Origin of the sequence: Acidovorax sp. K2F (genome assembly GCF_025246485.1) — a bacterium.
Classification (GTDB): domain Bacteria; phylum Pseudomonadota; class Gammaproteobacteria; order Burkholderiales; family Burkholderiaceae_C; genus Acidovorax; species Acidovorax delafieldii.
On the sequence record NZ_JAOBSQ010000032.1, the window covers coordinates 57,672 to 112,383 of the forward strand.

The 54,712-nt window shown below is 65.3% G+C and carries 58 protein-coding genes and 2 tRNA genes (2 of these 60 only partly in view); 36 read left to right on the plus strand and 24 right to left on the minus strand.

Features of this window, described 5'->3' with window-relative positions:
* The 3 genes in view from N4G42_RS10900 to N4G42_RS10910 are tightly spaced (at most 59 nt apart) and all read left to right on the plus strand, a layout consistent with a single transcriptional unit that may run on beyond the window.
* Positions 1-115 carry the end of a flavodoxin family protein gene (locus N4G42_RS10900; RefSeq protein WP_099730381.1) on the plus strand. 440 nt of this gene lie to the left of the window's left edge, so only the last 115 of its 555 coding nucleotides appear in the window; the start codon falls outside the window, past its left edge; the stop codon is at positions 113-115.
* Positions 116-174: 59 nt separating this feature from the next.
* The gene (locus tag N4G42_RS10905; protein WP_260667153.1) at positions 175-582 is read left to right on the plus strand and encodes an OsmC family protein; all 408 of its coding nucleotides are present in this window, start codon (positions 175-177) and stop codon (positions 580-582) included.
* Positions 579-1,472 carry a pirin family protein gene (locus N4G42_RS10910; RefSeq protein ID WP_260667154.1) on the plus strand — a complete coding sequence of 298 codons (894 nt, stop codon included), beginning with the start codon at positions 579-581 and terminating at the stop codon, positions 1,470-1,472. Before N4G42_RS10905 ends, N4G42_RS10910 begins: the two co-directional genes overlap by 4 nt.
* A gap of 63 nt (positions 1,473-1,535) precedes the next feature.
* Here the strand turns inward: N4G42_RS10910 and N4G42_RS10915 are convergent, their stop codons facing one another.
* From N4G42_RS10915 to N4G42_RS10930, 4 genes are all read right to left on the minus strand, one after another.
* Positions 1,536-2,318 carry a sulfurtransferase gene (locus N4G42_RS10915; protein WP_260667155.1) on the minus strand — a complete coding sequence of 261 codons (783 nt, stop codon included), beginning with the start codon at positions 2,316-2,318 and terminating at the stop codon, positions 1,536-1,538.
* An 87-nt stretch (positions 2,319-2,405) separates the two neighbouring features.
* Entirely contained in the window at positions 2,406-3,260 is an 855-nt protein-coding gene (locus tag N4G42_RS10920) for a MinD/ParA family protein (RefSeq protein WP_146870794.1), read from the minus strand.
* A gap of 10 nt (positions 3,261-3,270) precedes the next feature.
* Positions 3,271-4,044, minus strand: coding sequence for a GGDEF domain-containing protein (locus N4G42_RS10925; protein WP_056065041.1), 774 nt, complete (start codon positions 4,042-4,044; stop codon positions 3,271-3,273).
* A gap of 91 nt (positions 4,045-4,135) precedes the next feature.
* On the minus strand, positions 4,136-5,827 hold the full coding sequence (locus N4G42_RS10930; RefSeq protein WP_260667156.1) for a SulP family inorganic anion transporter: 1,692 nt from the start codon (positions 5,825-5,827) through the stop codon (positions 4,136-4,138).
* Between the two features lie 145 nt (positions 5,828-5,972).
* On the opposite strand from N4G42_RS10930, the gene N4G42_RS10935 reads away from it, so the two are divergent.
* The 4 genes from N4G42_RS10935 to N4G42_RS10950 all read left to right on the plus strand — a co-directional run bounded on the left by N4G42_RS10935 (position 5,973) and on the right by N4G42_RS10950 (position 9,004).
* On the plus strand, positions 5,973-6,464 hold the full coding sequence (locus N4G42_RS10935; RefSeq protein WP_056063145.1) for a BON domain-containing protein: 492 nt from the start codon (positions 5,973-5,975) through the stop codon (positions 6,462-6,464).
* A gap of 100 nt (positions 6,465-6,564) precedes the next feature.
* Positions 6,565-7,803 (plus strand): PLP-dependent transferase, encoded by a 1,239-nt coding sequence (locus N4G42_RS10940; protein ID WP_260667157.1) that lies wholly within the window; start codon positions 6,565-6,567, stop codon positions 7,801-7,803.
* 104 nt (positions 7,804-7,907) lie between these two features.
* On the plus strand, positions 7,908-8,777 hold the full coding sequence (locus tag N4G42_RS10945; protein WP_260667158.1) for a DUF2189 domain-containing protein: 870 nt from the start codon (positions 7,908-7,910) through the stop codon (positions 8,775-8,777).
* Positions 8,778-8,824: 47 nt separating this feature from the next.
* The gene (locus N4G42_RS10950; protein ID WP_082564946.1) at positions 8,825-9,004 is read left to right on the plus strand and encodes a hypothetical protein; all 180 of its coding nucleotides are present in this window, start codon (positions 8,825-8,827) and stop codon (positions 9,002-9,004) included.
* A 181-nt stretch (positions 9,005-9,185) separates the two neighbouring features.
* Here N4G42_RS10950 and N4G42_RS10955 read toward each other — a convergent pair whose 3' ends face one another.
* Positions 9,186-9,866 (minus strand): arylesterase, encoded by a 681-nt coding sequence (locus tag N4G42_RS10955; protein WP_260667159.1) that lies wholly within the window; start codon positions 9,864-9,866, stop codon positions 9,186-9,188.
* A gap of 15 nt (positions 9,867-9,881) precedes the next feature.
* Between N4G42_RS10955 and N4G42_RS10960 the strand changes: the two genes are divergently transcribed.
* The 4 genes from N4G42_RS10960 to N4G42_RS10975 all read left to right on the plus strand — a co-directional run bounded on the left by N4G42_RS10960 (position 9,882) and on the right by N4G42_RS10975 (position 13,560).
* Positions 9,882-10,583 carry an ABC transporter ATP-binding protein gene (locus N4G42_RS10960; RefSeq protein ID WP_056063137.1) on the plus strand — a complete coding sequence of 234 codons (702 nt, stop codon included), beginning with the start codon at positions 9,882-9,884 and terminating at the stop codon, positions 10,581-10,583.
* Positions 10,584-10,699: 116 nt separating this feature from the next.
* On the plus strand, positions 10,700-11,446 hold the full coding sequence (gene rlmB, locus N4G42_RS10965) for a 23S rRNA (guanosine(2251)-2'-O)-methyltransferase RlmB (RefSeq protein WP_056063133.1): 747 nt from the start codon (positions 10,700-10,702) through the stop codon (positions 11,444-11,446).
* Between the two features lie 34 nt (positions 11,447-11,480).
* Positions 11,481-12,206, plus strand: a complete 726-nt coding sequence (locus tag N4G42_RS10970; RefSeq protein WP_260667161.1) for an SIR2 family NAD-dependent protein deacylase — start codon at positions 11,481-11,483, stop codon at positions 12,204-12,206.
* A gap of 187 nt (positions 12,207-12,393) precedes the next feature.
* Positions 12,394-13,560, plus strand: a complete 1,167-nt coding sequence (locus N4G42_RS10975) for an ABC transporter substrate-binding protein (RefSeq protein WP_260667162.1) — start codon at positions 12,394-12,396, stop codon at positions 13,558-13,560.
* 89 nt (positions 13,561-13,649) lie between these two features.
* On the opposite strand, the gene N4G42_RS10980 is transcribed toward N4G42_RS10975, so the two are convergent.
* The 3 genes from N4G42_RS10980 to N4G42_RS10990 form a co-directional block, all read right to left on the minus strand.
* Complete coding sequence (locus tag N4G42_RS10980) at positions 13,650-14,606, minus strand: aldo/keto reductase (protein WP_260667164.1); 957 nt, start codon at positions 14,604-14,606, stop codon at positions 13,650-13,652.
* 79 nt (positions 14,607-14,685) lie between these two features.
* On the minus strand, positions 14,686-15,300 hold the full coding sequence (locus N4G42_RS10985) for a chromate transporter (protein ID WP_260667165.1): 615 nt from the start codon (positions 15,298-15,300) through the stop codon (positions 14,686-14,688).
* Positions 15,297-15,893, minus strand: coding sequence for a chromate transporter (locus tag N4G42_RS10990; RefSeq protein ID WP_260667166.1), 597 nt, complete (start codon positions 15,891-15,893; stop codon positions 15,297-15,299). Before N4G42_RS10990 ends, N4G42_RS10985 begins: the two co-directional genes overlap by 4 nt.
* Positions 15,894-16,150: 257 nt before the next feature.
* On the opposite strand from N4G42_RS10990, the gene N4G42_RS10995 reads away from it, so the two are divergent.
* Positions 16,151-16,996 (plus strand): fumarylacetoacetate hydrolase family protein, encoded by an 846-nt coding sequence (locus tag N4G42_RS10995; protein ID WP_260667167.1) that lies wholly within the window; start codon positions 16,151-16,153, stop codon positions 16,994-16,996.
* 75 nt (positions 16,997-17,071) lie between these two features.
* On the opposite strand, the gene N4G42_RS11000 is transcribed toward N4G42_RS10995, so the two are convergent.
* Positions 17,072-17,356: a DUF6150 family protein gene (locus tag N4G42_RS11000; protein WP_260667169.1), complete on the minus strand. Its 285-nt coding sequence runs from the start codon at positions 17,354-17,356 to the stop codon at positions 17,072-17,074.
* A gap of 237 nt (positions 17,357-17,593) precedes the next feature.
* Here N4G42_RS11000 and N4G42_RS11005 point away from each other — a divergent pair, with 237 nt between their 5' ends.
* The gene (locus tag N4G42_RS11005) at positions 17,594-18,301 is read left to right on the plus strand and encodes a VIT family protein (protein WP_260667171.1); all 708 of its coding nucleotides are present in this window, start codon (positions 17,594-17,596) and stop codon (positions 18,299-18,301) included.
* Between the two features lie 137 nt (positions 18,302-18,438).
* Here the strand turns inward: N4G42_RS11005 and N4G42_RS11010 are convergent, their stop codons facing one another.
* From N4G42_RS11010 to N4G42_RS11020, 3 genes are all read right to left on the minus strand, one after another.
* Positions 18,439-19,815 (minus strand): type II toxin-antitoxin system HipA family toxin, encoded by a 1,377-nt coding sequence (locus tag N4G42_RS11010; RefSeq protein WP_260667172.1) that lies wholly within the window; start codon positions 19,813-19,815, stop codon positions 18,439-18,441.
* Positions 19,816-19,859: 44 nt separating this feature from the next.
* Positions 19,860-20,162, minus strand: coding sequence for a helix-turn-helix transcriptional regulator (locus tag N4G42_RS11015; RefSeq protein WP_260667173.1), 303 nt, complete (start codon positions 20,160-20,162; stop codon positions 19,860-19,862).
* 70 nt (positions 20,163-20,232) lie between these two features.
* Positions 20,233-21,192 carry a LysR substrate-binding domain-containing protein gene (locus N4G42_RS11020; protein WP_260667174.1) on the minus strand — a complete coding sequence of 320 codons (960 nt, stop codon included), beginning with the start codon at positions 21,190-21,192 and terminating at the stop codon, positions 20,233-20,235.
* 93 nt (positions 21,193-21,285) lie between these two features.
* On the opposite strand from N4G42_RS11020, the gene N4G42_RS11025 reads away from it, so the two are divergent.
* Genes N4G42_RS11025 through N4G42_RS11040 form a run of 4 tightly spaced genes read left to right on the plus strand, consistent with a single transcriptional unit; the run spans position 21,286 to position 26,451 of the window.
* Positions 21,286-22,650, plus strand: coding sequence for a D-serine ammonia-lyase (locus N4G42_RS11025; protein WP_260667175.1), 1,365 nt, complete (start codon positions 21,286-21,288; stop codon positions 22,648-22,650).
* Between the two features lie 58 nt (positions 22,651-22,708).
* Positions 22,709-23,695 (plus strand): Bug family tripartite tricarboxylate transporter substrate binding protein, encoded by a 987-nt coding sequence (locus tag N4G42_RS11030; RefSeq protein ID WP_056744633.1) that lies wholly within the window; start codon positions 22,709-22,711, stop codon positions 23,693-23,695.
* A 34-nt stretch (positions 23,696-23,729) separates the two neighbouring features.
* Positions 23,730-25,292: an amidase gene (locus N4G42_RS11035; protein ID WP_260667176.1), complete on the plus strand. Its 1,563-nt coding sequence runs from the start codon at positions 23,730-23,732 to the stop codon at positions 25,290-25,292.
* A gap of 13 nt (positions 25,293-25,305) precedes the next feature.
* Positions 25,306-26,451, plus strand: a complete 1,146-nt coding sequence (locus tag N4G42_RS11040; protein ID WP_260667177.1) for an NAD(P)/FAD-dependent oxidoreductase — start codon at positions 25,306-25,308, stop codon at positions 26,449-26,451.
* Between the two features lie 28 nt (positions 26,452-26,479).
* Here the strand turns inward: N4G42_RS11040 and N4G42_RS11045 are convergent, their stop codons facing one another.
* The 3 genes from N4G42_RS11045 to N4G42_RS11055 form a co-directional block, all read right to left on the minus strand.
* On the minus strand, positions 26,480-26,695 hold the full coding sequence (locus tag N4G42_RS11045; protein WP_108497152.1) for a putative motility protein: 216 nt from the start codon (positions 26,693-26,695) through the stop codon (positions 26,480-26,482).
* 100 nt (positions 26,696-26,795) lie between these two features.
* On the minus strand, positions 26,796-28,211 hold the full coding sequence (locus tag N4G42_RS11050) for a dihydrolipoyl dehydrogenase (RefSeq protein WP_260667178.1): 1,416 nt from the start codon (positions 28,209-28,211) through the stop codon (positions 26,796-26,798).
* Positions 28,212-28,365: 154 nt separating this feature from the next.
* Positions 28,366-28,959 carry an IMPACT family protein gene (locus N4G42_RS11055; protein WP_260667179.1) on the minus strand — a complete coding sequence of 198 codons (594 nt, stop codon included), beginning with the start codon at positions 28,957-28,959 and terminating at the stop codon, positions 28,366-28,368.
* Positions 28,960-29,185: 226 nt separating this feature from the next.
* On the opposite strand from N4G42_RS11055, the gene N4G42_RS11060 reads away from it, so the two are divergent.
* The gene (locus N4G42_RS11060; protein WP_260667181.1) at positions 29,186-29,386 is read left to right on the plus strand and encodes a hypothetical protein; all 201 of its coding nucleotides are present in this window, start codon (positions 29,186-29,188) and stop codon (positions 29,384-29,386) included.
* A 41-nt stretch (positions 29,387-29,427) separates the two neighbouring features.
* Here the strand turns inward: N4G42_RS11060 and N4G42_RS11065 are convergent, their stop codons facing one another.
* Together N4G42_RS11065 and N4G42_RS11070 are read right to left on the minus strand one after the other, a co-directional pair.
* On the minus strand, positions 29,428-29,973 hold the full coding sequence (locus tag N4G42_RS11065) for a GNAT family N-acetyltransferase (protein WP_260667182.1): 546 nt from the start codon (positions 29,971-29,973) through the stop codon (positions 29,428-29,430).
* Positions 29,974-30,036: 63 nt separating this feature from the next.
* Positions 30,037-30,999: a bifunctional helix-turn-helix transcriptional regulator/GNAT family N-acetyltransferase gene (locus N4G42_RS11070; protein WP_260667183.1), complete on the minus strand. Its 963-nt coding sequence runs from the start codon at positions 30,997-30,999 to the stop codon at positions 30,037-30,039.
* Positions 31,000-31,190: 191 nt separating this feature from the next.
* On the opposite strand from N4G42_RS11070, the gene N4G42_RS11075 reads away from it, so the two are divergent.
* Positions 31,191-33,605, plus strand: coding sequence for a YgiQ family radical SAM protein (locus N4G42_RS11075; protein WP_260667184.1), 2,415 nt, complete (start codon positions 31,191-31,193; stop codon positions 33,603-33,605).
* Positions 33,606-33,806: 201 nt separating this feature from the next.
* Here the strand turns inward: N4G42_RS11075 and N4G42_RS11080 are convergent, their stop codons facing one another.
* From N4G42_RS11080 to N4G42_RS11095, 4 genes are all read right to left on the minus strand, one after another.
* The gene (locus tag N4G42_RS11080) at positions 33,807-36,239 is read right to left on the minus strand and encodes an EAL domain-containing protein (protein ID WP_260667185.1); all 2,433 of its coding nucleotides are present in this window, start codon (positions 36,237-36,239) and stop codon (positions 33,807-33,809) included.
* A 319-nt stretch (positions 36,240-36,558) separates the two neighbouring features.
* Entirely contained in the window at positions 36,559-37,020 is a 462-nt protein-coding gene (locus N4G42_RS11085) for a hypothetical protein (RefSeq protein WP_056065035.1), read from the minus strand.
* A gap of 200 nt (positions 37,021-37,220) precedes the next feature.
* A complete protein-coding gene (locus N4G42_RS11090) occupies positions 37,221-37,925 on the minus strand; it encodes a DUF1294 domain-containing protein (RefSeq protein ID WP_099730356.1) in 705 nt (234 codons plus the stop codon).
* Between the two features lie 16 nt (positions 37,926-37,941).
* Entirely contained in the window at positions 37,942-38,832 is an 891-nt protein-coding gene (locus N4G42_RS11095; protein ID WP_260667186.1) for a CoA transferase, read from the minus strand.
* Positions 38,833-38,966: 134 nt separating this feature from the next.
* On the opposite strand from N4G42_RS11095, the gene ygiD reads away from it, so the two are divergent.
* The gene (ygiD, locus tag N4G42_RS11100; protein WP_116749946.1) at positions 38,967-39,872 is read left to right on the plus strand and encodes a 4,5-DOPA dioxygenase extradiol; all 906 of its coding nucleotides are present in this window, start codon (positions 38,967-38,969) and stop codon (positions 39,870-39,872) included.
* Positions 39,873-39,988: 116 nt separating this feature from the next.
* Here the strand turns inward: ygiD and N4G42_RS11105 are convergent, their stop codons facing one another.
* Together N4G42_RS11105 and N4G42_RS11110 are read right to left on the minus strand one after the other, a co-directional pair.
* Positions 39,989-40,612 (minus strand): nucleotidyltransferase family protein, encoded by a 624-nt coding sequence (locus tag N4G42_RS11105; RefSeq protein ID WP_260667187.1) that lies wholly within the window; start codon positions 40,610-40,612, stop codon positions 39,989-39,991.
* Positions 40,596-41,792, minus strand: a complete 1,197-nt coding sequence (locus N4G42_RS11110) for an amino acid aminotransferase (protein ID WP_116749944.1) — start codon at positions 41,790-41,792, stop codon at positions 40,596-40,598. The genes N4G42_RS11105 and N4G42_RS11110 overlap by 17 nt, the downstream gene beginning before the upstream one ends.
* A gap of 105 nt (positions 41,793-41,897) precedes the next feature.
* On the opposite strand from N4G42_RS11110, the gene uvrB reads away from it, so the two are divergent.
* The 16 genes from uvrB to N4G42_RS11190 all read left to right on the plus strand — a co-directional run bounded on the left by uvrB (position 41,898) and on the right by N4G42_RS11190 (position 54,342).
* Positions 41,898-43,988, plus strand: coding sequence for an excinuclease ABC subunit UvrB (gene uvrB, locus N4G42_RS11115; protein ID WP_099730352.1), 2,091 nt, complete (start codon positions 41,898-41,900; stop codon positions 43,986-43,988).
* Positions 43,989-44,239: 251 nt separating this feature from the next.
* A complete protein-coding gene (gene iscR, locus N4G42_RS11120; RefSeq protein WP_015013980.1) occupies positions 44,240-44,776 on the plus strand; it encodes a Fe-S cluster assembly transcriptional regulator IscR in 537 nt (178 codons plus the stop codon).
* 115 nt (positions 44,777-44,891) lie between these two features.
* On the plus strand, positions 44,892-46,112 hold the full coding sequence (locus N4G42_RS11125) for an IscS subfamily cysteine desulfurase (protein WP_260667188.1): 1,221 nt from the start codon (positions 44,892-44,894) through the stop codon (positions 46,110-46,112).
* Between the two features lie 39 nt (positions 46,113-46,151).
* Positions 46,152-46,553 carry a Fe-S cluster assembly scaffold IscU gene (gene iscU, locus N4G42_RS11130; protein ID WP_121942835.1) on the plus strand — a complete coding sequence of 134 codons (402 nt, stop codon included), beginning with the start codon at positions 46,152-46,154 and terminating at the stop codon, positions 46,551-46,553.
* A gap of 25 nt (positions 46,554-46,578) precedes the next feature.
* A complete protein-coding gene (iscA, locus tag N4G42_RS11135; RefSeq protein ID WP_056063043.1) occupies positions 46,579-46,902 on the plus strand; it encodes an iron-sulfur cluster assembly protein IscA in 324 nt (107 codons plus the stop codon).
* Between the two features lie 85 nt (positions 46,903-46,987).
* Complete coding sequence (gene hscB, locus N4G42_RS11140; RefSeq protein ID WP_099730351.1) at positions 46,988-47,506, plus strand: Fe-S protein assembly co-chaperone HscB; 519 nt, start codon at positions 46,988-46,990, stop codon at positions 47,504-47,506.
* Positions 47,507-47,586: 80 nt separating this feature from the next.
* Positions 47,587-49,458, plus strand: coding sequence for a Fe-S protein assembly chaperone HscA (hscA, locus tag N4G42_RS11145; RefSeq protein WP_260667192.1), 1,872 nt, complete (start codon positions 47,587-47,589; stop codon positions 49,456-49,458).
* A 42-nt stretch (positions 49,459-49,500) separates the two neighbouring features.
* Complete coding sequence (gene fdx / locus N4G42_RS11150) at positions 49,501-49,839, plus strand: ISC system 2Fe-2S type ferredoxin (protein ID WP_056744679.1); 339 nt, start codon at positions 49,501-49,503, stop codon at positions 49,837-49,839.
* Complete coding sequence (gene dnaQ, locus N4G42_RS11155; RefSeq protein WP_260667194.1) at positions 49,839-50,552, plus strand: DNA polymerase III subunit epsilon; 714 nt, start codon at positions 49,839-49,841, stop codon at positions 50,550-50,552. The genes fdx and dnaQ overlap by 1 nt, the downstream gene beginning before the upstream one ends.
* A 37-nt stretch (positions 50,553-50,589) precedes the next feature.
* A tRNA-Val gene (locus N4G42_RS11160) sits at positions 50,590-50,664 on the plus strand.
* A gap of 51 nt (positions 50,665-50,715) precedes the next feature.
* A tRNA-Val gene (locus tag N4G42_RS11165) sits at positions 50,716-50,790 on the plus strand.
* A 155-nt stretch (positions 50,791-50,945) separates the two neighbouring features.
* A complete protein-coding gene (locus tag N4G42_RS11170) occupies positions 50,946-51,983 on the plus strand; it encodes a histone deacetylase family protein (RefSeq protein ID WP_260667196.1) in 1,038 nt (345 codons plus the stop codon).
* Between the two features lie 35 nt (positions 51,984-52,018).
* The gene (locus N4G42_RS11175; protein WP_260667197.1) at positions 52,019-53,116 is read left to right on the plus strand and encodes an NAD(P)/FAD-dependent oxidoreductase; all 1,098 of its coding nucleotides are present in this window, start codon (positions 52,019-52,021) and stop codon (positions 53,114-53,116) included.
* A gap of 144 nt (positions 53,117-53,260) precedes the next feature.
* Complete coding sequence (locus N4G42_RS11180; protein ID WP_008904788.1) at positions 53,261-53,563, plus strand: DUF883 family protein; 303 nt, start codon at positions 53,261-53,263, stop codon at positions 53,561-53,563.
* A 45-nt stretch (positions 53,564-53,608) separates the two neighbouring features.
* The gene (locus tag N4G42_RS11185) at positions 53,609-54,004 is read left to right on the plus strand and encodes a phage holin family protein (protein ID WP_099730347.1); all 396 of its coding nucleotides are present in this window, start codon (positions 53,609-53,611) and stop codon (positions 54,002-54,004) included.
* 53 nt (positions 54,005-54,057) lie between these two features.
* The gene (locus tag N4G42_RS11190; protein WP_260667199.1) at positions 54,058-54,342 is read left to right on the plus strand and encodes a hypothetical protein; all 285 of its coding nucleotides are present in this window, start codon (positions 54,058-54,060) and stop codon (positions 54,340-54,342) included.
* Between the two features lie 129 nt (positions 54,343-54,471).
* Here the strand turns inward: N4G42_RS11190 and N4G42_RS11195 are convergent, their stop codons facing one another.
* Positions 54,472-54,712 carry the end of a quinone-dependent dihydroorotate dehydrogenase gene (locus N4G42_RS11195; protein ID WP_108499209.1) on the minus strand. It continues 812 nt past the right edge of the window, so only the last 241 of its 1,053 coding nucleotides appear in the window; its start codon lies beyond the right edge, outside the window; it ends in the stop codon at positions 54,472-54,474.

A 54,712-nucleotide genomic window follows, 5' to 3' on the forward strand; every position in this document is an offset into this window, starting at 1 on the left:
CATGTCCCAGTCGCCGTCCGACGCCTCGGCCGCCGAGATGTTCCCTGGCGACCTGGAAACGGGCAAGCAGTTCGGCCAGCGCGTGGCTGACGTGGCCCGTCGGCTCGCCCGTTAAGGCGAAGCCCCCGTTTGGCGCTACAGTGGCGCGCCCCAATACAACCAGGAGAACACCCCATGGCAGTTGAATTGCGGCGCGTCCCCGGCGCGCCCATGGCCCAGACCGTGCATATCCGCGCGCACGACCTCGTGGCCGATGGCAGTGTGGAGGAGGGCGGCGCTGACAGCGGCCCCAGCCCGCACGACCTGTATGACGCTGCCTTGGGGGCCTGCAAGGCGCTCACGGTGTTGTGGTACGCACGCCGCAAGGGCCTGCCGGTGGAAGATGTGCAGACGGTGGTCGAGCGCGACGCATCGGCCGAACGCTCGGGGGTCTACCGCCTCGCGACCCGGCTGCAGGTCAGCGGTGACCTCACCGATGCCCAGATCGCCGAGCTGGAAACCGTGGCGCAGAAATGCCCTGTGCACAAGCTGATGACCACGGTGACGACCGAGATCAGCACTTCGTTGGAGCGTGCATCATGAGCGATACCCCCAGCTTTCTGCCCCTTACGGGCCATGCCAAGGATCTGGGCGGCGGTTTCACCGTGCGCCGCCTGCTGCCTGCTGTGCAGCGCAAGGCCGTGGGGCCCTTCCTGTTTTTCGACCACTTCGGTCCGGTGACGGTGGCGCCAGGTGACAGCCACGATGTGCGGCCCCATCCGCACATTGGCCTGGCGACGGTGACCTATTTGTTCTCTGGCGCCATCATGCACCGCGACAGCCTGGGCTACGTGCAGCAGATCGAGCCCGGCGCCATCAACTGGATGACGGCGGGGCGCGGCATCGTGCACTCCGAGCGCCGCCCGGAGAGCCTGGCGAACCAGGCTTATGTGAACCATGGCATCCAGCTTTGGGCTGCGTTGCCGGCCGCCCATGAGGAAGCCGACCCCTCGTTTGTGCACACGCCTGCGGCTGCCATTCCGGAGTTGCTGGTGGATGGCGTCACCGTGCGGGTGTTGATTGGCGAGGCCTTTGGTCAGACCTCGCCGGTGGCCACGTATTCGCGCACCTTGTACCTGGACATTCAGTTGCCTGTCGGCGCCACGATAGAGATTCCGGCGCTGGTGCCCGAGCTGGCGGTGTATACCGTGGATGCGCCCGTGTCGCTGAACGGCGATGAGGTGCCTGCGCACATTCTGGCCGTGGCGGAACCCGGCCAGCCCCTGCGCCTGACGGCGGGCGAGAGCGCCGTGCGCCTGATGGTGATTGGCGGCGAGCCGCTGGATGCGCCACGCCACATGTGGTGGAACTTTGTCTCCAGCCGCAAGGACCGCATCGTGCAGGCCGCCAGCGACTGGGAGGCCCAGGCCATGGGCCAGGTGCCGGGCGAGGTGGAGTGGATACCCCTGCCGGAACACCGCTTCAAGGCGTGATCAAAGCGTGATATGTGGATAAAAATGGGCTGTAGCGCTAGTACATAAAGCGCTGGCAGCTCATTATTTGATAGCGCCTTCTGTAGCGGCTGCAGCCGCTGTATGCGTGTCGATGGCGAGCCCGGTGTCCAGTACGCGGCGCTCGTCAAACACGAAGCACCCGCCGTGGTAGTGCGCGCCGTCTGTCAGCTCAAAGTATTTCAGGATGCCGCCCTCCAGCTGGTAGACATGGGGCAGGCCTTCCTCGCGCATGAGGATGGCGGCTTTTTCGCAGCGGATGCCGCCGGTGCAGAAGCTCACCACCGTCTTGTCCTGCAGTTCGCTTTTGTGCGCGCGCAGTGCAGGGGGAAACTCGGTGAACTTGTCGATGCGCCAGTCGATGGCGTTGTCGAACGTGCCTGCGTCCACCTCGAAGGCGTTGCGGGTGTCGAGCGTGACCACTTCGCGGCCGTCGTCGTCATGGCCCTGGTCCAGCCAGCGGCGCAGCGTGGCCGGGTCTACCGAAGGCGCACGGCCTGCGGCGGGGCGGATGGTGGGGTGGTCCATGCGGATGATCTCGCGCTTGACCTTGACCAGCATCTTGCGAAACGGCACCGTGGCCGACCAGCTCTCCTTGGGCTCCAGGTCGGCAAAGCGTTCGTCGGTACGCAGCTGAGCCACAAAACCCCGCACCGCGTCGACCGGGCCCGCCAGAAAGAAGTTGATGCCCTCTTCGGCCAGCAGGATGGTGCCCTTGAGATGGGCGGCCACTGCACGCTCATGCAGCACATCGCGCAGCGCGGCGGCATCGGGCAGCGGCACGAACTTGTAGCAGGAGATGTTGAGGACGGTGTCGGTGGTGTTCACGGCAGTAAAAATGCACAAAGGCCCGCTGGCGGGCCTGTGGGTCACAGTGGCCGGGCTGCGCCTCATGCGCCGCTCGGCGTATCCGGGTCAGGCCGCAGGCGACAGCAGTGTGGACTCGATCTTGTTGGCCAGCTGGGCAATGGCCAGTGCCGCCGGGCAGCCGGGGGTCTGCAACAGCAGCAGCTGGCGGCGCATCACGGCGTCGCGCACCGAGGGGTCGGCCGGGATGTCGCCCATGTGGATCAGCCGCATGGGGCGACCGGATTCGGTGCTCACAAAGCGGTCGAGCACCTGCTGCAGCTGGCTGGTGATGGCCCGGCCGTCGCCCGGACGCGCCGCCTGGTTGATGACCATGCGCACATGCTGGCGTTTTTGCTGCATGGCCAGCACCTTGATGGCAGCGTAGGCGTCGGTGAGCGAAGTGGGCTCGGGCGTGGCCACGATCAGCACCTCGGAGGCCAGGGACACCGAGAACAGCACCACGTCGGAGATACCGGCGCCGGTATCGAGCAGCACCACGTCGTAGCGCGGCGTGAGCGCCTGGATCACGTTCAGGAACTGGTTGCGCACTTCGGGCGTGAGGCGCGAATACTCCACCATGCCAGAACCGGCCAGCAGCACGTCAAAGCCACCGGGCGCGGCGATCACGGCGTCGTCCAGTGCGGCCTTGCCGGTGAACACGTCGTGCAGGGTGATCTTGGGGTGCAGGTTCAGCACCACGTCCAGGTTGGCCAGGCCCAGGTCGGCGTCGAGCACCAGCACGCGCTGGCCTCGGCGGGTGAGGGCGGCGGCCAGGTTGGCTGATACGAAAGTCTTGCCCACACCGCCTTTGCCGCTGGTCACCGCAATGATGCGGGCGCCAGGAGCGGCAGAGGCCAGGGGGGTGGCAGGGCCTGCAGGGGCTGCAGGCGTTGTGGGTTGGGGGGACAGCGCGTCGCTCATCATCTAACTTTCAGTAGGCGCTGCCTGTTGGGTTGGGGTCCAGTGGAGGCAGGTCGCCCCAACCCGAAGGGGTGTAGAGCGGGCCAAACAACAGGCTTTTCTCTTCGGCACTGACGGTGCTGTCGGGTTGTTCCTCGATGCTGACGCGGTTGCGGCCCGACGCCTTGGCCTGGTAGAGCTGGTGGTCGGCCCGGTCGGTCCACAGCAGGGTGGTGGAGCGGATCCACTGCATGGCAAACGCGCCGCCGATGCTCACGGTGACGTTCAGCTCCACCGTGGGGGAAATGCGGATGGGCGTGTTGGCCACTGCGCGCCGGATGCGTTCTGCCACCACGCGGCCAAAGGCAGCCTGGCAGGCCGGCAGCACCACGGCAAATTCTTCACCGCCGTAGCGGGCCAAGGTGTCCATGGGGCGCACGCAAGCACTGAGCGTGCGGGCCACCGACTGCAACACCACGTCACCAGCCAGGTGGCCGTGGGTGTCGTTCACCTTCTTGAAATGGTCGATGTCCAGCATCAGCAGCAGGGCCGCCTCGCCTGAGCGTGTGACACGGTCGATCTCGCGCTCGAGCACCGCGCGGAAATGTCTACGGTTCGCCAGTCCCGTGAGCGGGTCTTTGAGCGACAGCTCGCACAGGCCATCGATGAGACCCTGCAGGTACAGGGAAGGCACCTCGCGGTGCAGTGCTGCCTCGCTGCCGCCGGCCTGAGCCACCAGAGCGTGAGCAGTATCCAGGCGAAGGTCGCGCAGATCTACCAGATGAGAGGCCGCAGAGTCAGACACAAATTGGAACAAAGAGAGTTAGGCAAGTGTACCAGTGCGCCAGCAAGAACAGGGCCAACGCAAGGCCGGCGCGGCGTAGGTGAAACCCGGTCTACGCACGTGCCACGACGGACTCGGGAAGCTGTTGCAACGCCACCAGCGCCTCGGCATCGGTGCGGTACATGGCCAGCCCTGGGCCCAGCTTCAGCAACCCCGCCTGCCGCAGCACCTGCTCTGCTGGCAGCTTCAGTCCGCTCAGATGCAATGTCCCACCCCGCAGTTCCATTTGCGCCAGCAACTGGGCGAAGGTCTCCACGCCGGTCACATCGATGCGGTTGATGGGCTGCGCCAGCAGACACAGGTGCAGCACCTCGGGGTGGGCGGCCAGGTGTTCGGTCACGCGCCGCTCCAGAGCGCTGGCAGAGGCAAAGTCCAGCTCTGCGTCCATGCGCAACGCCAGCAGCCGGGGTGCCAGTGGCGGCAAGTGCCACAGGTGCCGGTCGCGCAGGCTCCCATCAGGGTGCAGGCCCACTTCAATGATGCGCGGGTGCAGTCGCTGGTAGAGAAAGTGGCTCAGATTCATCAGCAAGCCCACCAGCACGCCCCAGTACATGCGCGGCGCTGTGGCCAGGGTCAGGGCAAAGGTGACGCCGCCGATCACTGCCTCTACCCGCGACACTCGCCACAGCCTCATCAGGGTGCCTGGTTTGATGAGGCTGGTGACGGCCGTGACCACGACCGCCGCCAGCACCGACTGCGGCACGTGGTACAGCGCGGGCGTCAACCACAACAGCACGACCAGCACCAGGCTGATCGCAAACAGTGTGGCCCAGCCCGTCTTGGCGCCGGCGTAGAGGTTGATGGCCGAGCGTGAAAACGACGCACTCGTGGCAAAACTGCCGCACAGGCCACTGCTGATCTTGGCCAGGCCCTGGCCAATCAGGTCCTGGTTTTCGTTCCACTGCTCCTTGGAGCGCTGGCTTTCCACCTTGGCGCTCGATGCCGTCTCCAGAAAGCTCACCAGCGTCACCACCAGCACGGGCATGACCAATGCACTGAAGCTGGACCAGGGCAGGGCGCCGGGCCAATAGGGCGCTGGCAAGCCAGATGGCAAGGCGCCCACCACTGCGCCACCTGCATCGGCATAACCCAGGGCCCAGCTCAGAGCACCCGCAGCACCCACCACCACGATGGCCGCCGGGAACTGGGGCAACACGCGGCGCGCCAGCATCAGCAAAGCGAGGCTCCCCAGGCCGAAGCCCGCTGCAGTCAGGTCGAACAGCCCCAGCGATGGCGTGGACAGCAGGGCGCCCCAGTCGGCAGCCCGCAACCCGGTCAGTGCCCCCAACTGCGACCCCAGGATCAGCAGGGCCGCCGCCTGCGTAAAACCATTGAGTACGGGTGAGGTCACGAGGTTGAGCAACCAGCCAAAGCGCGCCATGCCCATCACCATCTGCAGCAGACCCGACAGCAGGGCCATCCATGCCGCCAGGGCCACCCACTGCGCACTGCCTGGCTCGGCCAGGCCGGTGAGCGAGGCGCCGATCAGCAAACTGGTGAGCGCTGTGGGCCCCACCCCCAGCCGCGTGGATGAACTGAACAGCACGGCGACCAATGCCGGAATCAGCGATGCGTAGATGCCCGTGACCAGCGGCATGCCCGCCAGCGCCGCATAGGCTACACCCTGCGGCACCAGCATCAGCCCCACCGTCATGCCCGCCCAGAACTCCCCTTTGAGCAGTTGTCGGTCAGGGCGGGGCCATTTCAAAAAAGGAAGCCAACGGGCGAGCGAAGACACGGTCATGCCCCGATTGTCACCCGCTCAGCAGGGAGTGCGGCCGATGCGCGTCTGGCGTTGCCGTCCTACAAGCACTTCGGCGATGTCCGACCCGCAAGCCGCGGCCCGCTGCCTACAGTGAGGCCATGTTTCAACCGCAAGGAGTCATTGCATGAACCCCAAGAATCTGATCGACCGTCCCGCCCATCGCGTTGCGAGCATTCTGGCCGTGAGTGCCCTGGCCTTGGGCCTGGCCGCCTGCAACAAGACCGAAGAGCCCACCGTGGGCCAGCGCCTGGACTCTGCCGTCGAAAAGACCGAACAAGCCGCAGCTGACGCACGTGTGAAGGCCGAGGGCGCGATGCAGAACGCAGAGACCAAGATGGAGCAGGGCGCCGCCAATGCGGAAGCCACGGCCAAGCAGGCAGCGAACTCCGCCAAGGGCGTCATCGACGATGCCACCATCACCGCCCAGGTGAGCGCGGGCTTGGCCAAGGACCCCGACCTGAGCGCCGTCAAGATCAATGTAGACACTGTCAACGGCAAGGTCACGCTGAACGGGCCCGCACCCTCTACGGTGGCCCGTGACCGCGCTGAGACCATCGCCAAGGGCGTGAGTGGCGTGACCTCGGTGAACAACCAGCTGGTCGTGACGGCTGGTTAATGCCAACCTGCAGGGCTTGCGGTGCATGCATCCCAAGCCCTGCGGTGTGATCGCCAAGCGATCTGAGCGCCGCCCGGGTCACTCCGGGCGGCGCGCTACCATGGCTGGCATGAAAGACCACGACATTGATCTTGCCACCCATATCGTCCACCACGACTACCAGCCTCCGGCCGGGTTTGTAGCTCCCCAACCGGGGGTTTTCAAGGCCTCCACCGTCATCTTTCCCAGCGTTGCGGCCATGCGCTCGCGCGAGTGGAAAGACAAAAGCGGCTACACCTACGGGCTGCACGGCACGCCCACGACCTTCATCCTCGAAGAGCGCCTGTGTGCGCTGGAGGGCGGTCTGCAGTGTGTGCTGGTGCCCAGTGGCTTGGCGGCCATTGCCAACGTGGGGTTGGCGCTCCTCAAGCCCGGCGATGAGGTGCTGATCCCCGACAACGCCTACGGACCTGGCAAGGATCTGGCCAATGGCGAACTCGCCCGGTTCGGGATCACCCATGTGTTTTACGACCCGTTGGATCCGGCCGACCTGGCTGCCCGCATCACGCCGGCCACCCGTCTGGTCTGGCTGGAGGCGCCGGGCTCTGTCAGCATGGAGTTTCCGGACCTGTGCGAGCAGGTGCGCATTTGCCGCGATAGGGGCGTGACAACCGCGCTGGACAACACCTGGGGCGCGGGCCTGGCGTTTGCGCCCTTTGACCTGACGGGCGACGGCAGCCTGGGGGTGGACATCTCGGCCCATGCGCTCACCAAGTATCCGAGCGGTGGAGGTGATGTGCTCATGGGCAGCGTGATCACGCGCGACCCGGGCCTGCACATGAAGATCAAGCTGACGCACATGCGGCTGGGACTGGGCGTGGGGGCCAACGACGCCGAGGCCGTGCTGCGTGCGCTGCCCAGCATCGGACTGCGCTATCGCGCCCACGATGACGCTGCCCGCCAGCTGGCGCGGTGGTTTCAGCAGCAACCCGCCATTGCGCAAGTGCTGCACCCCGCGCTGGAAGGCGCGCCCGGCCATGCGCACTGGAAGGCCCTGTGTGGTGCCGCTTACGGCGGGCAGGGGCTGGCAGCTGGCCTGTTCAGCGTGATGATCGACGCCCGGTACACGCAACAGCAGGTGGATGCCTTCTGCGACGGCTTGCGCTTGTTCAAGCTGGGCTACAGCTGGGGCGGCCCCATGAGCCTGGTCGTCCCTTACAACATTGCCAGTATGCGCAGTCGGCCGCCCGCCCATTTGAAGCCTGGCACGCTGGTGCGGTTTTCGATCGGCCTGGAGGCTGTGGAGGACCTGCGGCGCGACCTGCAACAGGCGATGGAACGCGCCTTCACCCAGGGCTGAGCGGCCTCGGCAAGGGTCCGGCGCGGCCCACTGCCGCTGGATTTCGTGTGGGATACGGGCTTTCCTCAGTGGCGCAGCCGAACGGGCAGGCTTAGTGTGGCGGCATGAACGCGACATCCTCCAAGCCTGCGCCGGACACCCTTGGCACCCCAGACACCTCCGAGGCCCGGCAGGCTGAGGCCATTGCCGACCGCGTGAAGGCCCAGACCGCCCAGCCCGTGCAGCTGCAGCCGTTGCGCGTGGCCGACCCCTTCCGGTGGCTGCGGCGCGGCCTGGACGATGTGCGCGCCGCGCCGGGCATTGCTGTTTTCTATGGCGTGTGCTTCTGGGTCATGGCGGGGGTGCTGGGCTGGGTGTTCCGCACGCGGCCTGAATACACCATGTCGCTCGCCAGTGGTTGTCTGCTGGTGGGGCCCTTTCTGGCCATGGGGCTGTATGACGCCAGCCGTCGGCGCGAGGCGGGCCTGAAGCCGCAGCTGAGCGAATCCCTTACCTGCTGGGACAGCCACATGGGCAGCATGGGCATGCTGGTGCTGGTGCTGGTGGTGCTGGAGCTGCTTTGGGGCAGGGCCTCGCTGGTGGTGTTTGCCGTGTTCTTCAACACCGGCATGCCCTCGACCACCGGTGTGCTGCAGGCGGTGTTCAACCCGCAGAACTGGAGCTTTGTGGCGGTGTACACGGTGGTGGGCGGTGTGTTTGCGGCGCTGGTGTTTTCCACCTCCGTGGTGTCCATCCCCATGATTCTGGACCGCGACACCGACGCGCTGACTGCGGGCATCACCAGCATGCGTGTAGTGATTGAAAACCCCGGGGTGATGCTGCTGTGGGGGGCATTGATCACCCTCATCGTGGCCGTCTCGCTGTGGTTCTGGGGGGTGGGCCTGGTGCTGGCGGGGCCTGTGCTGGGCTTCGCCAGCTGGCATGCGTACCGAGCTGCCGTCATTCCGCTGCAGCGTACCCCGGCAGGGGCCTGAAAACCCCGTCCTGTTACAGTGAGTCTCAACTTCAGGAAGCAACTACCTTGGCAACACCCAACTACGGATACGAAAAACGCCAGCGCGAACTCGCCAAAAAACAAAAAAAGGAAGAGAAGCTGAGGGCCAAAACACAGCGCAGGCCGAACGATCCGCAAGGGGATGACCAGCCCGCTGATGACCAGCCAGCGGGCGCTGCAGGCCATCCCGAGCAGCCTGCAGGCTGAGTGACCTGGCTGCGTCACAGGGGTCCGCTGCACCAATCGCCGCGCCCTGTGCATCTGCGGTCTCTGGCGGTCTGCAGCGTTGCAAATACTCGCAATACCCACGGCTATTGCTGCGTTTTGCGCCTGGCAACCCCTCCCGATCCGCAGAGCACACTGACCGCTCGATGCGTGCAGCGAATCCCTAACGCAGCAGCTTTTTGAGCTCTGGCCATACGTTGGCCAGCATTTGCGGATGCGCTTCGGCGCGAGGGTGAATGCGGTCGGGCTGGAACAGGCGGGTCGGGTCCGGTCCGTCAGCCACACCCTTCAAGAAAAATGGCACCACGGCCGCCTTGTGGGCCTGCGCCACGGTGGTGAATAGGCCCGCAAACTTGTTCGCGTAGTCGGTGCCATAGTTGGGCGGCACCTGCATGCCCACCAGCAAGACCCTGGCCCCGGCCTTTTGCGCCGCCTGGGTCATCCAGGCCAGGTTCTCTTCGGTGTTCTTGAGCGGCAGGCCGCGCAGGGCATCGTTGCCCCCCAGTTCAATCACCACATGGCTGGGCTTGTGCTGCGCGAGCAGTGCAGCCAGGCGCGAGCGGCCGCCCGAGGTGGTCTCGCCGCTCACGCTGGCATTGACCACGGTGGCTGCAAGCTTGTCTTGCGCCAGTTGTTTTTCCAGCAGTGCCACCCAGCCCGTGCCCCGCGCCAGGCCGTATTCGGCGCTGAGCGAGTCCCCTAGCACCAGAATCACCGAAGGGCGTCCGGCAGTCCCTGCCTTGGCGGCGGCCTGCGCAAAGGCCGTGGGCGCACAAAGCCCCACCACCAGGCCGATAGATGCGCTCAGGATAAAGTGGCGCCGTTGCTGCAGATTGCGAATCAAAGTAAAGAGCCTTTCATGTCCGAACCCTCCCCGCTGCCCAAGACACCGCCCGCCACCCCCATCATTGCCGTGGAGCATGTGTTCAAGTCGGTGACAGATTCCACCGGAACCCTCGACATTCTGCGGGATATCGATTTCCGTCTGGCTGCCAGGGAAACGGCGGCCATCGTCGGCGCCTCGGGCTCGGGCAAGAGCACGCTGCTGTCCATCATCGCGGGGCTCGATACCCCCACGCGCGGAACGGTGCGGCTGGACGGCCACGACCTGTTTGCCATCGATGAAGATGCGCGGGCTGCATTGCGGGCCCAGAAGGTGGGTTTTGTGTTCCAGAGCTTTCAGCTCATGGGCAACCTCACAGCGCTGGAGAACGTCATGCTGCCGCTGGAGCTGGCCGACCGCCGCGATGCACGCAAGGCCGCCACCGAGATGCTGGCGCGCGTGGGGCTGGGGCAGCGCCTGTCGCACTACCCCAAGGTGCTGTCGGGCGGCGAGCAGCAGCGCGTGGCCCTGGCTCGGGCGTTTGTGGTGCAGCCTGCCGTGCTGCTGGCCGACGAGCCCACAGGCAGCCTGGACTTTGCGACCGGCGAAACCATCATGAAGCTCATGTTCGAGCTCAACCGCGAGTTGGGCACAACGCTGGTGCTGGTGACCCACGACCGCGCGATCGCCGCGCAGTGCGAGCGGCGCATCACGATCGATGCAGGGCGCGTGGTGTGAGTGGTAGGCGGGTTTTTGAGTGTTTTGGGCTGCAGGCGCTAGCGAAACATGCGCGAGCAGCTATGAATTTGATAGTGGTCTGAGGGAGTGGGCTGCGCCCAGCGGATAATCCCCCCATGTCCAGCCCCAAAGTTCTCTTCGGCTTTCACGCCGTGGGCGTGCGTCTGAAGACCGCGCCGCAATCCATCATCGAGATTTACTACGAAGCCACGCGCCGCGATGCACGCATGCGCCAGTTTCTCGACCGCGCCCGCGAGGCCGGTGCCCGCCTCATCGAAGCCGACAGCGTGCGCATAGCCAAGCTGGCGGGCAGCCATGGCCACCAGGGTGTGGCCGCGCGCGTGGAGCCCGTGGCGCAGGTCACCTCGCTCGATGAGCTGCTGGAAAACCTCGAAGCCGCAGGCATCGAGCAGCCCCTGCTGCTGGTGCTGGACGGCGTGACCGACCCGCACAACCTGGGCGCCTGCCTGCGCGTGGCCGACGGCGCGGGTGCCCATGCCGTCATCGCCCCCAAGGACCACGCCGTGGGCATCAACGCCACCGTGGCCAAGGTGGCCAGCGGTGCGGCCGAGACCATGCCGTATTTCATGGTCACCAACCTCTCGCGCACCCTGAACGAACTCAAGGAGCGCAACATCTGGTGCATCGGCACCAGCGACGATGCGCCCAAGACCATCTACCAGGTCGATCTGAAAGGCCCCGTGGCCCTGGTGCTGGGCGCCGAGGGCGACGGCATGCGCCAGCTCACGCGCAAGACCTGCGACGAATTGGTCAGCATCCCCATGAAGGGCGCGGTCGAGAGCCTGAACGTGTCCGTGGCCAGCGGCGTGTGCCTGTACGAGGCGCTGCGCCAGAGGACTTGATCCTCGGCCCGCTGGCTCCACCGGGGAAGGCACCATGCTGGACACCGTGAAAGCCTGGGTCCGGCAAAGCCAGCGCATCGCCGTGCTGACGGGCGCAGGGGTCAGCGCCGAATCTGGCGTGCCCACCTTCCGCGATGTGCAGACGGGCTACTGGGCGCAGTTCCGCCCCGAAGACATGGCGACCGAGGCAGGCTTTCGCGCCCACCCACAGCGGGTGTGGGACTGGTACCAGTACCGGCGCGACCTGCTGGCTGGCGTGTCGCCCAACGCAGGGCATCTGGCGCTGGCCGACTTTCAGCGCCGCCACCCCGACTGCATCACCCTCATCACCCAGAACGTGGACGGGCTGCACCAGCGCGCGGGCAGCACCGGCGTGCTGTGCCTGCACGGCGACATTTTTCAGGACCGCTGGCTCGACACCCCGCGCAACTGCTGCTTCATCGACCACGCAGTGGCCGGCCACCCGCCGTACTGCGACCGCTGCGGCAACCTGGTGCGCCCGGGCGTGGTGTGGTTTGGCGAGCCTTTGCCGCTGGCGACGTTGGAGGCCGCCGAACAGGCGGCCAACCAATGCGACCTGATGCTGGTGGTGGGCACGGCCGGTGCGGTGTACCCCGCAGCGGGTCTTGCCCACCAGGCTCGGGCCGCCGGTGCCAGGGTGGTGGTGCTCAACCCCGCGCCCAGTGCGTTGGACGATGCAGCGCACGCGGTGCTGCGTGGCACGGCGGCGACGATGCTGCCGCAGTTGCTGGACGATTGAGCGGGTGAGCGTGGCGCAGGCGCTCAGCCCTGGGTTTGCGCGGTGCTGCAGGGGCTCACACGCTGTCGAATCCCGGTAGAAACCCTGATTTGACGTACTCCTGCCACCCTTTGTCGCACAGCTGACAGGCGGGGAGGCGCTCTGGCCGGTAGCCTGCCCCACCTTTGTTTTATCTGCCCTGCACACCATGAGCCGTCGCCACTTTCTTTTGCGTGCCACCCAGGCCGTTGCCGCCACTGGCCTGCCCGCATGGGCCCACACCGCGATGGCGGCCGAGGAGGCGTTGACTGCGCGCTCCATCACCCTGGGCTGTTCCATTGCCCTGACGGGCCCGCTCGGCCAGGCAGGCATCGAGCAGGTGGCGGGCATGAAGGCCGCGTTTGCCGAGGTGAATGCCGCTGGCGGCGTGTTGGGCCGCGAGATCCGCATGGAGGTCAAGGACGACGGCTATGTGGCTGCGCGCACGCTCAAGAACGTGACCGATATGGTCGATGCGCAGTCGGTGTTTGCACTGATCTCGCCCCTGGGCACGGCCAACACCGCGTCCATCCTGCCGCTCATCGAGTCCAAGGGCATCCCTACCGTGGGCCCGGTGACTGGCGCCACATCGTTGCGCGCAGCGGCCAACAAGCATGTGTTCTTCTTGCGCCCCAGCTACCGCGAAGAAACCCAGCGCCTGGTCAAGCAGATCGTGGAGATGGGCCTCAAGCGCATTGCGGTGGTGTACCTGGACAACCCGTTTGGCAAAGAGGTGCTCAAGGACATGTCCACCGCGCTGGACGAGATCAAGGTCGAGCGCGGCGGCGAGTTTGCGCTGGCCGTGGACGGCAAAAATGGCGCCGAGCTGGCCGACAAGGTGGCGGCTGAGCGCCCCGGTGCCGTGCTGCTGGCCACCACGGGCACGGCCAACACCGCGTTTGTGCAGGCTTTCCGTGCCAAGGCGCAGGGCGTGCCGCTGGCCGGCCTGTCCGTCACGGTGATCTCGTCGGAGCTGCCCAAGCTGGCTGCCTCCACGCGTGGTCTGGCGCTGGTGCAAGTGTTCCCCGACGCCAATTCGCAAAAATCGGTGGCGGTGCGCAAGTTCCAGGCTACGATGAAGGCGACTGGCGGCGACCCGGCATTCCTGAACAGCAACAGCGCGCTGGAGGGCTGGCTCAATGCTCAGATCATGATCGAAGGCCTGAAGAATGCGGGCAAGGAGCCCACACGCGAGCGCCTGCGCGCCGGGCTGATGGCCATCCGGTCCCTGTCGTTTGGCGACTTCAACGTGGGCTTTGGCAACAAGGCGCCCTACATCGGCTCGGACGCAATCTACCTGGCGATCTACGCGGAGAACGGTCGCCGGATCAGCTGATGGGCAGGGGGGCGTCATTCCGTTCACCCCGCAACCCGTCAAACCATACGCCAAGGGCCCGCGCACGCGCGGGCCCTTTTTTGTTGGGTTCAGCCTTGGGTGCTGGCAGCGTCCAGCTGGGACAGTGCATCGCTGTCCAGTTGCAGCTGGGTGGCCTTGACCAGCTCATGCAGCTGGGCCACCGACGTGGCGCTGGCAATGGGTGCGGTGATGCCCGGTTGCACCATCTGCCAGGCCACGGCCACTTGGCCGGGCGTGGCGTTGTAGCGGTGCGCGACGGCGTCCAGCGCCGCCAGAATGCGCAGCCCCCGGTCGTTGAGGTACTTGGCCGTGGTGTTGGCGCCGCGTGCGCTCTTGGCGGCGTCGGCTGCCGTGCGGTATTTGCCGGTGAGGAACCCGGCGGCCAGCGCGTAGAAGTTGATCACGCCGACCTGCTGCTGCACACACAGCGGCTGCAGCGCGTCTTCAAACACGGCGCGGTCGTACAGGTTGAACAGCGGCTGCAAGCTTTCGTAGCGCGGCAGGCCCAGGCGTTCGCTAGTCTGCAGGGCCTCCTGCAGGCGGGCGGCGCTGTAGTTGGAGGCACCGATGGCACGCACCTTGCCGGCGCGGATGAGGTCGGCATACGCGCCCAGCGTGTCGGCCAGCGGCACGGTGGTGTCGTCGTCGTGTGACTGGTACAGGTCGATGTAGTCGGTCTGCAGCCGCTGCAGCGATGCCTCCACCGCCTGGCGGATGTAGGCGGGGCGCAGGCCCACCTTGCCGTCCCCCATGTCCTTGCCCACCTTGGTGGCCAGCACGATGCGATGGCGCTTGCCGCTGCGCTTGAGCCAGCGGCCGATCGCCGATTCGGATTCGCCCCCGGTGTGCCCCGGTGCCCAGCGCGAGTACACATCGGCGGTGTCGATGAAGTTGAAGCCCGCGTCCACCCACGCGTCGAGCAGTGCGAACGAGGTGGCTTCATCGGCCGTCCAGCCAAACACATTGCCGCCAAAACACAAGGGCGAGACCTGCAGGCCCGAGCGGCCGAGGAAACGGAGTTGCATGGATGTGCCTTTTAAAAGAAAGAGAAAGAAATCGTGCCAGTTGCCGGGGTTGCGCAGCGCACCCCGGCCACCCAAAACCTCAGACCAGCCCCAGTGCACCCAGCAGTGCACCGGCGCCCAGCATCCACAGCAGGTGCAGCTTGGTGCGCCAGACCAGCACCGTGGCGGTGGCGGTCAGCAGCCAGAGGGGCCAGTCGGTGGTCCATTCGCCATGGGCGCGCGCCAGCACCCAGGACGTAGCCACCAGCAGGCCGATCACCACCGGGGCCATGCCTTGCTTGAACGCCCGCACGCCGCGCCGCTCGCGGTTGCGGTGGCCCCAGCGCGTGGCCGTCCAGGTCAGCAGGCTGCTGGGCAGCATCACGCCCATCATGCACACCGCCATGCCCAGCGCGCCCAGCAGCCAGCCAGCCACACCGGGGCCGCCTGCGTTGATGCCCACGTTCCAGCCCAGCAGGGCGATGAACAGCACATTGGGGCCCGGGGCGGCCTGGGCGATGGCGATGGAGGCGTTGAACTGAGGGTCGGTCAGCCACGCCTGGCGTTCGACCAGAAAGCGGTGCATGTCGGGCGCGGTGGCAATGGCGCCACCCACCGCCAGCAGCGACAGCGACAGGTAGTACAGGAACAGGTTGAGCCAGTCGCCGATGCTCAGGGCCATCAGCGGCGCGGTGAGGGGGGCGGTGCTGCTCATGGTGCGAGCTTTCTCCAGGTGAGCAGGCAGGCGGCCCCGCCGATCACCGGCAGGATCCAGAACAGCGGCCAGCGCAGCCAGGCCATGGCCACGATGGTCAGCGCCGTGATGGCCAGGCACAGGGGGCGGCCGAGCGGATGGTTGCGGATGGAGACAAACAGCTTGATACCCACCCCGGCAATCAGGCCTGCCGCCACGGCCCCCATGCCACGCAACGCGCCTGCCACGGCCGGTTGGGCAGAGAACTGCGCATACACCACCGCCAGCGCCAGCACCAGCATCAGCGGAAACGTCAGCATGCCCGCCAGCGCTGCAAACGCGCCGCGCAGGCCAAAGTAGCGGTCCCCGATCATGATGCTGAGGTTGACCACGTTGGGGCCCGGCATGATCTGCGCAACGGCCCAGTCTTCGACAAACTCCTCGTTCGTCATCCAGCGTTTTTTCTCCACCAGTTCGCGCTGCACGACCGCCAGAACACCGCCAAAACCCTGCAGCGCCAGCCAGGTGAAGGACCAGAACAGATCGGTCGGGTTGCGGGGCTGCGGGCGCGCAGGCATTTCGGTGGGGGGGGGTGAGGCGGTGGCGGGTGCCATGGGTGCAAGATTCAGTGAAAAGTGGCTGATGCGCCGGTAATTCATGCCTTGATAGCTATCATTGTGATAGCTGTTCGGTGATGCGGCGGCCCCCGTGATGTTACGCGCGCATGGGGCGGTGCGCTGGCGTCGGGGCGTCGTCATCGGGCAAGCCCGGGGCGGCCATTGGTGCACGCGCGCAAGGCGGTGTGCCGCTATGCTGCCGGGTGGTACGCCCCCCCGGGCCCTGGATTCATCCATACAGACAAGGACACCTCATGAAACTCATTCGATACGGCCAGCCTGGTGCAGAACGCCCCGGTCTGGTGGACGCCCAAGGCACGCTGCGCGACCTGTCCATGCTGTTGCCTGATATCGGCCCCGCGCAGCTCAGCCCGCGCGCCCTGTCGGCGCTGGCCGCCATTGACGCGCGCCGCCTGCCTGCCGTCTATGGCTCGCCCCGCCTGGGCAGTCCGGTGGGCGGTGTGGGCAAGATCGTGTGCGTGGGCCTCAACTATGCCGACCACGCCAAGGAGGCGGGCATGCAGCCACCCGCCGAGCCAGTGCTGTTCATGAAGGCCGTGACCGCGCTGAGTGGCCCCAACGATGATGTGCGGATACCGCCCGGTGCCACCAAGACCGACTGGGAGGTGGAGCTGGGCATCGTCATCGGCACCCGCGCCCGCCATGTGTTCGAGGCCGACGCGCTGGCCCATGTCGCCGGTTATGTGCTGGCCAATGATGTGTCCGAGCGCGCCTGGCAGTTGGAGCGTGGCGGGCAGTGGGACAAGGGCAAGAGCTACGACACCTTCGCGCCCATTGGCCCCTGGCTGGTGACGGCTGATGAGGTGGCCGACCCCCACGCCATCGACCTGTGGCTGGAGGTGAATGGCCAACGTGTGCAAAACGGCAGCACGCTCAATTTCATTTTTGGCGTGCCCACCGTGGTGTCGTACATCAGCCAGTTCATGACCCTGGAGCCGGGTGACCTCATCCTGACCGGCACGCCTGCAGGCGTGGGCCTGGGGCAAAAGCCCGCGCCGTGGTTCCTCAAGCCTGGTGATGTGGTGCGCCTGGGCGCCACGGGGCTGGGCGAGCAGTTGCAAAAGTGCGTGGGTGGGTGAGGCTGGCTGAGACCAGCAGGGCGTAGTGTGGTCACGCACACCCGAGGGGCTTTGTGACAGGCCTATCGGGCTTCGTCAGGCCAGCTTGCCCTTGAGCGCATGCCCCTGGGTGCGCCAGCCAGCTTGGTCTGCATGGGCCACTTTGAAGACCTTGAGGTCTGCCTGGCTCTCGCGCTTAACCTTGAATATTTTGAAGCTGGCCTGGTTCTCGTAGTTCACGAAGAACCACGACCCATCGCCTGTGGCCTGCGTGGAGTAGGCGACCTCGTGCCAGCACAGGTCGGCCTGGCTCTCGTAGGCCACTTCGCACACGCGTGCATCGGCCTGGTTCTCGTGTTTCACTTCCAGAATTTTGGCCACGGGCGTCCTTTGGGTTGTTGGTCTGCTAGCGCTGGGAGCCTGCAAACGGCAGCCCTTTGCCGGTTTCAGCCGAGAGGTGGGCGACAGCGCGGCCCACCAAGATAATCCAAAACCGCTGGCATCGTGCTAGCAGCGGTGCAAGAGGATGTAAGAGCCCGCTGCGGCTACCTGTTGGTTTGGCTTGTCGGGAGTGTGCATGTATGGTGCTGGCTTGTACCTTTGACTTTGGAAGCCCCCATGCCCCATACCGCGCGCCGTGCCCACACCGAAGGCCACCGCTCTGACCGCATTGGCTGGCTACGCGCCGCTGTGTTGGGAGCCAATGACGGCATCGTGTCCACCGCCAGCCTGGTGGTGGGCGTGGCGGCTGCGCAATCGAGCCAGTCCACCATCGTGGTGACGGCGGTCGCTGGGCTGGTGGCGGGCGCCATGTCGATGGCGGCGGGCGAATATGTGTCGGTGCATTCGCAGGCCGACACCGAAAAGGCTGACCTTGACCGCGAGCGCGCGGAGCTGGCCACAGACCCCGCGGCCGAGGCGCGCGAACTGACCGCCATCTACGTCGGCCGAGGCCTGACCCCCGAGCTGGCCCAGCAGGTGTCAGTGCAGCTGATGGCGCACGACGCGCTGGGCGCACACGCGCGGGACGAATTGAATGTGTCCCCGGCACTCGCTGCCCGTCCGGTGCAAGCGGCCCTTACATCAGCCGCCAGCTTTGCGGTAGGGGCAGCACTGCCGCTGGCTGTTGCCGTGTTGGCGCCCGCCAGCAGTCTGCTGTATGCGGTGGCGGGCTCGGCGCTGGTCTTTTTGGCGCTGCTGGGGGCTGTGGCAGCCCGCACAGGTGGCGCAAGCATGGCCGTGGGGGCCTGGCGCGTGACCTTCTGGGGGGCTCTGGCCATGGTCATCACGGCGGGGGTGGGGGCGTGGTTTGGGGCGCCGGTGTGAAGACTGCCAGCGCGCCCGCCGCACCACGGGCTGAGCGTGCATCCTATGAGGTGCTGGAGACGAAAATTTGAATCTGAACGGCCTGTAGCGCTAGTGAAATATGCGTTAAAAGCTATCAAAGTAAGAGCATTTTGACGTCAATTCATGGCGCTGCGGCTGGCGATCTGGCCCAGCACCGTCGCCCCCGTCAGCCGTTGCTGCACGGTGGCCTGCACGGCCGGTGGTGCATCACGCAGCAAGGCGGGCCAGTCGGCCTGGGCCTGTTTCACCACATCGCGCAGCAGCGCTAGGTGCCGGGGCACGCGCAGCAGCCCGGCGGATTTCATCAGGCCTTCCATGTCATCCCAGGTCAGCGCCCGCAGGGTTCTGTCGATGGCGCGGTTCACGGCGTACTGCTGGTCTGGCACGCCATCAAAAAAAGCGGCCACGCATACCGGGTCATACAGCGGGGCCAGTTGGGGCACACGGCCATCGGGGTAGATCAGGGCCCAGTTTTTCAGGTGGGCGTCGGTGTTGCCCATCAGGATGAAGGCCACCATGCGCGCGAGAAATTCTCGCGTGTCCTGCACCGGCTGCCGGCTCAGGCGGTTGAGCACACGCAGCATGGTGGCCCAGTCGTGCAATACCCCCTTGCCGTGCGACTTGCCGTATTTTTGGCGGGGCGTGTAGCCCAGCACCTGGTTGAACTCCTCCATGTGCACACGGGCGCCGCCGGGCAGGTGGTCAAAGCGCTGCACGGCCAGGATGTCGTTGAAGGGCACGGTGTCGGGCAGGTCGGCCTCGGCGCGGGTGATGACGCGCACATCGGCCACGTTCAGCCCCAGTGCCTTGCACAGCTGGTAGCCGGTGTACTCGTTGGCCACCAGGTCCGGGTGCGCGGTGGTAGGCAGCTTCAAAATCACGCTACCCGCCGCGCCCTGGCGGTGCACGGTGTAGCGTCGGCCGTCCTGGACTGCGCTGAACTTGGTCACCACGCCGGGGAGCGAGGCTGCGTCTTCCACCGGGAACTCCACAAACCCCGGCTCCAGCACATCCAGGCCCTGTGTGGTGTGCCAGTAGCGCACCACGTCCGGGATGCCGTCTTGCGCGGGCACGGGCTCCACCTCCAGCGCGCCCATCAGGTCGTGGCCTGCAGCGGCCAACAGCTCGAACTCGTCGTCGGGGCTGCAGCCCCGCTCGCGCGCCAGCCGCTCGCGGTTGTGGCCTTCGGGCAGCAGGTTCTGGAAGTACACGGGCCAGCGCCCATCGGTGCGCACCAGCCGTGTATCGCGTGCTGATGCCAGGATCTGCTGCGTGGCGGCCTCGTCCGCACCCTGGTAGCTGAGCGACAGGGTGGGGCGCTGCGGGTTGCGGATGTAGCTCTCGTCAAACGATACGCGCAGGATGTCGCCGTATTGCGAGAGGTAGCCGATGGCCTCACGACGACTTGCTGTCGTACCTGGCTCGCCCGCGCTGCCATCCGCCTGCGGGGGGCGGTGCAGGTACAGGCGCAGGTAGCGGATGGAGGTGCTCATGGGGCTTGGGCTGGGCAGTGCGGTAGGGTGGTGCGTCGTCAGGGTCAGCGGCGCAGGCTGTCCACCACCGAGGGCGGCGCATCCACCCCCTCGGGCTGGCCCAGAAACTTGCCACCGGCCTGAATGAATGCCTCCAGGCTGGGCCGCAGGCTGCTGGGTACGGCAATGATGTCCATGCCCAGCACCCGAGCCATTTCGGCGAGGGTGGAATAGCGGGGGTCCAGGTCGCCGCCCTCGGTGCGCTGCACCGTCATGCGGGAGAGACCTGCACTTTCGGCCAACTGGGCCTGGGTCATCTGGTGGGCTTTGCGGGCGGCGGCGAGGGTGGAGATGAGATCGTTTGGCATGATGATATTTATACTCTTTTTTAAGACAAAGAGTATATAAATATACAAATTTTCGCCGCCATGACTCGGTTTAGAGCGAAGCCAACGGAGGCAATACCTCGCTGCGCTCTGTGCAAAACCGCTGCGCCTCCTCCAGCAGCCACTCTTTCACCAGCTCCATTGCCGGGCTAGGGTGCGTGGTGGTCACAAACGAATAGGCCGCGCGCGATGTCACGCTGCGCCCCAGCAGCGGCACCAGGCGCCCGGCCTTCACGTCCTGCAGCACCAGCGCGGCGCGGCCCATGGCAATGCCCTGGCCGGCCAGCGCGGCGCCCAGGGCGAGTTGAGACAGGTTGAACTGCTGGCCGCCCGCCCAGGGCGGTGGCGTGGCGCCCCTCTGCGCAAACCAGTGCTGCCACTCCTCGTAAGTGTCTGCGCCGTCCCAGGCGCTGCTGTCGTGCAGCAGCCAGTCGCCGTGCAGGTCTTGCGGCTGGGTGATGGGCGGGTGGCGGGCCAGGAACTCGGGGCTTGCCACGGGGATGAGCCATTCGTCGAGGAACACGGTGGCGTTCAGGTCGCGGTAACCACCCAGGTCAAAGCGCACGGCGGCTTCCACGCCGTCGCGCACCATGCGGGTGCGGTCCAGCGTGTGGAACTCGCCAAACACGCGCAGCCCGGTGTGGGGGTGCTGGCGAAAGAAGTCGCCCAGCCGGGGGGTGAGCCAGCTCATGGCAAACGAGGGCGAGCAGCTCAGCGTGGCGGCGGCGGCCTCGGCCGGCTGGCGCATCTGGGCCAGGGTGCTTTCGATGGCGTCAAAGCTCTCGCGCAGCACCACGGCCAGCCATTTGCCTTCGGGCGTCGGCGCCAGGGCGCGCGGCGTCCGCAGGAACAGGGGGCGGCGCAGCCAGTCTTCGAGCTGCTTGACCTGCTGGCTCACGGCGCCCTGTGTGATGCACAGCTCGGCCGCCGCCTTGGTAAAGCTGCCGTGGCGGGCGGCTGCATCAAAACTGCGCAGCCAGGCGAGCAGGGAGGGGGAGAGGCGAATATCCATTATTAATACTAATGATGCGCTCAATATAAATGGTTTGTGACGGGGGCGTGACCGGCGAAGAATGGGGGCAAGACTTTTCGAGATGAACGCGCCATGACGATTGCCGAACCCCAAGCTGCCATCAATGCCTTGCTGGCCACCCGCCTGCGCAACGCCCAGCCCGCCCTCTGGACCAACCCGGCGCGGCAGGCACAGCCCGCCGCCGCGCTGCCTGCACTGGGCAGAACCATTAGTCTGGATGATACGCACGCAGCGGCTGCACGCCTGGCCCGTTTTGCCGGGCTGCTGGCGCAGGTGTTCCCCGAGCTCGCCGCCACCGGAGGCGTGGTGGAGTCGCCCCTGCTGCCCGCTACGGCGCTGCAGCCCGCATTGGGCATGGCCGAGGGGCAAGGCCGACTGTTCATCAAGGCCGACCACAGCCTGCCCGTCGCTGGCTCCATCAAGGCCCGGGGTGGCATGCACGAGGTGCTGGAGTTCGCCGAGGGGCTGGCGCTGCAGCACGGCCTGGTGCAGCCCGGCGGCGACTACCGCGCGCTGGCGACGCCGCAGGCGCGCGAGGTGCTGGGCCGCTACCAAGTGGCGGTGGGCTCCACGGGCAACCTGGGCATGAGCATTGGTGTGGTGGCGTCTGCCCTGGGTTTTCAGGCCACGGTGCACATGTCGGCCGATGCCAAGGAATGGAAGAAAGACCGCCTGCGCCAGCGTGGCGTGCAGGTGGTGGAACACGCGGGCGACTACGAACGCGCCGTGGCCGCAGGCCGTGCCGAGGCGGCCAGCAACCCCCAGTGCCACTTTGTGGACGACGAGCAATCGTTCTCGCTGCTGCTGGGCTACAGCGCAGCGGCGCTGCACCTGCAAAAGCAACTGGCCGAGCAGGGCGTGGCGGTGGATGCCGAGCACCCGCTCATCGTGTACCTGCCCTGCGGTGTGGGCGGTGCGCCTGCAGGCATCACCTTTGGCCTGCGGCAGGTGCTGGGGCCGCATGTGCACTGTTTTTTTGCCGAGCCGGTGCAGTCGCCTTGCTTCATGGTGCAAATGATGGCCGATGCAACGCAAGGTGTGGGGCAGCACCCTTCGGTCTACGACTGGGGCCTGACCAACCGCACCGAGGCCGATGGCTTGGCGGTGCCGCGCGCGTCGCTGTTGGCGGCCGAACTGATGCGTCCGCTGCTGTCGGGCGTGTTCACGGTGGCCGACGACACTTTGTTTGCGCAGCTGGTGCGGGTGCTGGATGCCCTGGGCGAGCGCATCGAGCCCTCGGCTGCCGCAGGCTTCAGCGGCCCGGCCATGTTGACGGGTACCACGGCCGGGCAGGCCTGGCTGCGCAGCACGGGCATTGAGGCCGTGCTGCACCAGGCCACCCACCTGGTGTGGACCACGGGCGGCCTGCTGGTGCCCGATGCGCAGTACCAGGGCTTTGTGCAGCGCGGGCGGGCCGTGCTGGCTGCGCAGGCCTGATGGCCCGCCACCTTCTTTCCTTTTTTTTCTTTTCACTTTTTTTATCTGGAGCCACGCCATGAACCGCAAGCAACTGCTTTTGTCTGCCGTCCTTTGTGCCGCCCTGGGGGCCACTGCGTGGACTCCGGCCATGGCGCAGGAGGCTGCGTTCCCCACCAAGCCGATCACGCTGGTGATTCCGTTCCCGCCCGGTGGCGCCACTGATGTGCTGGGGCGGCTGATTGGCAAGAAGCTGGGTGACAAGCTGGGCCAGAGCGTGGTGATCGACAACCGCGCGGGGGCGGGCACGGTGATCGGTGCGACGTCGGTGGCGCGGGCGGCGCCGGATGGCTACACGCTGCTCATGAGTTCGGGCACCACCTTCACCGTCAACCCCGCCGTGCGCGCCAAGCTTCCGTACGACCCGGTCAAGAGCTTTGAGCCCATTGGCATCACGGGCCGCACGGGGTTGATTCTGCTGGCCAACAAGGATGTGCCTGCCAGCGACCTGAAGCAGTTCGTTGCCCTGGTGAAGGCGGCGCCCGACAAGTATTCGTATGGCTCGTTCGGCACTGGCACCACCTCGCAGTTTGCAGGCGAGATGTTCTTCCACGCGGCGGGTCTCAAGATCCAGCATGTGCCCTACAAGGGCAGTGCACCTGCAATGACCGACCTGCTCGGCGGGCAGATCCCGTTCACGGTGGATACCGTGTCGGCCGCGCTGCCGCAGCTCAAGGACGGCAAGATCAAAGCCATTGCGGTGACCTCTGGCAAACGCTCGGCCCTGCTGCCTAAGGTGCCTACGCTGGCAGAGAGTGGCTACCCCGGCCTGGAGATGGACACCTGGCTGGCCATGGTGGCGCCCCGTGGCCTGCCGCCGGCCGTGAAGTCCCGCCTGGAGCTGGCGCTGGCCCAGGTGGTGTCGGACCCCGAAACGCGTGACAAGATGATCGCGGTGGGGTTCGAGCCGTCCTATGCTTCGTCCAAGGTGTTGGCCGAGCTGATCGACAAGGAGCTGCCGCTGATGCGCGCCATTGCACAGCGCGCAGCCATCACCGCAGACTGAACCCGTGTGACCAGAACAAGGAGACAAGCCCGAGATGACCACAACAAGCCCCCAAGCCCTGGTTGAGCTGACCGCCAACGAGCTGCGCCATCACATCGGCACGCGCGAGATTTCGCCGGTGGAGCTGCTCGACGCCTGCATCGCCCGCATCGAGGCGGTGAACCCGCATGTGAATGCCGTCACTGCCACCTGCTACGACCGCGCCCGCACCGAGGCCAAAGCGGCCGAGCAAGCCGCGCTGCGCGGCGAACCACTGGGCCTGCTGCATGGCCTGCCCATGGGCGTGAAGGACCTGGAGGCCACTGCGGGCTTGCTGACCACCTATGGATCGCAGATCTACCGTGAGCACATTCCGGCCGAGGACAACGTGCTGGTGGCGCGCTTGCGCGCTGCGGGCGCCATCGTCACGGGCAAGACCAACATCCCCGAGATGGGGGCGGGCGCGAATTCGCGCAACACCGTGTGGGGCGCTACGGGCAATCCGTTCAACCCCAACCTGAACGCCGGGGGTTCTTCAGGCGGCTCGGCCGTTGCGCTGGCTTGCGACATGCTGCCGGTGTGTACGGGCTCGGACACGGGTGGGTCGCTGCGCATTCCTGCATCCATCTGCGGGGTGGTGGGCTTCAGGCCATCGCCCGGCGTGGTGCCCAGCTCGCGCAAGCTGCTGGGCTGGACGCCGATTTCCGTGGTCGGCCCCATGGGCCGGACGGTGGAAGAGGCCTGCCTGCAGCTGGCCGCATCGGCGGGCATGTCGCCCGGCGACCCGCTGAGCTACCCGCTGGACCCGATGAGTTTCTTGCTGCCTGAAACCGTGGACCTGAGCCGCCTGCGAGTGGCCTACACCGAGGACTTTGGTGCCTGCGCTGTGGACAACGGCATCCGCGCCGTGTTCCGCCGCAAGGTACAGGCCATGAAGCACCTGTTTGCGCGTTGCGACGCCATCGACATCGACCTGGGCGATGTGCACCGCTGCTTTGACGTGCTGCGCGCCGAGGCCTTTGTGGCCAGCACGCGCGAGGCCTACGAGCGCGACCCCGCCACCCTGGGCCCCAACACCCGCGCCAACTACGAAATGGGCGCCGCCATGACGCTGCTCGACAGCGCCTGGGCGCAGGCCGAGCAGACACGCATCCTGGCGCGGTTCCAGAAGCTGTACGAAGAGTACGACGTGATCCTGGCGCCCACTACCCCGGTGTCGCCGTTTGCGTGGACCGAGCTTTTCGCCAGCCGTATCAACAGCGAGCCGCAGGCCAACTACTACCGATGGCTGGCGCTGACTTATGTGACCACGCTCACCACCCACCCGGCGCTGAGCCTGCCCTGTGGGCTGGACGACGCCGGGATGCCGTTTGGCCTGCAGATCGTGGGCCGCTTCCGTGCCGACCGCCACACGCTGGGCGTGGGGCATGCGCTGGAGCAGGCGTTCAAGGGCATTGCCGGGCTGGCGCGCCCACGCCCTGACATGGCCAAGCTGATGCAGACGCGCGCCGAACCCGCGCTGACCTCCATCGTGACCGTGGCACCCGACCCCCGCGATGCCCGCAGCCTGCCGCGTGACGACCGTGCGGCATCGGCAGCGCAGGTGTCGGCCGTTTGAGCAGGAGGAGCAGATGCAAACCGTAGACACCATCGTCGTCGGCGCAGGCATTGCCGGGGCCTCCGTGGCCTGGCAACTGGTGCAGCCCGGAGCCGCGGGGCAGGGCGCCAGAGTGCTGCTGCTGGAGCGCGAATCGCAGCCCGGCTACCACACCACCGGCCGCTCGGCCGCGCTGTACATGGCGACCTATGGCACGCCCAACATCCAGGCGCTGACGCGGGCGAGCCGCGCGTTTTACGACGCGCCGCCGGCGGAGTTTGGCGCTGACCCCATCCTCTCACCCCGGGGCGTGGTCTATGTGGCCGGGCCGGACCAGCTGGACCTGCTGAAGCAGACCTACGACGAAGCGCACGCCACCTCGCCCAATGTGCAATGGGTGGACAAGGCTGAGCTGCTGGCGATGCTGCCCTGCCTCAAACCCGAGGCTGTGGCAGCCGGCATGAGCGAGCCCGAGGCGGCCGACATTGATGTGAACGCCCTGCACCAGGGCTACCTGCGCGGCCTGCGCCAGCGCGGCGGCCAGGTGCTGACGAACGCCGAGGTCATGGCTGTGCGCCGCGAGGGTGATGTATGGCAAGTGACGCTGGCCGATGGGCGGGTGTTTGCTGCCCCCACCATCGTCAATGCTGCGGGCGCCTGGGCCGATGTGGTGGCGGGCCTGGCCGGTGTGCCACCCATCGGGCTGGAGCCGCGCCGCCGCACGGCATTCACCTTCCCGGTGCCCGAGGGCATGGATGCCACCCACTGGCCAGCCGTGATTGGCATCGACGAGAGCTTTTACTTCAAGCCCGATGCGGGGCAATTGCTGGGCTCACCGGCCAATGCCGACCCCACACATCCGCACGATGTGGTGCCGGAAGAGCTCGACGTGGCCACCGGGATTTATCACATCGAGGAAATGACCCGCTTCCAGATCCGCCGGCCGTCGCACACCTGGGCCGGGCTGCGCTCCTTCGTGTCGGATGGCGACATGGTGATCGGCTGGGACAACCACGTGCCCGGCTTCTTCTGGCTGGCCGGGCAGGGCGGATACGGGATTCAGAGCGCGGCGGGCGCCTCGTTGCTGGCGCGGCAACTGTTGCAGGGCGAGCCGCTGGCCGGGGAGCTGGTGCGCGAGGGCGTGGGGGTGGAAGGGCTGTCGCCTGCGCGGTTGCGCTGAGGCGCCCAGACGGGAGGGGCTCCGCCTATCAGGCGAAGGTGTTGACGTTGGTACCCAGCGCGCCGCTGGTGGCCAGCTGGGGTTGGGGCATGGACTGCTGCATGGCGTCGATCATGGTGGCGGCCGATACCGCCTGCATATCCAGCGCCTTTTTCAGTACCACCATGTTCAAGGCGTCCGACGTCTTGGCGCTGGCCAGGTTGGTAGCGGTGTTGACGATGCTGTTGGTCAGGGCGACGTCCATGGTGACTCCTCGGGGCAATGGAGGGTTATCGGCGCGGCAGAACGCGGCTTGAGCGTTGTTACATGTTCAGCGGTCGTGGACCTGCCCTGTAGTGCTCCGCCTAGTCCAGCGCGGGTACCCCAAGGGCTGGGCAGGCGGCCAGGTCGGAGGCGTGGGTGTGTGGCAGCTGGCGGGCTGCGTCGCGCAAGGCGGTGCGCAGGCCTTCTTCCAGCGTGGGGTGATAGAAGGGCATGCCCAAGAGGTCGTGCACTGTCAGTTGCTGCTGCACGGCCAAGGCCAGCAGGTGCGCCAGGTGCTCGCCGTCAGGGGTGCACAGCTCGGCGCCCAGCAGGCGACCACTGGCATGGTCCGCATAGACGCACAGGCGTCCATGGTTGCGCTGGGCGGTGCGGGCACGGCCCTGGTTTGTGTAGCTGGCGGTGCCGGTGACGGTGCTGTGCGCGTCCATGTCGGCCACGCGCGGTCCCACCACGGCCACGTTGGGGTCGGCGAACACGATGGACAGCAAGGTGCGGCGTCGAAAGCGCGTGGGATTGGGGGCCAGGGCGTTCAGGCCTGCAATATGGCCTTCATCGGCCGCCTCGTGCAACAACGGGGTGTGGGTGTTGGCGTCACCCGCCAGAAACACCGGCAAATTGCCAATTTGCTGGGTTTGTGGGTCTACGGTGGGCAGGCCGCGCGCATCCAGCGGTACGCCCAGTGTCTCCAGGCCAAGGTGCTCAATGTTGGGCACCCGGCCCATGGCAGCGATGACCTGGTCCACTACCACGCGGTTGGCGCCGCTGGCGACTTCAATGCCTCCGGGCACTTCGCGCAGCTGCGCCTCGGCGCCCATGTGCAGCACCATGTCCTGCTTGAGCAGGGCCGCCAGCTCGGCATTCAGCGTTGGGTCGCTCAAGCCAGCCAGCGTGTGGCCAGTGGTGAACGCAGCCACCTGCAGGCCCAGCCGCGCGAGCGCTTGCGACAGCTCCACCCCAATCGGGCCCATGCCGATCACGGCAATGCGGGGGCCTAGGGTTGGTTGTTCGAACAAGGTGTCGGTGGTGAGCATGCGGTCGCCAAACGCCAGCCATGCCTCGGGCACACGGGGGCGTGATCCCGTGGCGATGATGATGCTGCGCGTGGCGTAAGCCGTGCCATCAATGTCCACCGAACGCGGCCCCAGCAGCGTGGCGCGCCCTGACACCTGGTTGCTGCCCAGTTCATTGGTGGCTTTGAGGGCGCCCGCCACGAAGTCGTCGCGCAGTGCGCGCACGCGCTGGAGCACGGAAGGCAGGTCGGCGGTCAATGCACTGGCGCCCCGAAGGCCAAATGCTTCAAAGGTGTGGCGACGGTGAAAAGCGTTGGCCGCCTCGATCAGCGCTTTGGACGGCATGCAGCCCACGCGGGCGCAGGTAGTGCCCCAGGGGCCTTCATTGACAATGAGGTAGCGGTCGGTGCGCTTACGCACTTCACGCAGCGCGGCCAGGCCCGCCGTGCCTGCGCCAATGATGATGGTGTCGAGCGGTTGGGCCATGGGGCTTTCTCGGAGTCTGAAAACCCGGAGTGTGACGCGCGAGCCGCCGCAACGTTGTAGGCGCACAGGCCGTTTCAGTGAGGCCGCTGAGGGCGGCTGCGCGCATGTGAAAACCGAGCTTGTTGCCCTTTGGGGGCCGGGTCTCGGCGTCCGGTCAGGCCTCGGGGTCCGTCCAGCCCACACGGCCTTGCCCGTGGTCGTTGATGCGTTGGACAAAAGGGGCGGCTTGCGTCTGGGGCAGGCGCAGCTGCAAGGTGACCAGCGTGCCATGCTGCACGCCCACCAATTCGGCGCCAGCAGCTTCAATTTCGCGGCGCAGCAGGCCTTCCAGGGCATAGGGCACCTGGCACTGCAACAGGACCATGCGCTGCAGCGTGACCTTGGGGGCCGTCAGCAGTGCCTGGGCAACGGTGTCGGTGTAGGCGCGCACCAGGCCGCCCGCGCCCAGCTTGACGCCGCCAAAGTAGCGCACCACCGTGGCCAGCACGCCTTCCAGGTCCTGGTGGCGCAAGACGTCCAGCATAGGGCGGCCGGCGGTGCCGCCGGGCTCGCCGTCGTCCACCGCAGCCGACTGTCCGCCCGCCAGTAGCGCCCAGCAGATATGGGCTGCGCCAGGGTGTTGCTTCCACAGCGCATCCACCGCCGCCTGCGCGCTGGCGCGGTCGGCCATGGGCTGCACGCAGCCGATGAAGCGGCTTTTCTTGATGATGAGTTCGCTGTGCGCTGGGGCAGCCAGAGTCTGGGGCATGGGGCAGCGAGTGTACGGCGAGCGCTTTGGGTGCCAGCAGGGGGCCGTGTGTGACGGAAGTCACAGCCCAGACCCTGAAGGGTGTGGATCGGCACAAATCGCGTTGGGAATGTGCGTTCTGTCACACATGCCATAGGCGTGGGTTCCTACACTGCGGACTTGTTGCTGTGGCCTACGCTGTTGCTACGCATTTGAAAGCACTCGGGCCATCAGAAAAGGAACCGCCATGTTTGCCACTTCGCTCTCTGCACCTTTGCCTACCTCCCTCGCCAGCCATCTGTTCGGCCGTTTCATCTCTCCCTCGGTATCCCAGGCATCGGGTGCCAGCACGGTGGCATCGACCGGCGCGATGCCAAACGCAATGGAAGAGCACGACGACGAGATGCCGGACCTGGCGCAGCGCGTGCGGGAAATCGGTGAGTGGTGATACGGCGTACTGCGTGACGTGACAAGCCACGCAGCGTCCCGTCAGCCGGTGTTGCCCATGCAACCGTCTGCTGCGCCCAGGTCGCGTGCCATGAGCACACTGGTGTAGTTGGTCAAAGGGCGCCAGTCGCACTCGCCGACCACCCGGTAACCCCAGGATTCATACATCGCTATCAAGGCCGTGGCCGGTTGCGCAGTGTCCAGCGCCATCACCCGGGCGCCCACTCTGCGGGCATAGTCCAGGGCATAGGCGTGCAGCTGTGTGCCGTAACCCCGGCCTTTGGCGTCAGGGGTAATGCAGAACTGGCACAAAGACCAAACCGAAGGGTCGCGGTACAGCGGCACCGAGGATTCGGGTTGCGGCGGTCGCAGCGTGACAGTGCCCACATAGTCTTCGCCGTCCAGCATCACCAACCCCGTGCCTGAAGCAAACCGCTTCGCCGTATCTTCCACAGACTGGTGGGTGCCCCAGTAGCGCAGACCCCGCAGCGCGTGGGGTGCATAGGCGCAGTGGATGAGGGTGGTCAGGCGTGCGAGGTCATCGTCGGCCGTGACCGGGCGAATCAAAAGCGAATCGGACAAAGTCATCGAGATACTCCGTGGCCTCGCGTTGAAGGCCGCTGGTCGGTCAGCGGGTCGTGTTGCCTCATTTCAAAGCTTCAGCTCCCAGGTCTCTCCCACCAATTGCTGACCAAAGCCTTCGTAGGGCTCGGTCTTGACCAGCCGAAAACCGCGCTGACCGTAGATGCCACGCGCAGCCGTGAGGCAGCTGTTGGTCCATAGAACCATCTTTTTGTAACCTTTTGCACGCGCAAAGGCAATGCATTCGTCGGTGAGGCGGGCGCCCAGGCCGAGGCCCCTGGCTTTGGGGCTGAGGATGAGCATGCGCAGCTGCGCCGTGGTGGCCGATTTGCGCACCACAAACACGGAGCCCACGCGCTCGCCGTCCAGCTCGGCGATCCAGGCTTTCTCCCATGCAGGCTGGAACTTGCGCAAGAACTGCGCTGCGATGTCTGCCACCAAGGCCTCAAAACGGTTGTCCCAGCCGTACTCGCGCCCATAGATCTCGCCATGCTGCTGCACTACCCAGCCCATGTCGCCGGGCAAAGGGTCGCGCAGGACGGCGATTCGGGTGCCATCCGCCGCGTTGGAGGGGGAGGACAGCAGGGTTTCGATCCGTTCCATGGCCTCCACGACCTCCTGGCGCCGAGCCGGGGGCAAGGGGGCGAGCAGTGCGGCAGCTTCGTCGCGCGAACGCTGCTGCAGCGGCTCGAACGCCTCGCGTCCAGCAGCGGTGAGCGTGACCAGGCTTTGCCGCGCGTCCTTGGCGTTGGCATGCCGTTCTATCCACCCGGCCTGCTCAAAACGCCGCAATATCCTGCTCATGTACCCGCCGTCCAGCCCCAGCTCCCGCGCTAGTTCGCTGGCCACAGGGGCCTCGCGATGGGCCAGCTCGTAGAGCACGCGCACGTCGGTCAGCGACAGCTTGCTGCCCAGGTACGGGTCCAGCACGCCAATGCGGCGGGTGATGAAGCGGTTGAACTGGCGCACGGCTTTCACCGCGCTCGCAGGTACCGGGACGGACTCGGGAAGGGTAGAGGTGTTGTTACTCATGAATGCCTCTGTCAGTTAATTAATTGACAAAAGCAATTATATGCCTGACGGCCATCAAGCCTGTAACAGTGAGGGGCAAGGGCTGCCAAGGCGACAAAAACCGTCCGCCAACGTAAAATCACGGGTTATCCACCACAGACGCGCGCCACGAAGGCCCCCATCGCACCGGGGGCGGCCGCGACCCCCTTTGCATGAACGCCCCCGTTGACGTCTCCTTTTTTGCGCGCGCCGCAAAGCCCTTGACCAGCTACCGTCCGTACTGGGCCAAGCGCTTTGGCACGGCACCGTTCCTGCCGATGAGCCGCGCCGAGATGGAGAAACTGGGCTGGGACAGCTGCGACATCATCCTGGTCACGGGCGACGCGTATGTGGACCACCCGAGCTTCGGCATGGCCGTGATCGGCCGCACGCTGGAGGCGCAGGGCTTTCGCGTGGGCATCATCGCCCAGCCCGACTGGCAGAGCGCCGAGCCCTTCAAAGCGCTGGGCAAGCCCAACCTGTTCTGGGGCGTGACGGCGGGCAACATGGATTCGATGATCAACCGGTACACCGCCGACCGGAAGATCCGCAGCGATGACGCCTACACCCCCGGCGACGTGGGCGGCAAGCGCCCCGATCGTGCGGCCATCGTCTATAGCCAGCGCTGCCGCGAGGCGTACAAGGACGTGCCCATCATCTTGGGCGGCATTGAAGGCAGCCTGCGTCGCATTGCGCATTACGACTACTGGAGCGACAAGGTACGCCGCTCCATCGTGGTGGACAGCAAGTGCGATCTGCTGCTGTACGGGAACGCCGAGCGTGCGTTGGTGGAGGTGGCCCACCGCATCGCAGCGCGCGAACCGGTGGAGCAGATCACCGATGTGCGCGGCACGGCCTTTGTGCGCCGACCGGACGACGAGAGCGGCAAGGGTTGGTTCGAGATCGACTCCACCACGGTGGACGAGCCCGGCCGCGTAGAGGCGCACATCAACCCGTACATGACCACCAGCGAGCAGGCTGCGGCCCAAGGCAGCACTTGCAGCAAAGAGGATGGGAATGCTACTGATTCTGTAGCGGGCGCCGCAAATAACACCAGCGCTACCGGCCAAAACAGCCCCAATCCTGCCATTCAGCCGATCCAGTTTGTTGCCAATCCGGCGCTCAAGGCCAAGCTCAAGGTGCCCCCGCGCGAGAAGAGCGTGATCCGCCTGCCCAGCTACGAGCAGGTGAAAAGCGACCCCGTGCTCTACGCCCACGCCAACCGCGTGCTGCACCTGGAGACCAACCCTGGCAACGCGCGTGCACTGGTGCAGGCCCATGGCGAGGGTGTGACGGCGCGTGATGTGTGGATCAACCCGCCCCCCATCCCGCTGACCACGGCCGAGATGGACTACGTGTTCGACCTGCCTTACGCGCGTGGCCCGCACCCCAGCTACGCCGACGAAAACGGCAGCCATGACGGCGCGACCAAGATCCCCGCGTGGGAGATGATCCGGTTCTCCATCAACATCATGCGTGGTTGCTTTGGCGGCTGCACCTTTTGCTCCATCACCGAGCACGAGGGCCGCATCATCCAGAGCCGATCGGAAGATTCGATCATTCAGGAGATCGAGGACATCCGCGACAAGGTCAAGGGCTTCACAGGCACCATCAGCGACCTGGGTGGCCCCACGGCCAACATGTACCGCCTGGGCTGCCGCAGCCCCGAGATCGAGGCCGCCTGCCGCAAGCCCAGCTGCGTGTACCCCGGCATCTGCCAGAACCTCACCACCGACCACGGCCCGCTGATCAAGATCTACCGCCGTGGCCGCGCGCTCAAGGGCATCAAGAAGATCCTCATCGGATCGGGCCTGCGCTATGACCTGGCGGTGAAATCGCCCGAGTACGTGAAGGAGCTGGTACAGCACCACGTGGGGGGCTACCTCAAGATCGCGCCCGAGCACACCGAGCAGGGCCCGCTCACCAAGATGATGAAGCCGGGCATCGGCAGCTATGACAAGTTCAAGCAGATGTTCGAGAAGTTCAGCGAAGAGGCGGGCAAGAAGCAGTTCCTGATCCCGTACTTCATCGCCGCGCACCCGGGCACCAGTGACGAGGACATGATGAACCTCGCCATCTGGCTGAAGAAGAACGGCTTCCGCGCCGACCAGGTGCAGACCTTCTACCCCAGCCCCATGGCCACGGCCACGGCCATGTACCACTCGGGCCGCAACACGCTGACCCGCGTGCGCCGCGAAATGCGCGATGTGGATGAAGAGTCTGTGGACATCGTGCGCGGCGAAAAGCGCCGCCGCCTGCACAAGGCCTTCCTGCGCTACCACGACCCGAACAACTGGCCGCTGCTGCGCGATGCGCTCAAGGCCATGGGCCGGGCGGACCTGATCGGTAACGGCAAGCACCACCTGATTCCGACCTTCCAGCCGCTCACCGACGGTGGTTACCAGAGTGCGCGGCGCAAGAACTCGACCCCGACAGGGGCTAAGCCCGCCGTGGCACCTGCGTCGCGCACGGTGCAGCAGCCCACCAAGGGCCGCATCCTGACCCAGCACACGGGCCTGCCACCGCGCGTGACCGGGGGCGCGGCCAAGCCGGCTGCTGGCGGCAAACCGTTCAAGAAAGCGCGATAGTCCGCTGCCTGCCTGCCTGCCTGCCTGCCTGCTTGCCTGTCTGCTTGCTCGCGTGGCGGGGCGGGGCGGGGCGGGGCGGGGCGGGGCGGGCAGGGCGTCCATCTGCCCATTGCATCTGTAGGCTGAAACGGGGGGCTGGCATGCCGCGCCAACGGCATCGGTGGGGTGGCGGGACTCAGGCGCGTCAGGCCCGCGCGGTGGTCAGGCGGTGGTGTAGTCCCTCGCCAGGCATTCCGACAGCGGCACGGGCTTCGCCACCGCATAGCCTTGGGCGTAGTTCACTCCGATGAGTCGCAACGCATCCACGATGGCGTCGGACTCGGCGAACTCGGCAATCGTCTGCTTGCCCATCACGTGGCCGATGCGGTGGATCATTTCCACCATGGCGCGGTTGGTGGGGTCTTGCAGAAGGTCCTTCACGAAAGCGCCGTCGATCTTGAGGTAGTTCACCGGCAGGTGCTTGAGGTAGGTGAAGGACGACATGCCCGCGCCGAAGTCATCGAGCGCGAACCGGCAGCCCAGTTGCTGCAGCTCCTTCATCAGTCGCACCGCGTTGGGCAGGTGCGATATCGCGCTGGTCTCGGTGATCTCGAAGCACAGCAGCGCGGGGTCCAGCCCGGATTCGGTGAGCGTGGTACGGATGTACTTGAGCAGGCTGTCGTCGCCCAGGCTGGTGCCCGAGAGGTTGATGGCGCAGGTGTGCAGCGGCTGGGCGCCCGGGGTGCGCTGGTGCTGCGCCAGCGCCTGCAGTGTGTGGCGGATCACCCAGCGGTCGATGGACGGCATCATCCCGTAGTGCTCGGCGGCCGGGATGAAGGTGCCAGGCGCCACCAGCTGGCCGTTTTCCTCCTCGCACAGGCGCAGCAGCACCTCCATGTGCAGGCCTTCCTCACCGGTGCCTTGCAGCGCGCGGATGGTCTGCGCGTACAGCTGGAAACGGTTGTGCTCCAGCGCCAGGCGCAGGCGCCGCACCCAGTCCATGTCGCCTTCGCGCCGGGTCATCTCGATGTCTTCGGGCTGGTAGATGAACACCCTGTTGCGCCCGCCTTCCTTGGCGCGGTAGCAGGCCATGTCGGCCACGCGCATGGCCTCCTGGATAGAGGTGAGCGCTGGGATGAGCTGCACCATGCCGATGGAGAGGCCCGTGCTGAGCTGCTGGCCTTCCCACGCCAGGCGCAGGTCCTGGCCAGCCTGGCGCAATTGCTCTGCAATGCGCGCCGAGGGGCCAACGGGGCAGTCCTTGAGCAGGATGCCGAATTCGTCGCCGCCCAGCCGTGCCAGCGTGTCCCCTTCGCGAAGGTGGCTTTGCAGCATGCGGCAGACCTCCCGCAGCATCTCGTCGCCGGCCTGGTGGCCGCAGGTGTCGTTGATGAGCTTGAACTGGTCCATGTCCACGTAGAGCAGAGAGCCCTCGCGGCCCGGCTGGCGCGGGTGGCTGAGCAGGGCTTCAAGCCGGTGCTCGAACTCGCGCCGGTTCACCAGGTCCGTCAGCGCATCATGGCTGGCCTGCCACGAAAGCTGCTCTACATAGTGCTGCTCGCGCGTGACGTCGTGCAGCGCCAGCACCGCCCCGGTCAGCACACCCCGGTGCCGGATGGGAGAGCCCACCAGCCTCACCGGAACGATGCTCTGGTCCGGTCGCACCAGGGTGCGATGGATGTTGCCCTTGGCGGCACCATCGCTGCGCAGCAGCGTCTGCACCAGGGCGTCGGCCGACAGGGGTGCTGCATCACCTTCGAAGACCAGCAACTGCGCCAGAGGTTGCCCGGTGGCCTGGGCGGCTGGGCGGGCCAGCAAGGTTTCTGCGGCAGGATTCATGTAGGTGACCTCGCCGTGGATGTTGGTCGTCACCACGGCATCGCCAATGGCGGCCAGCGTGGTGCGCGCCAGTTCCCGCTCGACCTCCAGGGCGCGCTCCGCGTTCTGGCGCTGGGCCAGCAACTTGTGCGTGTGCCACAGGGTCAGAAGAATCAGCACCAGGGCCATGCCCATGTTGGTCCACATCAGCAGGAGCACGATGTGGCGCGAGCTTTCGCCCAGGGCGTCGCTGAAGTTCCGGGCCGCCGGGGTCACGCCCGCGTTGATCTCGCGGATGGTGTTTTGCCACCGTTCGCGGGTGGGGGCGTCCGCCGTGCCGGCGGTGTTGCGCTGGTGGATCTCGTGCGACAGCTCGCGCAGCGCACGGATGTACTCGTCGCCCACCAGCCATTGGTCTACCGGCTTCTTCACCAGATCAAAGCCGTCAAAGTAGCGCAGCAGCCAGATCAGGCCGTCAATGTCATCGGGGTGGTTGCCACCGCGCAGAAAGCCGTCACGCGCCACATCCGTCTGCACCTGGCCTGGCTCCAGGGCCAGCCGGGCCGCCCGGTCGCCCAGCGGGATCTCCATGGCGCGGGTGAACCCTTCAAAGGCCTGGGGGGAGCCGGTGATGGCGTACTGGTTGAGAAAATAGATGGCGTCCTTCTGGCCTTTGGTCCATAGGCTTTCGCCTGCAACGAAGGCACGCACCGAGGACAAGACATGCAGGCTGGCCGTGGCGCACACCGCCAGCAGCAACACCATGGTGATGAAAGGCCAGGTCACCCGCAACGTCAACGGCACAGGCCTTCGCTCGACCGGCTGCAATACATCCATGGATGGCTCCCTCGCCTCGTGCCAAGCTGCTTGCGCCAGTGATGCCTGGTGGCCCCATCCGGCGCGCCCTCATCAGTGTGTCCGCATGCTCTGTCAATGCCCGCGGTCCAGGGTTGTCCTGGAACGCGTTGCTGGTTCGGCGGTGCGGTGCTTCCGGCCCACTATATAGAGATCAACTTGCCAGCGCATGCAAAGTTTGGCAACCCCTTGTGCCTGCGGGGAATGGCCGCCATGCCGATGCGCACCCGCACCTGAACCTGCGCGCGGCGGGCCATCGCTGGCTCCGCCCAGGTGTGCCCGGCCTGACAGAAGCCGGTGTTTACGGCGCCGCAGCGTGGGTGCCCACCAGCACGGACTGCGGGCCATCGTCTGCGGGCTGCGAGATCAGGTCTTCGATGATGAAGGTGCGGTAATAGAACGCCGTGACCGCGCCTTCGGGGGCAATGGCTGCCACCAGCGTGTCGGTGTCGTCTTTGTCGTTCACTGCAATCAGAATTCCGTGGTGGCCGGAGCCCGCCAGGTCGGCAATGCGCCGCACCATGTCGCCTTCGGCGCCCACAGATGGCAGCGGCGCATCTGCAGTGCCCAGGGTGTGCACAATTTCTTGCAGGATGACTTCGGGGCTGGCATAGGCGACATCGCCCTGATGGCCTGCTGCCTGCAATGCGAGTGCGGCCTGGCGCGCGCAGTCCTCGTCGGGGAACAGCGCAAACACCTGGCCGGTGGGGTAGAAAACGCCGCCCATGGTGGTCATGGTGGAATCAAGGACGAGGGGTTTCATGGGCATCTCCTGAGGTGTTTCAGACCTTTGGGATTGAAACCGGGCCTCCCGGCGCGCTGTGTAGGCCGGCGGGCCATCCGTGCGTCAGCCCGCTTTGCGTTGCAGGGGGCTGGGTCACAAGAATATGTGCCAAAAGCGCTTGATGCGCTAGTGCTTCATGGGTTGATTGCTATCAATTTGTAAGTTTTTGACCGCATCTGCTAGCCCAGCCATCCGCCCAGCCAGGCCCCCAGCGCCGCGCAATGCAGCACCACCGTCGCCCAATACACCGCGCGAAACTCCGCCTTGCGGGATTTGTGCCGCAGCCACTGCTGGGCCCACCATGCGCCGGGCCAGCCGCCCGCAAGGCTCAGCAGGTGCAGGTGGCTTTCCTTGGTGCGCCACCGGCCGTTTTGCGCGGCGCTTTTGTCGATGGCGTAGACCAGAAAGGTCAGGAGATTGACGGCGACCGCCGCGCCCAGCACCCACCACGGCAGCCGGCCTGCCCAGAGGCCCCAGGCCAGCAGCCCCGCCCAGCCGAGCATGAGTAGCCGTATCAGCGCCGAGCCGGTGGGAGTGGTCGGTTCGATGGCCGTCACAGGGCGCCTGCGCCTGGGTGCTTGAGGTTGCCCCGCCCGTTGCACCGGCGCGCGCCGCGTGGGGTGCGCAGGGGGCGGCTGCGTCGGTGCCGTGCTGCGGGGCTGGAACGCGCCACCCGCGTGTGCAGTGGGCAACACTGCCATGGCCCGGGGCCCTTTTCCGCCGACATGAATCTCCTCGTACACCACGGCGAGCCCTTCGCGGGGCGGGGTGGTACCCCGGTAGTCCCGCACATGAAAGAACACATCGGCGGACGTGTCAGGGCTGCGGATAAAGCCGAAGGCGCGGCTGGCGTCCCAGCGGACGACGGTGCCTTGTTTCTGCATCGGTCAGGAAGTGCTTTCAGGCCAGGGTGTGCAAAGGAATGTCTTGCGCCACCGCCAAAGCATCAAGCTGCGCGCGGGTCTGTGTGTGCAAGAACGCCGCCACGGCCGCGTGGGTGGCGGGGGCGCGCAGCACCTGCGGGTCGCCCGTGGCGGGTAAGCCTGCGGCAGCACACAGGCTGGCGGCGAAGTGGGGTTCCAACGCGGCCACGGCCACGCGGCCGTCGGCGCAGGGGTAGATGCGGTAGCCTGCGTGGTTGCCCCCCACGTCGCCCTCGGGGGTGGTCAGGCCCCAGTCGCGCGGCTGGGCCAGCCAGGCAGCGGCGTCGGCCAGAGCGACTTCGATGCACGCGCCGTTGCCGGTGTGGGCGCGCTCCAGCAGGGCCTGCAGCACGGCTTCGCTGGCCATCAAGGCGCCGCCCATGTCGGCGTACAGGGTGGGTGGCATCTCGGTGCCGGTCACTAGGCCCGCATCAGCCAGGTAGGTGAGGTCATGGCCGGGCTCCTCGGCCCGCTCGGCCGCCGCGCCCACGATCCGTACCAGCGAGAGGCGTGGATATTTTGATTGAAGCGCTTCCCAGGAGAGGCCCAGCTTGGCCAGGGCCGACGGACGGAACGAGGTGATCAGCACATCGGTGCTTGCCAGCTCTGCATGCAGCGTGGCCTGGCCTTCGGTCGTCTTGAGGTGGGCATGCACCACGCGCACGCCTTGGTGCAGCGTGGCGTAGGCCGCCGGGCTGTAGATACCCATGGGGTCCGCGCTGGGGTAGCCGGGGGCTGGAGGCGGTTCGAGCTTGGAGCATTGGGCTCCCATGCGGGCGCAGCGCATCAGGGCGGCGGGGCCGGGCAGGTTCAGCGCGAGGCTCAAGACGCGGACATTGCGCAGGGGCTGGGGCAGGGCGTTTGTCATGGGTGGGGGCTTGTCTCGGTGTTGTGGTTTTGAAAGGAAGGCGCGGCGCCGGAACTTCAGGGGCGTGCGCGGGCTCACTCCCTGCGTTATACATAATTTGTTACGCTCCCTGACCCATGCAACGCAGAACCTCTTTGGCCGCCCTCACGGGCCTGGCCGCCTTTCCGGGAGCTTTCATGACTACGTCCCTGAGCAGCGCCGCCACGGCATCTGCATTGCAGGCGCTCAAGCCCTCGCCCCGCATGCCCGTGCTGTTTGTGGGCCACGGCAGCCCCATGAACGCCATCGAGGACAACGCCTGGCGCCGCAGCTGGCAGGCCATGGGCGCGGAGCTGATGGCGCGCGCCGTGCAGCCGCAGCTCATCCTGTGTGTGTCGGCCCACTGGCTCACGCGTGGTGGCTGGCAGCTCACCGGCATGGCCAACCCCAAAACCATCCACGACTTTGGCGGCTTCCCCCAGGCGCTGTTCGACCAGCAGTACCCCGTGCCGGGCGCACCGGCCGTGGCGCGCAGCCTGGCCAAGGAGCTGAAATCTCCTGCCACGGGCGCCGCCCTCGGCGTGGACGAGGGCGAGTGGGGGCTGGACCACGGCACCTGGTCGGTGCTCAAGCCCATGTTTCCCCAGGCGCGCATTCCGGTGATGCAGCTCAGCATGGACTACAGCCGCGCCCCGGCCGAGCACTATGCACTGGGCCAGCAACTCAAGGCCCTGCGCGAGCGGGGTGTGCTCATTGTGGGCAGCGGCAACATCGTGCACAACCTGCGCGCATCCCGCCGTGGCTCGGCTGCCAACGAAGCCTACGACTGGGCCACGGAGTTCGACACCGTGGTGCAGGAGCAGATCAAGAAGGGCCAGCTGGGCGCCTTGCAGGACTTCCAGAAGCTGGGCGCCGTGGCCCAGCAGGCGCACCCCACTTACGAGCACTACCTGCCGCTGCTTTACGCAGCGGGCGCCGTGTTGCCCAGCGAGATGCCCCGCTTTTTCAACACGGGCTATCAGTCGGCATCGATCTCGATGCGGTCGGTGCTGTGGGGCTGATGGATGCTTTCTGAAGCGGATGGAATGCTTCTTTTTTGATAGCTGTTGGTGCATGTACATCTAGCACTTGAGGCCAAAAACGCCTGAAATCTCCGCGTCGCAGCGGTGGGGCGTCTTCAGGCCGTCGCGTGACCTGCGGTCTGGATCGTCAGCCACGGCCAGCGTTCGCGGTAGCTTTGCGCTTTGGCCTCAAACAACGGCAGGTGCGGGCAGGCGGGGTTGGGTTTGAGAAGTCCTGCGTACAGCTCTTCCAGTCCGTACGGCGCGTACAGCGTGGGCTGAGCAACGCCGGGGGTGATGGCAGGTTGCAGGCCCACGCAGGTGCAGGGCACCAGAAAACGCTCGATCCCGTTGCGGGCGGACTGCAGCGGCGCATACGGGTAACCAAACCAGCGCTCGTACCAGAGGTGCACGCGCGCCTGGTTCTTGACTTCGACGGTGATGGGCAGGTCGGCGAAGAGGGCGGTGGCGCGGGCTTGCACCTGCTGCTCCGCCGATTCGGACAAGTCGTTGCCGTCGAAGTAGAACAGGTCGTAGTCCTTGATGTTCGCGGTGGGCTCCAGGCCAGAGTGCAGGTTCCACACCGTCTGGAACAGGCAGCCCGCCACCAGCCACCCGTCGGGCAGGCCCAGAAACGGCAAACGCTCCAGAAGGGCCGCGTTGTGCGGGTTCTGGAGCGTTTCGCTCACAAAGCGGCGCGCGAGCGCCGCTTCCTCATCGTGCTCAGACGACCTTTGCAATGGCCTGGCAGACGTAGTCGATGTTCTTGCTGTTGAGCGCGGCCACGCACATGCGGCCGGTGTCGGTACCGTACACGCCGAACTCGTTGCGCAGGCGAACCATCTGGTCCTTGGACAGGCCAGAGTAGCTGAACATGCCGATCTGGGTGGTGATGAAGCTCATATCCTGCTTCACACCGGCGGCCTTCAGGCCATCGACCAGCTTTTGGCGCATGGCCTTGATGCGCACGCGCATTTCGGCCAGTTCTTGTTCCCACATGGCGCGCAGCTCGGGGTTGTTCAGCACAGCAGCCACCACTGCGCCACCGTGAATGGGTGGGTTGGAGTAGTTGGTGCGGATGACGATCTTGAGCTGGCTCAGCACGCGGCCGGCTTCTTCCTTGTCGGCGCACAGCACCGACAGGCCACCCACGCGCTCGCCGTACAGGCTGAAGCTCTTGCTGAAAGAGGTGGACACAAAGAAGTTCAGGCCGGCAGCCACAAACTTGCCGATCACGGCGCCGTCTTCGGCGATGCCGTGGCCAAAGCCCTGGTAGGCCATGTCCAGGAAGGGCGTCAGGCCCTTGGCCTTGACGACGGCGATGACCTGGTCCCACTGCGCGGCGGTGATGTCGTAGCCGGTGGGGTTGTGGCAGCAGGCGTGCAGCACGACGATGGTGCCGGGGGCGGCTGCATTCAGGCTGGCCAGGAAACCTTCGAAGTTCACGCCGCGCTTTTCAGCGTCGTAGTAGGCGTAGGTATCGACTTCAAAACCGGCGTTGGTGAACAGCGCGCGGTGGTTTTCCCAGCTGGGGTCGGAGATCAGCACCTTGGCGTTGGGGCTGACCTTCTTCAGGAAGTCGGCACCGATCTTGAGGCCGCCGGTGCCGCCGATGGCCTGCACGGTGGCTACGCGGCCAGACTTCACGGGTTCGCTCTCAGCGCCGAACACCAGGCTCTTGACGGCGTTGTCGTACGCCACGATGCCGTCGATGGGCAGGTAGCCACGGGCCGTGGGGGTGGACATCATGGTCTTTTCTGCGGCCTGCACACATTGCAGCAGGGGCAGCTTGCCGTTGTCGTCGAAATAAACGCCGACGCCCAGGTTGACCTTGTTGGGGTTGGTGTCGGCGTTGAATTGCTCGTTGAGGCCCAGGATGGGGTCGCGGGGGGCCATTTCGACGGCGGTGAACAGAGACATGAAAATCCTTGAAAGGTTGTCAGTAGCGAAGAATCCGGGCGTGGTGTACTGTGCCGGGTTCGGCCGATTTTAACGGCCCGCCTTCACCACCCGTTGACCGCCCCCATGCCGGATATCACAGAAGTCATAACTGAAAAGCAAGACGGCGAGTTCGTCCGCTTCCCCGATTCCCCGTTTGAACTGTTCCAGCCGTACCCACCGGCGGGCGACCAGCCCGAGGCCATCAACAAGCTGGTGGAGGGACTGAATGATGGGGAGACCTTCCAGACGTTGCTGGGTGTGACGGGATCGGGCAAGACCTTCACCATGGCCAACGTGATCGCGCGCATGGGCCGCCCGGCCATCATCTTTGCGCCCAACAAGACACTGGCCGCGCAGCTGTACAGCGAGTTCCGCGAGTTCTTTCCCAAGAACGCCGTGGAATATTTCGTCAGCTACTACGACTACTACCAGCCTGAGGCCTACGTGCCGCAGCGCGACCTGTTCATCGAGAAGGACAGCGCGATCAACGAGCACATCGAGCAGATGCGGCTGTCTTGCACCAAGAGCCTGATGGAGCGGCGCGATGTAGTGATCGTGGCCACCGTGTCGGCCATCTACGGCATTGGCGAGCCCGAGAGCTATCACCGCATGGTGATGACACTGCGGGTTGGGGACAAGCTGGGGCAGCGGGACGTGATCGCCCAGTTGATCCGCATGCAGTACCAGCGCAACGAGGCGGACTTTTCGCGGGGCAAGTTCCGTGTGCGGGGCGACACCATCGATGTGTTCCCGGCCGAACACTCCGAGCTGGCGATTCGCATTGAGCTGTTTGACGACGAGATTGAGAGCCTGCAGCTGTTCGACCCGCTCACGGGCCGCGTCAAGCAGAAGATCCCGCGTTTTACCGTGTACCCCAGCAGCCACTACGTGACGCCGCGCGACAAGGTGCTGGCGGCGGTCGAGACCATCAAGCTGGAACTGGCCGAACGCCTGCAGCAGTTGGTGGCTGACGGCAAGCTGGTCGAAGCGCAGCGGCTGGAGCAGCGCACGCGATTTGATCTGGAAATGCTGAGCGAAGTGGGCCACTGCAAAGGCATCGAGAACTACACGCGCCACCTGTCCGGCGCGGCGCCGGGCGATCCGCCCAGCACGCTGACCGACTACATGCCCAAGGACGCGATCATGTTTCTGGACGAAAGCCACCAGATGATCGGCCAGCTCAACGCGATGTACAGCGGCGACCGGTCGCGCAAGACCACGCTGGTCGAATATGGTTTTCGCCTGCCTTCGGCCCTGGACAACCGACCGCTCAAGTTCGAGGAGTTTGAGCAACGCATGCGGCAGGTGATCTTTGTATCGGCCACGCCCGCCGACTACGAAAAGACCCATGCAGGCCAGGTGGTGGATCAGGTAGTGCGCCCCACGGGCTTGGTGGATCCGGTGGTGGAAGTTCGTCCAGCCACCCATCAGGTGGATGATGTGCTACAAGAAATACGCATTCGTGTAGAAAAGCATGAGCGCGTACTCATTACCACGTTGACCAAGCGCATGGCCGAGCAGTTGACCGACTATCTCACCGACAACGGTGTCAAGGTGCGCTACCTGCACAGCGATGTGGACACCGTGGAGCGGGTGGAGATCATCCGCGACCTGCGCCTGGGGGCTTTTGACGTGCTGGTGGGCATCAACCTGCTGCGCGAGGGGCTGGACATTCCTGAGGTGTCGCTCGTGGCGATCCTCGATGCGGACAAGGAAGGCTTCTTGCGCGCCGAGCGCAGCCTGATACAGACCATTGGCCGTGCAGCGCGCAACTTGAACGGCCATGCCATCCTGTACGCCGACCGCATCACCGACTCCATGAAAAAAGCCATGGGTGAGACGGAACGCCGGCGCATTAAGCAGATCGCATACAACGAGGCCAACGGGATCACGCCGCGCAGCATTGTCAAGCGGGTAAGAGACCTGATTGACGGCGTGTACAGCGAAAAAGCCGGTAAGGACGCCGAGCGCCTGGAGCAGGAAGCGTTGCAGCGGGCGCAGGTGGAGGACATGTCCGAGAAAGACGTGGCACGCGAGATCAAGCGCCTGGAAAAGCTCATGCTGGAACATGCTCGCAATCTGGAGTTCGAGCAGGCGGCCCGGGTGCGCGACCAGCTCACTCGGCTCAAGGACCAGGCCTTTGGTGCGCACGGCAGCGATTCCGTGGCCTTGTAAAAGGGATTGCGATTGGGAATGCAATGAGAAAATACTATTGAGTCGATTAATAACTATTTGGTTTTTTAACCCGACAGAATCAATAGGGATTTGTGCTATACTCGCACAAAACACTCAACAAAACAGCCCAACGATGAAGGGCTCCGCAGCAGGTGACTGTGCGGAGTAAGGGGCGGAGACGGTGCCTCGCTGGCAAACAGTCAGCGAAGGCGGTTTCTTCAACGAACAAGCCTTAGCACAAGGAGCTTGCGATGCGTCTCACAACCAAAGGCCGTTTTGCGGTCACCGCCATGATTGACTTGGCCCTGCGCCAGAACAACGGCCCCGTCACGCTGGCTGCCATCAGCCAGCGCCAGCAGATTTCGCTGTCGTACCTGGAGCAACTCTTTGGCAAGCTGCGCCGCCATGAACTGGTGGAATCCACCCGTGGCCCCGGCGGCGGTTATACGCTGGCCCGCAAGGCAGGCGACATCACGGTGGCCGACATCATCGTTTCGGTGGATGAACCCATCGACGCCACGCAGTGTGGTGGCAAGGAAAACTGCCTGGGTGAAGCCGGCCGTTGCATGACGCATGAACTGTGGGCCTCGCTGAACCAGCGCATGGTGGAGTTTCTGGACTCGGTCACCCTGCAAAAGCTGGTGGACGAGCAGCTCGCCAAGGGCGTGCAGATCGAAGACAAGCCTGTGGTTCGCCGCGCCATCTCCACGACACCGGTGGTCAAGCCCATCCGCGTGAACGCCCCCAATTCGGTGTTCGCACTGGGTAACGTCTTCGCCAAATCCTGATGCTTGGTGCGCCGTGCTGGCCCTGGGGTCGGCACTGCCCTGACCGCGTTGTAATCGTTTTCCTATCTGTTCTGCCTCTTCTGTTTGCCAGCCAGAACCTTTTACTGAGCCAGCCATGGACATGACCCCGCACTTTCCCATCTATCTCGACTATGGCGCCACGACCCCGGTAGACCCCCGCGTGGTGGACGCCATGATTCCCTGGTTGCGTGAGCACTTTGGCAACCCGGCGTCGCGCAGCCACGCATGGGGCTGGGAGGCCGAAGAGGCGGTGGAAAAAGCGCGTGTGCAAGTGGCCGACCTGATCGGTGCCGACCCCCGCGAAATCGTCTGGACCAGTGGTGCGACCGAGTCCATCAACCTGGCCTTGAAGGGCGCTGCGCATTTCTACAAAGGCAAGGGCAAACACCTCATCACGCTCAAGACCGAGCACAAGGCCGTGCTGGACACCATGCGCGAGCTCGAGCGCCAAGGCTTTGAAGCCACCTATCTGGACGTGCAGGAAGACGGCTTGGTCAACATGGGTGCGCTGAAGGCTGCCATCCGTCCAGACACCGTGCTGATCAGCATCCTCTTCGTGAATAACGAAATCGGTGTGATCCAGGACATCCCCGCCATTGGCGCCCTGTGCCGTGAGAAGGGCATCCTGCTGCATGTGGATGCCGCCCAGGCGACGGGCCGTGTCGAGATCGACATGAACGTGCTGCCCATCGACCTGATGAGCATGACCGCCCACAAGACCTACGGCCCCAAGGGCATTGGTGCGCTGTATGTGCGCCGCAAGCCCCGCGTGCGGCTGGAAGCCCAGATGCACGGTGGCGGCCATGAACGCGGCATGCGTTCGGGCACCTTGCCCACGCACCAGATCGTGGGCATGGGCGAGGCTTTCCGCATCGCCAAAGAAGAAATGGCCGAGAACAACGCCAAGGCCAAGGCCCTGCAGCAGCGCTTGCTCGACGGCCTCAAGGACATCGAACAGGTCTACATCAACGGCAGCCTGGAGCGCCGTGTGCCGCAGAACCTGAACATGAGCTTCAATTTCGTCGAAGGCGAATCGCTCATCATGGGTATCAAGGGCCTGGCGGTGTCTTCGGGCTCGGCATGCACCTCTGCCAGCCTGGAGCCCAGCTATGTACTGCGCGCTTTGGGCCGCAGCGACGAGCTGGCCCACAGCAGCCTGCGCATGACCATCGGCCGTTTCACGACCGAGGAAGAGATTGACTACGCCATCTCCACCATTCGCGAGAACGTGGCCCGCCTGCGCGAACTGAGCCCGCTGTGGGAGATGTACAAGGACGGCATCGACATCAGCACCATCCAGTGGGCTGCTCACTGATTCCGCACACATTCTGGACGTATTGAAGAGGTACACATCATGGCTTATTCAGACAAAGTGGTTGACCATTACGAAAACCCCCGCAACGTGGGTTCGTTCGACAAGGGTGACGATTCGGTGGGCACCGGCATGGTGGGTGCGCCCGCCTGCGGCGACGTGATGAAGCTGCAGATCAAGGTGAACCCTGAAACCGGCGTGATCGAAGACGCCCGCTTCAAGACCTACGGCTGTGGCTCGGCGATTGCCTCCTCGTCGCTGGTGACCGAGTGGGTCAAGGGCAAGACGCTGGACGAAGCCGCAGCGCTCAAGAACAGCGAGATCGCCGAAGAGCTGGCCTTGCCACCCGTCAAGATCCACTGCTCCATCCTGGCGGAAGATGCCATCAAGGCTGCTGTGCTGGACTACAAGACCAAGCACGCCGCCACGGCCTCTGCCGCCTGATTGTTTGACAGATAGATCGAGAGACATGGCCATTACGCTGACAGAAGCCGCCGCCCGGCACGTCAACCGCTACCTTGCCCGCCGTGGCAAGGGGCTGGGCGTGCGTCTGGGGGTCAAGACGACCGGCTGCTCGGGGCTTGCCTACAAGCTGGAGTATGTGGACGCGAGCGAGCCTGAGGACATCGTGTTTGAAAACCACGGCGTCAAGGTGCTGATTGACCCCAAGAGCCTGGCCTACATCGATGGCACCGAGCTGGACTTTGTCCGTGAGGGGCTGAACGAAGGCTTCAAGTTCAACAACCCCAACGAGCGTGATCGCTGCGGTTGCGGGGAGAGCTTCCGCGTCTGAACGTCTTCAGCTGATGTAACGCCAAACCGCCAACGCGCTCTGTGCTGGCGGTTTTTTCTTGGATTTTCTTCACGCCCCCTTGCGCATGAATCTGCAATCTGACGACTTCGAACTGTTTGGCCTGGCTTGCCGCTTTGCACAAGAACGCAGCGCCATCGACGCGCGCTGGAAGGAACTGCAGCGCGAAGCCCACCCCGACAAGTTTGCTGCGCAAGGCGCTGCGGCGCAGCGCGTAGCGATGCAGTGGTCCGTGCGCATCAACGAGGCTTACCAACGCCTGAAGGACCCCATGCGCCGGGCGGCCTATCTGTGCGAACTGCACGGAGCGCCTATCCGTGCCGAAGACAACACCGCCATGCCCGCTGTGTTTTTGATGCAGCAGATGGAATGGCGCGAGGCACTGGAAGATGCCCGCGCAGACAGCGAGCTGGACGCACTGGACGATGAGGTGGAACAAGCCCGGCGTGCCGCTCTGTCGCAGTGCGAGCAACTCATCGACCAGCAGCAGGACTATGCGGGCGCGGCCCGCCAGGTCAGAGCCCTCATGTTCATTGCGCGATTTGCGGACGACGTAGAACGTCGCCGAGAGCAACTGGGACAATAGAGCGGTTTTGCTTTCCCCCTGGGGCCCCTGTCGCTTGCTGAGGTGATGGCGTCCCCCACCACGTTGAGACCCGAAATTTCATGGCGCTTTTGCAGATCTCCGAACCCGGCCAGTCCCCCGACCCGCACCAGCGGCGCATCGCGGTGGGCATTGACCTGGGCACCACCCATTCTCTGGTTGCCGCTGTGCGCAATGGTGTGTCCGAATGCCTGCCCGATGCACAGGGCAGGGTGCTGCTGCCCTCGGTGGTGCGCTACCTGGCCAACGGCGGTCGCCAGATCGGATATGACGCCGTGGCGGCGCAGGCCCAGGATGCACGCAACACCATTGCCTCGGCCAAACGCTTCATGGGGCGTGGCCTCAAGGACGTGGCGGAAGCGGGCAAGCTGCCATACGACTTCGTGACAGCTGCTGATGGCGGCGAGGGCGGTATGGTCAGCCTGGCCACGGTGGATGGCAACAAGTCGCCCGTCGAGATCAGTGCCGAGATTCTGGCCACGCTGCGCTACCGCGCTGAAGACACCTTCAATGATGATCTGTATGGCGCAGTGATCACCGTGCCTGCGTACTTCGACGACGCCCAGCGCCAGGCCACCAAGGATGCGGCCAAGCTCGCTGGCATCAACCTGCTGCGCCTGATCAACGAGCCCACTGCGGCGGCGATTGCCTATGGCCTGGACAACGCCAGCGAGGGCGTCTACGCCGTCTATGACCTGGGTGGGGGTACGTTTGATATTTCCATCCTGCGCCTGACGCAGGGCGTGTTCGAAGTGATCGCCACGGGCGGCGACTCTGCCCTCGGAGGCGACGACTACGACGCTGCGCTGGCAGACTGGGTGCTGCAGCAGGTGGGGCAACAGGCGGTCACACCAGCCGACAAGTCGGCCGTGCGCATGGCTGCACGCGCCTGCAAGGAGGCCTTGACTGCTACTGATTTGGTAGCATTCAAGGCAGAGCTATCTAGCGCTTCTGTGCAATTTGACATCAAACGGTTGGATTTTGACGCGGTGACGGCCGATTTGACCGCCCGCTCCATGGCGGCTGTGCGCCGTGCCCTTCGCGATGCGCATCTGGCGCGCGATGAAGTGCAGGGCGTGGTCATGGTGGGCGGCTCCACCCGCATGCCGCAGGTCCAGCGGGCCGTGGCGGAGTTCTTTGGCAAGAAGCCACTGACCAACCTGAATCCCGACGAAGTGGTCGCGCTGGGTGCCGCCATCCAGGCCAACCAGCTGGCCGGTAACAACACAGCTGGCGACCTGCTGCTGTTGGACGTGATTCCGCTGTCCCTGGGCATCGAAACCATGGGCGGGTTGGTGGAGCGCATTGTTGCGCGCAACGAGACCATTCCGACCGCCAAGGCGCAGGACTTCACGACCTACAAGGACGGACAGACCGCGCTGGCCATCCATGTGGTGCAAGGCGAGCGTGACCTGGTGCAGGACTGCCGCAGCCTGGCGCGCTTTGAGTTGCGCGGTATTCCCCCGATGGCGGCAGGCGCTGCGCGCATCCGTGTGACCTTCACCGTCGATGCCGATGGCCTGCTGAGCGTGGCCGCGAAAGAGCAGGGCAGTGGGGTGGAGGCCCGCATTGACGTGAAGCCGTCGTATGGCCTCACGGACGACCAGATCGCGCGCATGCTGCAGGATGGCTTTGCCACGGCCGCGCAGGACATGAAAGCCCGTGCCGTGGTCGAGGCCCGCGTGGACGCCGACCGCATGCTGATTGCCACGCAAAGCGCGCTTGACGCGGATGGCGACGTGCTCAGCCCCAAGGAGCGGGCTGCCATCGACGCTCTGATGGTGGCCTTGCGCCACCAGCGCGACGCCGACGATGCCGCGGCCATCGAGGCCGCCACGGAAGCCCTGGCCAAGGGCACCGAGGCGTTTGCAGCCCAGCGCATGAACCGCGGTATCCAGCAGGCCCTGGCCGGCAAGAACGTTGCGAGCCTGTGATACGAGCCAGCGCATCCCTCTGAACAAGAAAAAGACCACCCCATGCCTGTCATCAAGATCCTTCCCCATCCCGAATACTGCCCCGCTGGCACTGAGATCACGGCGCCCGCAGGCACCTCGATCTGCGAAGCCCTGCTGGACAACCACATCAACATCGAGCACGCCTGCGACATGAGCTGTGCCTGCACCACCTGCCACGTCATCGTGCGCCAGGGGCTGAATTCGCTGAATGCGGCAGAAGAAGAGGAAGAAGACCTGCTGGACCGCGCCTGGGGCCTGGAACCGCAGTCGCGCCTGTCGTGCCAGGCCATCCTGGCGCAGACCGACCTGATCGTTGAAATTCCGAAGTACACGATCAACCATGCCAAGGAAAACCACTGATGTCCCGGCAAATTGTTCTGGACACTGAGACCACCGGCCTTTCGGCCGAAGGTGGTGACCGCATCATTGAACTGGGTTGTGTGGAGCTGCTCAACCGCAAGCTGACCGGCAACAACCTGCACCTGTACTTCAACCCTGGCCGTGACAGCCATGAAGATGCGCTGAAGGTGCACGGCATCAGCAACGAGTTCCTGAAGGACAAGCCCAAATTTGCCGACGTGGTGGACGACATCCTGCAGTACCTGCAGGGCGCCGAGATCATCATCCACAACGCTGCGTTCGACGTAGGCTTTCTCAACAAGGAGCTGGAGCTGGTGGGGCGCCCGGCGTTTGGCACCTATGTGCAAAGCGTGACCGACACGCTGGCCATGGCCAAGGAGATGTACCCGGGCAAGCGCAACTCGCTGGACGCCCTGTGCGACCGTCTGGGCGTGGACAACTCGGGCCGTACGCTGCACGGCGCCTTGCTCGACGCCGAGCTGCTGGCCGACGTCTACATCAATCTCACACGCGGGCAGGATGCCTTGCTGATCGCCGACGATGGCCATGACAGCGCTGACGGCGTGAAGGTGGCAACCATCGATTTGCGTGGCCTTGCGCTGCCGGTGCTGCGGGCGAGCGAACAAGAGCAGGCGGCCCATGCCGAGGTGCTCACGCAGATCGACAAGGCCAGCGGTGGCAAAACAATTTGGCGAACTCTGCAGTCGGCCTGAAAAGCTGTGCCATAATAGAAGGCTGTCGCAGCGACAAGGGTGATTAGCTCAGCGGTAGAGCACTGCCTTCACACGGCAGGGGTCACATGTTCGATCCATGTATCACCCACCATGTTGCTGCCAGACTTTTCGCAGCGGTATCTTTCTCCAAGGTGCTTGCGACGGGTGATTAGCTCAGCGGTAGAGCACTGCCTTCACACGGCAGGGGTCACATGTTCGATCCATGTATCACCCACCAATTCAAAAACCCCTGCAGGTTCCTGACCTGCAGGGGTTTTTTCTTGGCTCGTCCGCCTGTCTGCAAGCTGCAAAGTGCAGCGACCATTCGCCAAAGCGGCATACAACGCAGGCTTGCGCGCTACATTTGTCGCCCGTACCTGCAACGCAGCATCCATGATCACCTTTCACAATCCCTTGCACCAGGGGCATGCACCGGCCCACGAATTCTTCCGGGGTGAGCGTGTGCCCTGTTTTGAAAAACCCGAACGTGTGGACTATGTGGAAGACGCCCTGCGCACACGCGGCCACGCCATGGTGTTGCCCGATGTGGACTGCAATGCTGTGCTGGCCCAGGTGCATGCGCCGCGCTATATGGCCTTTCTGCAGACCGCATGGCAACAATGGCTGGCACTGGACCCAGCCAATGCGTCTGTTCAGCCGTTTCCTTCTGTCTGGCCGGTGCGCACGCTGCGCAGTGATGTGGAACCCGACAACTTTGTCGCACGGCTGGGGCTGTACTCCATGGACAACGGTACACCCATGGCGGCAGGAACCTGGGCCGCAGCCAAGGCGGGGGCCGATGCGGCTGCCAGCGCAGCGGCACGCGTTGCACTGGGGACGCGCGCCGTGTTTTGCTGCACACGGCCGCCAGGGCATCATGCGGGCCCGGACTTCATGGGGGGCTATTGCTTCTTGAACAACGCCGCCGTGGCAGCGCAAACCCTGCGCAACCAGGGCGCCCAGCGTGTGGCGGTGCTGGATGTGGACTACCACCACGGCAACGGTACGCAGAGCATCTTTTACGACCGCAGCGATGTGCTGTTCATCAGCATGCACGGTGACCCGCGCACGGAGTACCCCTTCTACCTGGGCCACGCCGACGAGACGGGCGAGGGGGCTGGTGTTGGGTTTAACCTGAACCTGCCCTTGCCTGCGGGCACCAGCGCGGCAACATGGTTCGATGCACTAGAGCAAGCGTGCCTGCGCATCACGGATTACAGCGCCGACGGGCTGGTGATTTCTCTGGGGCTGGATGCCTTTGAGGGCGATCCCATCTCGCGGTTTGCACTGGCATCGTCAGATTTCACCCGCCTGGGCGAGCGGCTGGCACGGCTGGGGTTGCCCACGGTGTTCGTGCTGGAAGGCGGCTATGCGGCGGCCGAGCTGGGCACCAATGCCGTCAACGTGCTCGATGGTTTTGAGCAGGCCTGACGCGGCACCCGGCAGGTGATGCAGGAGACGCACTGATGATCGATACGGTGGATTGTGTGGTGGTAGGCGCGGGCGTGGTGGGTCTGGCGGTGGCCCGTGCACTGGCGCTCCAGGGGCGGGAGGTGATGGTGCTGGAGGCAGCGGACGCCATCGGCACTGGCACCAGTTCGCGCAACAGCGAGGTGATTCATGCCGGGCTGTATTACCCCGCAGGTTCGCTCAAGGCCCGGCTGTGCGTGCGGGGCAAGGAATTGCTTTACGCCTACTGCACGGAGCGCGGTGTGCCCCACCGCCGCTGCGGCAAGCTGCTGGTGGCCACCTCTGCCGCCCAGCTGGACAGCCTGGAAGGTATCCAGGTGCGGGCCCGTGCCAACGGAGTGCTGGACCTGCAACGCCTCAGCCGCGAAGAAGCCCTGGCGATGGAGCCAGCTCTGGCCTGCTTCGGTGCCTTGCATTCACCCAGCACCGGCATCGTCGATAGCCATGCGCTCATGCTGGCGTTGCAGGGCGATCTGGAGCATGCGGGTGGTGTTGTAGCGCTGAATTCGCCACTAGCGCTAGCATCTATTGGTTCTGATGCTATTGATTTGGAAGCAATGGATGGCACGCGCCTCCGCGCGCGCACCGTGGTCAACGCCGCTGGGTTGCAAGCCCCCGCGCTGGCTGCAACGTTTGCGGGGCTGGCCCCGCAGCATGTGCCTACCGCTTACTACGCCAAGGGCAACTATTTCACGTTGACGGGCAAGGCGCCGTTCAGCCGACTGATTTACCCAGTGCCCGAGGCGGCTGGGCTGGGTGTACACCTCACGCTGGACCTGGGCGGCCAGGCCAAGTTTGGCCCGGACGTGCAATGGGTGGACTCGCCCGACGATCTGCAGGTGGACCCCGCGCGCGGCGATGCCTTTTATGCCGAGGTGCGCAAATATTGGCCGGGTTTGCCAGACGGCGCTCTGGCGGCGGGCTACGCGGGCATGCGCCCCAAGATCCACGGGCCGAGTGCACCCGCTGCCGACTTCGTCATTCAAGGGCCTGCTGTCCATGGGGTAGCCGGGCTGGTCAACCTCTTTGGCATCGAGTCGCCTGGCTTGACAAGTGCCCTGGCCATTGCGGAGCATGTGGCTGCGCTGGTTTGATCTGCAGCAAGCCATTTGCAATCAGTAACCTCTTGCGTCCCCGTCCTACGAGGGGTTTCTGCGCGGATGGCTAAGATGAACTTCAGTCCCAACGTTCGCGTGCGGGGTTTTCCATCACTTTTGGCACTACACAGAAAGGCTTGTATGACTGCTTCTGACACCACGACCACCCAGGGCGAACTGGAAAAGCTGGTTTCCGATCTGCGGGGGCTATTGGCCAACAAGGACCTGGACGCAGTGCCTGAAATCAAGCTGCTGCGCCAGCGCCTGGACGATGGCATGCACAACGTGCGTGAATCCGCTGTGCGCGCTGCTCAGGACGCCGCCCGCCAAGCGAAGGAAGCCGCTTTGGCAGCCGACCGCTACGCCCATGACGAACCTTGGCGTGTGGCGGGTGCCGCATTGGCCGTGGGCGCGCTGGTTGGCTTTCTGCTTGCACGCCGCTGATCGTCGCTGTCCCACCATGACGGCACGCCACAGAGGCAACAAGACATGAATTGGCTCTCGCTGCTGGGTCTGGAAGGGTTGGCCGCCCGCTGGCGTGCCAACCTGATCGAGGGCGCCATCGCCGCCGAAGACCGGATGGATCTGGCCCGCCTGGAATGGGCGGACCTCAAGCAGCGGCTGCAACAACTGCTGGTGCTGACCATTCTGGTCGTTGGGCTCACGGTGGTGGCCCTGATCATGGTGTCGCTGGCGGTGCTGGTGCACTTTTGGGACTCCCCGCAACGCACGCTGGTGGCGTGGCTGGTGGCTGCCGTATGGGCTGCAGGCTGGGCCGCCGCCACGGTGTCGTTGGTGTCTGTGGCGCAGCGCGCGGGCAGCGGCTTTGCGCTGACGCGCCGAGAGCTGGCCCAGGACTGGCGTGACATCAAGGAGCGCTTGTGAGCACCCCCCGCCCAACCACTAATACACCGCAGACTGCGCCCACGGTAAGGCTTATGGCTACGCCGGAGCAGCAGCGTGTGCTTGACCGAATCGAACTGCAGCGCGAGCGGCTGCGTGCCCGCCGCGTGGCCCGGGCCCAGGCCCGCGCGCTCGCGGAGCAAGCCGGAGGCGCCACGGGCGGTGGAGATGCCTCGCTGGCGCTGCGCGCTGCCGGGTTCGCGCGCGAACACCCGCTGGCGGTGGCGGCCATGGCCGGTGTCGCTCTGGTGGCCGGCCCGCGCAGGTTGATCCGGTGGGCGGGCATTGTCCTGCCGATGCTGATGCGCTTGCGGCGCTGACCACGGGCGGGGTTGCGGAGGGCGGCGTCCCGCTGCTCAAACCCACGCCGAAAACTGAAACGGAGCCCTGTTGCCAGAGGCTCCGTTTTCTTATGGGGTCGTGTGGTCGAGCGTTTGTGGCCCGAAGGTTTAGCGCAAGGCCTTGATGGCCTTGGCGGCCTTCACGACCAGCGCAGGGCCTTCATAAATCAGGCCTGTGTAGATCTGCACCACGTCTGCCCCTGCGCGAATCTTGCTCACTGCGTCGTCGGCGCTCATGATGCCGCCGACACCAATGATGGGGAATCCGCTGCCCAAGGTTGCGCGCAGCTGCCGAATGACCTGGTTGCTGGCTTCCAGCACCGGAGTGCCACTCAACCCCCCCGTCTCT

Coding starts and splice junctions, on each gene's coding strand:
- hscB (WP_099730351.1), top strand. CDS start 46,988: ATGAATCTGCAATCTGACGACTTCGAACTGTTTGGCCTGGCTTGCCGC.
- iscR (WP_015013980.1), top strand. CDS start 44,240: ATGCGTCTCACAACCAAAGGCCGTTTTGCGGTCACCGCCATGATTGAC.
- N4G42_RS10920 (WP_146870794.1), bottom strand. CDS start 3,260: ATGAGCGACGCGCTGTCCCCCCAACCCACAACGCCTGCAGCCCCTGCA.
- hscA (WP_260667192.1), top strand. CDS start 47,587: ATGGCGCTTTTGCAGATCTCCGAACCCGGCCAGTCCCCCGACCCGCAC.
- N4G42_RS11015 (WP_260667173.1), bottom strand. CDS start 20,162: ATGCCAAACGATCTCATCTCCACCCTCGCCGCCGCCCGCAAAGCCCAC.
- N4G42_RS11170 (WP_260667196.1), top strand. CDS start 50,946: ATGATCACCTTTCACAATCCCTTGCACCAGGGGCATGCACCGGCCCAC.
- N4G42_RS10985 (WP_260667165.1), bottom strand. CDS start 15,300: ATGAGCAGCACCGCCCCCCTCACCGCGCCGCTGATGGCCCTGAGCATC.
- N4G42_RS11010 (WP_260667172.1), bottom strand. CDS start 19,815: ATGAGCACCTCCATCCGCTACCTGCGCCTGTACCTGCACCGCCCCCCG.
- N4G42_RS11175 (WP_260667197.1), top strand. CDS start 52,019: ATGATCGATACGGTGGATTGTGTGGTGGTAGGCGCGGGCGTGGTGGGT.
- N4G42_RS10935 (WP_056063145.1), top strand. CDS start 5,973: ATGAACCCCAAGAATCTGATCGACCGTCCCGCCCATCGCGTTGCGAGC.
- N4G42_RS10960 (WP_056063137.1), top strand. CDS start 9,882: ATGTCCGAACCCTCCCCGCTGCCCAAGACACCGCCCGCCACCCCCATC.
- N4G42_RS10990 (WP_260667166.1), bottom strand. CDS start 15,893: ATGGCACCCGCCACCGCCTCACCCCCCCCCACCGAAATGCCTGCGCGC.
- N4G42_RS11005 (WP_260667171.1), top strand. CDS start 17,594: ATGCCCCATACCGCGCGCCGTGCCCACACCGAAGGCCACCGCTCTGAC.
- N4G42_RS10975 (WP_260667162.1), top strand. CDS start 12,394: ATGAGCCGTCGCCACTTTCTTTTGCGTGCCACCCAGGCCGTTGCCGCC.
- N4G42_RS11070 (WP_260667183.1), bottom strand. CDS start 30,999: ATGAGTAACAACACCTCTACCCTTCCCGAGTCCGTCCCGGTACCTGCG.
- N4G42_RS11030 (WP_056744633.1), top strand. CDS start 22,709: ATGAACCGCAAGCAACTGCTTTTGTCTGCCGTCCTTTGTGCCGCCCTG.
- N4G42_RS11020 (WP_260667174.1), bottom strand. CDS start 21,192: ATGGATATTCGCCTCTCCCCCTCCCTGCTCGCCTGGCTGCGCAGTTTT.
- N4G42_RS10980 (WP_260667164.1), bottom strand. CDS start 14,606: ATGCAACTCCGTTTCCTCGGCCGCTCGGGCCTGCAGGTCTCGCCCTTG.
- N4G42_RS11090 (WP_099730356.1), bottom strand. CDS start 37,925: ATGCAGAAACAAGGCACCGTCGTCCGCTGGGACGCCAGCCGCGCCTTC.
- N4G42_RS10970 (WP_260667161.1), top strand. CDS start 11,481: ATGCTGGACACCGTGAAAGCCTGGGTCCGGCAAAGCCAGCGCATCGCC.
- N4G42_RS10945 (WP_260667158.1), top strand. CDS start 7,908: ATGAACGCGACATCCTCCAAGCCTGCGCCGGACACCCTTGGCACCCCA.
- N4G42_RS11095 (WP_260667186.1), bottom strand. CDS start 38,832: ATGACAAACGCCCTGCCCCAGCCCCTGCGCAATGTCCGCGTCTTGAGC.
- N4G42_RS11060 (WP_260667181.1), top strand. CDS start 29,186: ATGTTTGCCACTTCGCTCTCTGCACCTTTGCCTACCTCCCTCGCCAGC.
- N4G42_RS11185 (WP_099730347.1), top strand. CDS start 53,609: ATGAATTGGCTCTCGCTGCTGGGTCTGGAAGGGTTGGCCGCCCGCTGG.
- N4G42_RS11045 (WP_108497152.1), bottom strand. CDS start 26,695: ATGGACGTCGCCCTGACCAACAGCATCGTCAACACCGCTACCAACCTG.
- N4G42_RS11180 (WP_008904788.1), top strand. CDS start 53,261: ATGACTGCTTCTGACACCACGACCACCCAGGGCGAACTGGAAAAGCTG.
- N4G42_RS11025 (WP_260667175.1), top strand. CDS start 21,286: ATGACGATTGCCGAACCCCAAGCTGCCATCAATGCCTTGCTGGCCACC.
- iscA (WP_056063043.1), top strand. CDS start 46,579: ATGGCCATTACGCTGACAGAAGCCGCCGCCCGGCACGTCAACCGCTAC.
- N4G42_RS11190 (WP_260667199.1), top strand. CDS start 54,058: ATGGCTACGCCGGAGCAGCAGCGTGTGCTTGACCGAATCGAACTGCAG.
- N4G42_RS11075 (WP_260667184.1), top strand. CDS start 31,191: ATGAACGCCCCCGTTGACGTCTCCTTTTTTGCGCGCGCCGCAAAGCCC.
- rlmB (WP_056063133.1), top strand. CDS start 10,700: ATGTCCAGCCCCAAAGTTCTCTTCGGCTTTCACGCCGTGGGCGTGCGT.
- uvrB (WP_099730352.1), top strand. CDS start 41,898: ATGCCGGATATCACAGAAGTCATAACTGAAAAGCAAGACGGCGAGTTC.
- N4G42_RS11080 (WP_260667185.1), bottom strand. CDS start 36,239: ATGGATGTATTGCAGCCGGTCGAGCGAAGGCCTGTGCCGTTGACGTTG.
- dnaQ (WP_260667194.1), top strand. CDS start 49,839: ATGTCCCGGCAAATTGTTCTGGACACTGAGACCACCGGCCTTTCGGCC.
- N4G42_RS10930 (WP_260667156.1), bottom strand. CDS start 5,827: ATGACCGTGTCTTCGCTCGCCCGTTGGCTTCCTTTTTTGAAATGGCCC.
- N4G42_RS11125 (WP_260667188.1), top strand. CDS start 44,892: ATGGACATGACCCCGCACTTTCCCATCTATCTCGACTATGGCGCCACG.
- N4G42_RS10995 (WP_260667167.1), top strand. CDS start 16,151: ATGAAACTCATTCGATACGGCCAGCCTGGTGCAGAACGCCCCGGTCTG.
- N4G42_RS10905 (WP_260667153.1), top strand. CDS start 175: ATGGCAGTTGAATTGCGGCGCGTCCCCGGCGCGCCCATGGCCCAGACC.
- iscU (WP_121942835.1), top strand. CDS start 46,152: ATGGCTTATTCAGACAAAGTGGTTGACCATTACGAAAACCCCCGCAAC.
- N4G42_RS11050 (WP_260667178.1), bottom strand. CDS start 28,211: ATGGCCCAACCGCTCGACACCATCATCATTGGCGCAGGCACGGCGGGC.
- fdx (WP_056744679.1), top strand. CDS start 49,501: ATGCCTGTCATCAAGATCCTTCCCCATCCCGAATACTGCCCCGCTGGC.
- N4G42_RS11065 (WP_260667182.1), bottom strand. CDS start 29,973: ATGACTTTGTCCGATTCGCTTTTGATTCGCCCGGTCACGGCCGACGAT.
- N4G42_RS11040 (WP_260667177.1), top strand. CDS start 25,306: ATGCAAACCGTAGACACCATCGTCGTCGGCGCAGGCATTGCCGGGGCC.
- N4G42_RS11035 (WP_260667176.1), top strand. CDS start 23,730: ATGACCACAACAAGCCCCCAAGCCCTGGTTGAGCTGACCGCCAACGAG.
- N4G42_RS11055 (WP_260667179.1), bottom strand. CDS start 28,959: ATGCCCCAGACTCTGGCTGCCCCAGCGCACAGCGAACTCATCATCAAG.
- N4G42_RS11085 (WP_056065035.1), bottom strand. CDS start 37,020: ATGAAACCCCTCGTCCTTGATTCCACCATGACCACCATGGGCGGCGTT.
- N4G42_RS11110 (WP_116749944.1), bottom strand. CDS start 41,792: ATGTCTCTGTTCACCGCCGTCGAAATGGCCCCCCGCGACCCCATCCTG.
- N4G42_RS10910 (WP_260667154.1), top strand. CDS start 579: ATGAGCGATACCCCCAGCTTTCTGCCCCTTACGGGCCATGCCAAGGAT.
- N4G42_RS10940 (WP_260667157.1), top strand. CDS start 6,565: ATGGCTGGCATGAAAGACCACGACATTGATCTTGCCACCCATATCGTC.